46 protein-coding genes and 1 pseudogene (1 of these 47 running past the window's edge) are annotated in these 57,671 nt (G+C 45.8%); 15 read left to right on the forward strand and 32 right to left on the reverse strand.

What is annotated here, in order from left to right:
- Positions 1 to 204: 204 nt before the first annotated feature.
- Both F752_RS0101160 and F752_RS0101165 read right to left on the reverse strand, forming a co-directional pair.
- Positions 205 to 2,304, reverse strand: coding sequence for a DUF349 domain-containing protein (locus F752_RS0101160; RefSeq protein ID WP_017729884.1), 2,100 nt, complete (start codon positions 2,302 to 2,304; stop codon positions 205 to 207).
- A gap of 66 nt (positions 2,305 to 2,370) precedes the next feature.
- Positions 2,371 to 2,952 carry a YqgE/AlgH family protein gene (locus F752_RS0101165; protein WP_017729885.1) on the reverse strand — a complete coding sequence of 194 codons (582 nt, stop codon included), beginning with the start codon at positions 2,950 to 2,952 and terminating at the stop codon, positions 2,371 to 2,373.
- Between the two features lie 184 nt (positions 2,953 to 3,136).
- Here F752_RS0101165 and F752_RS0101170 point away from each other — a divergent pair, with 184 nt between their 5' ends.
- Positions 3,137 to 3,763 (forward strand): deoxynucleoside kinase, encoded by a 627-nt coding sequence (locus F752_RS0101170; protein WP_017729886.1) that lies wholly within the window; start codon positions 3,137 to 3,139, stop codon positions 3,761 to 3,763.
- A 21-nt stretch (positions 3,764 to 3,784) separates the two neighbouring features.
- On the opposite strand, the gene F752_RS25125 is transcribed toward F752_RS0101170, so the two are convergent.
- The 12 genes from F752_RS25125 to F752_RS0101230 form a co-directional block, all read right to left on the reverse strand.
- Positions 3,785 to 4,486 carry a DUF7255 family protein gene (locus F752_RS25125; protein ID WP_017729887.1) on the reverse strand — a complete coding sequence of 234 codons (702 nt, stop codon included), beginning with the start codon at positions 4,484 to 4,486 and terminating at the stop codon, positions 3,785 to 3,787.
- 2 nt (positions 4,487 to 4,488) lie between these two features.
- On the reverse strand, positions 4,489 to 4,971 hold the full coding sequence (locus F752_RS0101180) for a DUF2452 domain-containing protein (RefSeq protein WP_017729888.1): 483 nt from the start codon (positions 4,969 to 4,971) through the stop codon (positions 4,489 to 4,491).
- A complete protein-coding gene (locus F752_RS26415; protein WP_017729889.1) occupies positions 4,971 to 5,114 on the reverse strand; it encodes a hypothetical protein in 144 nt (47 codons plus the stop codon). Before F752_RS26415 ends, F752_RS0101180 begins: the two co-directional genes overlap by 1 nt.
- Before the next feature lie 32 nt (positions 5,115 to 5,146).
- Entirely contained in the window at positions 5,147 to 6,625 is a 1,479-nt protein-coding gene (locus F752_RS0101190; protein ID WP_152424986.1) for a M20 family metallopeptidase, read from the reverse strand.
- A gap of 31 nt (positions 6,626 to 6,656) precedes the next feature.
- A complete protein-coding gene (locus F752_RS0101195) occupies positions 6,657 to 8,477 on the reverse strand; it encodes a hypothetical protein (RefSeq protein WP_160164068.1) in 1,821 nt (606 codons plus the stop codon).
- Complete coding sequence (locus F752_RS0101200) at positions 8,470 to 10,695, reverse strand: DUF4175 family protein (protein ID WP_017729892.1); 2,226 nt, start codon at positions 10,693 to 10,695, stop codon at positions 8,470 to 8,472. The genes F752_RS0101195 and F752_RS0101200 overlap by 8 nt, the downstream gene beginning before the upstream one ends.
- On the reverse strand, positions 10,677 to 11,972 hold the full coding sequence (locus tag F752_RS0101205) for a BatA domain-containing protein (protein WP_017729893.1): 1,296 nt from the start codon (positions 11,970 to 11,972) through the stop codon (positions 10,677 to 10,679). Before F752_RS0101205 ends, F752_RS0101200 begins: the two co-directional genes overlap by 19 nt.
- A complete protein-coding gene (locus F752_RS0101210; RefSeq protein WP_017729894.1) occupies positions 11,972 to 12,874 on the reverse strand; it encodes a DUF58 domain-containing protein in 903 nt (300 codons plus the stop codon). Before F752_RS0101210 ends, F752_RS0101205 begins: the two co-directional genes overlap by 1 nt.
- On the reverse strand, positions 12,867 to 13,877 hold the full coding sequence (locus F752_RS0101215) for an AAA family ATPase (RefSeq protein WP_017729895.1): 1,011 nt from the start codon (positions 13,875 to 13,877) through the stop codon (positions 12,867 to 12,869). Before F752_RS0101215 ends, F752_RS0101210 begins: the two co-directional genes overlap by 8 nt.
- A 54-nt stretch (positions 13,878 to 13,931) precedes the next feature.
- Positions 13,932 to 14,549, reverse strand: a complete 618-nt coding sequence (locus F752_RS0101220; RefSeq protein WP_017729896.1) for a DUF4159 domain-containing protein — start codon at positions 14,547 to 14,549, stop codon at positions 13,932 to 13,934.
- A gap of 134 nt (positions 14,550 to 14,683) precedes the next feature.
- Positions 14,684 to 16,000 (reverse strand): TldD/PmbA family protein, encoded by a 1,317-nt coding sequence (locus F752_RS0101225; RefSeq protein ID WP_017729897.1) that lies wholly within the window; start codon positions 15,998 to 16,000, stop codon positions 14,684 to 14,686.
- A 95-nt stretch (positions 16,001 to 16,095) separates the two neighbouring features.
- Positions 16,096 to 17,733 (reverse strand): TldD/PmbA family protein, encoded by a 1,638-nt coding sequence (locus F752_RS0101230; protein ID WP_017729898.1) that lies wholly within the window; start codon positions 17,731 to 17,733, stop codon positions 16,096 to 16,098.
- A gap of 174 nt (positions 17,734 to 17,907) precedes the next feature.
- On the opposite strand from F752_RS0101230, the gene dinB reads away from it, so the two are divergent.
- Entirely contained in the window at positions 17,908 to 18,990 is a 1,083-nt protein-coding gene (gene dinB / locus F752_RS0101235; protein WP_017729899.1) for a DNA polymerase IV, read from the forward strand.
- A 27-nt stretch (positions 18,991 to 19,017) separates the two neighbouring features.
- On the opposite strand, the gene F752_RS0101240 is transcribed toward dinB, so the two are convergent.
- Both F752_RS0101240 and F752_RS0101245 read right to left on the reverse strand, forming a co-directional pair.
- Positions 19,018 to 19,767 carry a hypothetical protein gene (locus tag F752_RS0101240; protein WP_152424988.1) on the reverse strand — a complete coding sequence of 250 codons (750 nt, stop codon included), beginning with the start codon at positions 19,765 to 19,767 and terminating at the stop codon, positions 19,018 to 19,020.
- 356 nt (positions 19,768 to 20,123) lie between these two features.
- A complete protein-coding gene (locus F752_RS0101245; protein WP_017729901.1) occupies positions 20,124 to 20,969 on the reverse strand; it encodes a hypothetical protein in 846 nt (281 codons plus the stop codon).
- 386 nt (positions 20,970 to 21,355) lie between these two features.
- Here F752_RS0101245 and F752_RS0101260 point away from each other — a divergent pair, with 386 nt between their 5' ends.
- From F752_RS0101260 to dapA, 4 genes are all read left to right on the forward strand, one after another.
- Positions 21,356 to 22,933: a GAF domain-containing protein gene (locus F752_RS0101260; protein WP_017729904.1), complete on the forward strand. Its 1,578-nt coding sequence runs from the start codon at positions 21,356 to 21,358 to the stop codon at positions 22,931 to 22,933.
- A gap of 75 nt (positions 22,934 to 23,008) precedes the next feature.
- A complete protein-coding gene (gene ligA, locus F752_RS0101265) occupies positions 23,009 to 25,024 on the forward strand; it encodes an NAD-dependent DNA ligase LigA (RefSeq protein WP_017729905.1) in 2,016 nt (671 codons plus the stop codon).
- 35 nt (positions 25,025 to 25,059) lie between these two features.
- Positions 25,060 to 25,542, forward strand: coding sequence for a DUF6913 domain-containing protein (locus tag F752_RS0101270; protein WP_407635415.1), 483 nt, complete (start codon positions 25,060 to 25,062; stop codon positions 25,540 to 25,542).
- Complete coding sequence (dapA, locus tag F752_RS0101275; protein WP_017729907.1) at positions 25,542 to 26,420, forward strand: 4-hydroxy-tetrahydrodipicolinate synthase; 879 nt, start codon at positions 25,542 to 25,544, stop codon at positions 26,418 to 26,420. Before F752_RS0101270 ends, dapA begins: the two co-directional genes overlap by 1 nt.
- Positions 26,421 to 26,667: 247 nt before the next feature.
- On the opposite strand, the gene F752_RS0101285 is transcribed toward dapA, so the two are convergent.
- A complete protein-coding gene (locus F752_RS0101285) occupies positions 26,668 to 26,847 on the reverse strand; it encodes a hypothetical protein (protein ID WP_026135433.1) in 180 nt (59 codons plus the stop codon).
- A gap of 94 nt (positions 26,848 to 26,941) precedes the next feature.
- The gene (locus tag F752_RS0101290) at positions 26,942 to 28,201 is read right to left on the reverse strand and encodes an aminotransferase class I/II-fold pyridoxal phosphate-dependent enzyme (RefSeq protein WP_026135434.1); all 1,260 of its coding nucleotides are present in this window, start codon (positions 28,199 to 28,201) and stop codon (positions 26,942 to 26,944) included.
- A gap of 182 nt (positions 28,202 to 28,383) precedes the next feature.
- Here F752_RS0101290 and accC point away from each other — a divergent pair, with 182 nt between their 5' ends.
- The 3 genes from accC to F752_RS0101305 all read left to right on the forward strand — a co-directional run bounded on the left by accC (position 28,384) and on the right by F752_RS0101305 (position 31,807).
- Complete coding sequence (gene accC, locus F752_RS0101295) at positions 28,384 to 29,886, forward strand: acetyl-CoA carboxylase biotin carboxylase subunit (RefSeq protein WP_017729911.1); 1,503 nt, start codon at positions 28,384 to 28,386, stop codon at positions 29,884 to 29,886.
- Positions 29,887 to 29,964: 78 nt separating this feature from the next.
- The gene (locus F752_RS0101300; RefSeq protein ID WP_017729912.1) at positions 29,965 to 31,266 is read left to right on the forward strand and encodes a DUF1015 domain-containing protein; all 1,302 of its coding nucleotides are present in this window, start codon (positions 29,965 to 29,967) and stop codon (positions 31,264 to 31,266) included.
- Positions 31,232 to 31,807: a Maf family nucleotide pyrophosphatase gene (locus F752_RS0101305; RefSeq protein ID WP_017729913.1), complete on the forward strand. Its 576-nt coding sequence runs from the start codon at positions 31,232 to 31,234 to the stop codon at positions 31,805 to 31,807. The genes F752_RS0101300 and F752_RS0101305 overlap by 35 nt, the downstream gene beginning before the upstream one ends.
- Positions 31,808 to 31,864: 57 nt before the next feature.
- Here the strand turns inward: F752_RS0101305 and F752_RS0101310 are convergent, their stop codons facing one another.
- From F752_RS0101310 to sdaAB, 3 genes are read right to left on the reverse strand one after another with little or no spacing between them, the layout of a single operon-like run.
- Positions 31,865 to 33,241, reverse strand: coding sequence for an efflux RND transporter periplasmic adaptor subunit (locus F752_RS0101310; protein ID WP_017729914.1), 1,377 nt, complete (start codon positions 33,239 to 33,241; stop codon positions 31,865 to 31,867).
- A gap of 2 nt (positions 33,242 to 33,243) precedes the next feature.
- Complete coding sequence (locus F752_RS0101315; protein WP_152424989.1) at positions 33,244 to 34,686, reverse strand: TolC family protein; 1,443 nt, start codon at positions 34,684 to 34,686, stop codon at positions 33,244 to 33,246.
- A 13-nt stretch (positions 34,687 to 34,699) separates the two neighbouring features.
- Complete coding sequence (sdaAB, locus tag F752_RS0101320; protein ID WP_017729916.1) at positions 34,700 to 35,377, reverse strand: L-serine ammonia-lyase, iron-sulfur-dependent subunit beta; 678 nt, start codon at positions 35,375 to 35,377, stop codon at positions 34,700 to 34,702.
- Positions 35,378 to 35,457: 80 nt separating this feature from the next.
- On the opposite strand from sdaAB, the gene F752_RS23300 reads away from it, so the two are divergent.
- Positions 35,458 to 36,267, forward strand: coding sequence for an aminotransferase class IV (locus F752_RS23300; protein WP_017729917.1), 810 nt, complete (start codon positions 35,458 to 35,460; stop codon positions 36,265 to 36,267).
- Between the two features lie 29 nt (positions 36,268 to 36,296).
- Here the strand turns inward: F752_RS23300 and thyA are convergent, their stop codons facing one another.
- Positions 36,297 to 37,091 (reverse strand): thymidylate synthase, encoded by a 795-nt coding sequence (gene thyA / locus F752_RS0101330; protein ID WP_017729918.1) that lies wholly within the window; start codon positions 37,089 to 37,091, stop codon positions 36,297 to 36,299.
- Between the two features lie 333 nt (positions 37,092 to 37,424).
- Here thyA and treF point away from each other — a divergent pair, with 333 nt between their 5' ends.
- Complete coding sequence (gene treF, locus F752_RS0101335; protein WP_017729919.1) at positions 37,425 to 38,918, forward strand: alpha,alpha-trehalase TreF; 1,494 nt, start codon at positions 37,425 to 37,427, stop codon at positions 38,916 to 38,918.
- A 52-nt stretch (positions 38,919 to 38,970) separates the two neighbouring features.
- Here treF and F752_RS23305 read toward each other — a convergent pair whose 3' ends face one another.
- The 3 genes and pseudogenes from F752_RS23305 to F752_RS0101350 all read right to left on the reverse strand — a co-directional run bounded on the left by F752_RS23305 (position 38,971) and on the right by F752_RS0101350 (position 44,649).
- Positions 38,971 to 42,576 (reverse strand): CheR family methyltransferase, encoded by a 3,606-nt coding sequence (locus F752_RS23305; RefSeq protein WP_026135436.1) that lies wholly within the window; start codon positions 42,574 to 42,576, stop codon positions 38,971 to 38,973.
- Positions 42,565 to 43,121 (reverse strand): annotated as a pseudogene (locus tag F752_RS25130) (chemotaxis protein CheB); the annotation flags it as partial. The gene F752_RS23305 and the pseudogene F752_RS25130, both read right to left, overlap by 12 nt.
- Positions 43,122 to 43,176: 55 nt before the next feature.
- Positions 43,177 to 44,649 carry a GAF domain-containing protein gene (locus F752_RS0101350; RefSeq protein ID WP_236613956.1) on the reverse strand — a complete coding sequence of 491 codons (1,473 nt, stop codon included), beginning with the start codon at positions 44,647 to 44,649 and terminating at the stop codon, positions 43,177 to 43,179.
- A 410-nt stretch (positions 44,650 to 45,059) separates the two neighbouring features.
- On the opposite strand from F752_RS0101350, the gene F752_RS0101360 reads away from it, so the two are divergent.
- Entirely contained in the window at positions 45,060 to 47,369 is a 2,310-nt protein-coding gene (locus F752_RS0101360) for an efflux RND transporter permease subunit (RefSeq protein ID WP_017729922.1), read from the forward strand.
- A gap of 134 nt (positions 47,370 to 47,503) precedes the next feature.
- Positions 47,504 to 47,656, forward strand: a complete 153-nt coding sequence (locus F752_RS26170; RefSeq protein ID WP_017729923.1) for a hypothetical protein — start codon at positions 47,504 to 47,506, stop codon at positions 47,654 to 47,656.
- Between the two features lie 410 nt (positions 47,657 to 48,066).
- Here the strand turns inward: F752_RS26170 and F752_RS0101375 are convergent, their stop codons facing one another.
- Complete coding sequence (locus F752_RS0101375) at positions 48,067 to 48,414, reverse strand: PRC-barrel domain-containing protein (RefSeq protein WP_017729925.1); 348 nt, start codon at positions 48,412 to 48,414, stop codon at positions 48,067 to 48,069.
- Between the two features lie 139 nt (positions 48,415 to 48,553).
- Here F752_RS0101375 and leuS point away from each other — a divergent pair, with 139 nt between their 5' ends.
- Complete coding sequence (leuS, locus tag F752_RS0101380) at positions 48,554 to 51,340, forward strand: leucine--tRNA ligase (RefSeq protein WP_017729926.1); 2,787 nt, start codon at positions 48,554 to 48,556, stop codon at positions 51,338 to 51,340.
- Between the two features lie 250 nt (positions 51,341 to 51,590).
- Here the strand turns inward: leuS and F752_RS0101390 are convergent, their stop codons facing one another.
- The 6 genes from F752_RS0101390 to F752_RS0101415 all read right to left on the reverse strand — a co-directional run bounded on the left by F752_RS0101390 (position 51,591) and on the right by F752_RS0101415 (position 57,187).
- Positions 51,591 to 52,598, reverse strand: a complete 1,008-nt coding sequence (locus F752_RS0101390) for an SDR family oxidoreductase (RefSeq protein ID WP_017729928.1) — start codon at positions 52,596 to 52,598, stop codon at positions 51,591 to 51,593.
- A gap of 324 nt (positions 52,599 to 52,922) precedes the next feature.
- A complete protein-coding gene (locus F752_RS0101395) occupies positions 52,923 to 53,195 on the reverse strand; it encodes a hypothetical protein (protein WP_152424990.1) in 273 nt (90 codons plus the stop codon).
- Positions 53,196 to 53,494: 299 nt separating this feature from the next.
- Positions 53,495 to 54,094 carry an SGNH/GDSL hydrolase family protein gene (locus tag F752_RS0101400; RefSeq protein WP_017729930.1) on the reverse strand — a complete coding sequence of 200 codons (600 nt, stop codon included), beginning with the start codon at positions 54,092 to 54,094 and terminating at the stop codon, positions 53,495 to 53,497.
- A 69-nt stretch (positions 54,095 to 54,163) separates the two neighbouring features.
- On the reverse strand, positions 54,164 to 54,355 hold the full coding sequence (locus tag F752_RS0101405) for a DUF6728 family protein (protein WP_017729931.1): 192 nt from the start codon (positions 54,353 to 54,355) through the stop codon (positions 54,164 to 54,166).
- A 7-nt stretch (positions 54,356 to 54,362) separates the two neighbouring features.
- Positions 54,363 to 56,360: a (E)-4-hydroxy-3-methylbut-2-enyl-diphosphate synthase gene (gene ispG, locus F752_RS0101410; protein ID WP_017729932.1), complete on the reverse strand. Its 1,998-nt coding sequence runs from the start codon at positions 56,358 to 56,360 to the stop codon at positions 54,363 to 54,365.
- A gap of 119 nt (positions 56,361 to 56,479) precedes the next feature.
- The gene (locus F752_RS0101415) at positions 56,480 to 57,187 is read right to left on the reverse strand and encodes an SDR family oxidoreductase (RefSeq protein WP_017729933.1); all 708 of its coding nucleotides are present in this window, start codon (positions 57,185 to 57,187) and stop codon (positions 56,480 to 56,482) included.
- A 116-nt stretch (positions 57,188 to 57,303) separates the two neighbouring features.
- Here F752_RS0101415 and F752_RS0101420 point away from each other — a divergent pair, with 116 nt between their 5' ends.
- Positions 57,304 to 57,671, forward strand: the 5' portion of a protein-coding gene (locus F752_RS0101420; protein WP_017729934.1) for an MlaE family ABC transporter permease. The gene runs 364 nt beyond the window's last position; 368 of the gene's 732 nt are visible here — the first part of the coding sequence; its start codon is at positions 57,304 to 57,306; the stop codon falls past the right edge of the window.

Raw genomic sequence — 57,671 nt, forward strand, 5'->3', positions numbered from 1 at the left:
TAAAATGAAAATGGGCTAATTTGCTATATGAGGAGGAAAAGCTTTTAGCGTCTACTCCCTATCTGTCAAATTTTTGCACTTCTAAATCTTCAAATCCCAAAGGGCCTGGTGCCTTTTGCGATTGCAAATATAGAGGGTATTATTCTTTCTGCAAATTCTTCGGCGAAAAAATAATACCCTCTTCTATAAGCTACTGGTTGTCAGTTATTCATTTTCCTGTACAATCCTGAGCTGATCTTTCAGCTTTCCCAATTCAGCTTCCGCTTCTTCAATTTTACTGCTAAACTCATTCTTCAGCTTATCGGCATTTCGGGAGCTGGCGAAGAATTCAAGGTTATTCTTCCAGATGGAAATATCATTTTCCACCTTACTAATCTGTCGCCTGATATTGTTCTCCTTTTGCTGCAGTTTTCGGCCTGAATCAGGTGCACTCTTAATACGGCTGATTTGTGTTTGCAGGCGAAGGCGCTCCTTTTCTTCGGCGGATAAATTTTCGGCTGAAGCAAGAAACTTCTCCGTTGCCTCTGAATAAGCGGTCTTCACTTTTGAAATATCGTTACGGGATACAAAACCAATGGATTCGTACTCCTCCTGTAAGTCAGTAAAAGCATCTAAATCAGCGGTCTTTTTTTCAGCGAGGGCATTGATTTTATCAATTACCTCCATTTTACGCTTCAGGTTTTCTTCGAACTCCTGGTTTAGCTCTTTGCCCTGGGCTCGCTTATTTTCAAAGAAGGTATCAGCAGCCGCTTTAAAACGCTTATAAACTTCATCGCGCTGCTTTTCAGGTACAGGACCAATTTCTTTCCAGCGGCGTTGCAGTTCCTTAAACCGGTTAGCCGTTTGCTGCCAGTCCTGGCTTTCCTGTAGCTTCTGGGCCTCCGCTACCAGTTCCTCTTTCAACTGAAGGTTTTGTTCCCTCATTTTTTCCAGGTCTTTAAAGAACTGGTTCTTATTGCTAAAGAAGCCTTTAAAAGCCGACCAGAAATACTTATTTACCTCTTTTGCTACCTGCCGTGGCAAACCACCCACTGCATCCCATTCCTTCTGGAGGTTCAGGAGCTCTTTTGTCTTGTCATTCCATTCGGTAATCCTGTCAGAACTAAAATCCAGAAACTCCTGCACCTTATCACCCAAATCGCGTTTTTTCAGGAGGTTGGCTTCCAGGTCTTTATTTAATTGCTCCAGGTGTTCCCGACGCTTGTCGTAAACCTTATCCGAGGCTTCCTTAAAACGCTGCCAAAGCGGTTCCTGCTCTTCGCGCGGTACAGGGCCAATATGCTTGAACTCTTCATGCAGCTCTCTTAGCTCCCGTATAGCCTCCTTCATATTTTCATGGCTTGAGAGCTTTTCTGCCCGCTCCACAATCTCTGTTTTGGCTTCCAGATTTTTTCGGCGATCCAGCTCCTTTAGCTCGTATAAAATGGAGCGGTTATTGTAAAAGCGGTCAAGCAGGGCATTGTAGTTAGCCCAGAGGTTATTATTGTACTGCTGGGGAACGGGTCCAATAGATTTCCACTCTTCCTGCAGTTTTTTTAGCTCTTTTAAGCTGGTATTGGTTTCTTCTGCATCGGTAAATTCCCGCAGGCGGGCCAGCACTTCATTTTTACGGCGAAGGTTTTCTTCCCGGCTCCGTTGCTGGCTGGAGTAGTGCTTCGATTTTTCTTCCTTTACTTTCCGGTAGGCTGCATGGAAACGCTGATCCAGCTCATATTCGCGGTACTGGAAGTCGGCTTCATCTCCACCCTCTGCTGTAAATTTTTCAAGTGCCTGCTGCCGTTCGGCATTATAAATATCATCGAAAAAGTGCTTAATTTCTTCTAAGCGACGGTCTGCTTTGCGCCAGTCACCCGCCAGTAGAAGCTCTTCGGCACGCTTTACCAGCTCCTCTTTCGAGAGATGACTATAATCGATTTGTTCTTCCTCCTCATCTTCCTCGCCCTCCTCTTCATGTTGTTCCTCCTCCGCTACCGATTTATCGGTAACAGGTGCCGGTTCATCTATATCTTTAACATTGTCTTCAGAAAGTGTATGATCTACTGCCGGACTTACCGGCTGGTTCCCTGCATGCGGTTTATCGGCGGCGGCAGCCACCTGGGCATCCTCATCATCGGGCATATCAGTAGTGCCTGCCGGTGGGGTTTCAACTTCTGAAGGATCATAGCCCGGCTGATCCTCCTTTTTTAGAAGAGAATCCTGTGTATCTCCGGGCGAAGGGGTTGTTTGTGCTTCCTTCCTCTCTTCATTTGCGTTGCGCACTTCCTTATCCTGCTGGCCGGAAGTTTCTTTGTCTTTGTCCACCATAATTAAAAATCAGCTATTATAAAATCGAAAAAGCTTTGTTTGATTAAAACAAATTTAATAATTAATTTAATTTAGTCTCGGATCTGTCGGGTAATTTGAAATCATTTTATATTTGCCCCCCATTTTTTTTAAGCATTCCCGCCATAACACATCCGGCTGCGTATCAAAAATATCAGCGGCCGTTGCCGATTTATAGATGATCCAGGCATTCTGCTCCAGCTCTTCTTCCAGCTGTCCTTTTCCCCATCCGGAATAGCCTAAAAAGAATTTAAAATCCTGCAGGCTTACTGCCCCGCTTTCCATCAGCAACAGCAGCTGCTCGAAATTTCCACCCCAGTGGAGTTCATTGCCAACATCTATTCCTCCTTCAATTCCATCGACCTGCCGGTGAATAAAATGGAGGGTATCCTGCTGTACCGGGCCACCTACATGCAGCAGTGCTTCAAAATTTTCCACCTCTTCCAGCACATCGCTCCCTTTCAGTATGCTGGGCTTGTTCAATACAAAACCAAAGGAGCCTTCATTGCTGTGTTCACATATTAACACAACCGTGCGCTGAAAGTTAGGATCGGGCAAAAAAGGTTCTGAAATAAGTAAATCTCCCTTTTCAGGAATAATATTTTTATTGTTGTAGCTAAAATCCATCATTAGTTAAAATAAATCAAATTTAAAGTTAAGATGCAACCTTTATCCTGATTTATTGGAGAACAATTGCAGGTTTAAAAAGAGAACATCCGCAGGTACCTTTACTGTTCCCTCCACGGCAAAGGCTTGTCAAATGATTACGGAATAAGAATTAAATTATTACTTTTGCTGCCCAAACTCAAGAAGCATGTATATAGCAGTTGCAGGAAATATTGGTTCAGGAAAAACTACACTGGCGGCCAGGCTCGCCAAAGAATATAACTGGGAGGCAGAGTTTGAAGCGGTCGATAATAACCCATACCTCGAAGACTTCTATAAAGACATGGAGCGCTGGTCCTTTCACCTGCAGGTTTACTTCCTGAACAGCCGCTTTCAGCAAATAGAGAATATTACCAAAAGCCCTCGAACCACTATTCAGGACCGGACCATTTATGAAGATGCCTACATATTTGCCGCCAACCTGCATAAATCAAAACTGCTTTCCGAACGGGACTACAAGAACTACCTGAGCCTCTTCAACAGCATGGTAAAACATGCCAAGGCTCCCGACCTGCTCATTTACCTTCGTGCAGATATCCCTAAACTCGTTAGCCAGATTCAAAAAAGAGGTAGAAACTATGAGGAGTCGATTCGCCTCGATTACCTCAAAAACCTGAACCAGCATTACGAAGACTGGATTAGCCAGTACAAAATGGGAAGGCTGCTGATTGTAGATGTAAATAAGCTGGACTTTGTAGCCAATGTAGAAGATTTTGCCGGTATTGTTGAGCGGATTAATGTGGAATTAAACGGCTTGTTTACCAGCAAAATTTAAAGTTGCAGTGCCGGATTCCTGCTATTCTTTCTCCTGGGAGCCAGGGCCAAAAGGATCTTTTGGTTGTTCCAGCGGCATGCCCAGCTGCCGGGCTAAAAATTTTACCAGATACGGCTTACTGCTCTCGCTCCGGCTTTGTAGTAGCTGCTGAAGGGGAATCAGCCGCCCCTGTACCATCAGGCGGTCATATACCGCCACCCGCTGATGTAGGCTTGTAGCCCTGAAAAGATAAAAGTCGTTTAAAAAATCCTGAAAAGCGCGGAGGCGCCAGCCAGCCGATCCCGTACCATACAAATCTCCGGCCTCCTGCGAAGGGCCAAAATGTAGCGCTGCCTCTTTATTGGTCCAGATGCCTTGCCGGCGGCCATCTTTCAGGCATTCAGCTTCAGCGGTGCGACAATACCTGCGGTACGGCTCCAGCCATTTGGAGGGGTTAGAAGCATAAACAGCTGACTGAAAAGTGGTGGCCCTGTAGCGATTAAAATGCAGGGGACCATCGATGGTAAGCCGCACCTTTTCTGTCTCAAGTCCTTCCGGCAGGGAAACAGCTATATTCCAGCAGTTACCTTTTCCGAGCAGTTCCTGGTATACCTCCTCCACCAGGGAGGCCTCTTTTCCATGCTTAAACTGGCTGCTCCTGAAAGACCCAGGCCGGGTGATGTAAACCGGAAGGCCCTGCTCATTGAGCTGATCGGCCAGAAATTGTAAAAGGGACTGCTGCATAATTACTGTTCTTCCTGCTCTTCGCTTACCTCCCAGGTATGGTCCGACAAAAGCTTAACCCTGGCCAGAAAGCGGCTAAAAGGCTGGCTTCTCCCCCACTCATCAGGTGCCACCATCGAAAGTAAATCTGTACCATCTTTGCGTTCATAAAGGTAATAGGTGTGCCCGATTAAGGGTTCAAAGTTCATATGGCTGGTATAGATTCTTTCCGAAACCTCCGCCCTCTTCTGAATTTCCTGTGCCTGCTCGGCCAGCAATTGTGCCTGCTTGTAAAGCTGCTTCATTTGACGGCTGGTCTGCTCACGCATGGCAGCAAGGGAGCGGCCTTTGATTTTACCGGTATCTTCCGGCCGGATTACCGCACCTCCCACCGTATGCGGAAAGGCAATAAGGCCCGGCATATCGCTTACCTTCTCCCTCTCTTTTTCAAGATCTATTCTGTCGACATCTATTTTATTTCCTTTACGCTCCATTTTTTCGCTCATTACTCTTCAATTAAATTTTCCTCCGTATCTGCCGGCTCCTGGCCCGGAAAGGTAGTTCGCTGGCTCATATCGTAGACGATATAGAATACGATGAGCAGAAAAATGATAGCCAGCAGCAAAAAAACTTTTTTTGACCTTTTCATAGATTCTCCTTTTAAGCTACAAAGGTAAATTCTTAAAAAGCAGATTCAAGATCTGTAAAGAAAGATTCTTTACGATACTTTTCCCTTACCCGTTCATCTGTTAGCTCATTCAGCAGGTTGGTGTATATTTCAATCCCCTGCAACAGTGCGCTTACGGGCAGTCGCTCATCGATACTATGAACGCCCTTTATTGTTTTAAGGTCGAGCAGTGCCGGCACCAGCCCATAGGTAGGAATGCCATAGTTACGGAAGCGGGTATTATCGGTCGTGGCCGGGAACAGCATAGGAATAACCACCGCCTCAGGGTTTTCTTCCAGAATAGCTTCTTCCAGAGCATCATAATATTTACCGGTGGAAGAAGGCCTGGCATTTTCTCCAATGCTTATTTCACTGATTTCAATTCTCGGATCATCCAGAATTCGCTTCAGGTGCCGGATAAAAGCTTTTTTACTTACGCCAGGTTGCAGACGACAGTCCAGATAAGCCGTAGAAACACTCGCAATAGAATTAGGCGGCCCCGGGGGATTGAAAATTTTAGTAACCGTAACCGTGTTGGTAGTCAATGCCTGAAGCATGGGATCGTCCTTCACAAACTTTTTAATAAAAGGCCGTAATACCCACCAGTTCATATGGCTGATAACAAAACCTCTCAACCCGCCCTCGGCTCTTCCTAACTTCCGGAACATCCTTTTATTCGTCCTGTTAAAATCGAGGTCGAGCTTCCGGTTATTCAACCGGCTTAAGGCATTAATCATAATCATATTTGCATATTCCGGGGCCGGAGTGGCCCCATGCCCAAAGCTCACCAGCTCCAGCTCCAGCTTAACCCACAGCGCTGCTTTTTCGGCCACCGACACGCCATAAACTACCTGCTCCGGTTCAGACTCCAGCACATTTTGCATGCCCGCCCCTCCTTCGCCATACACAACGGCAGGCTTTAGCTCCTCCAGATGATTAGAAAGTACTCTTCCTGCCCCGAGTTCTCCGGTATACTCCTCTCCCGACAGGCAAAGTAAACCAACATTAAAATCCAGTTCCTTTCCCTGGTGCTGTTCTTTAAACTTTAGCAGAGCCATCAGCTGCATTACTCCCAGCCCTTTGGCGTCCATTACGCCCCTGCCATAAATAGTATCATTTTCTACTACCATTTCAAAGGGGCTGTAACTCCACATTTGCTCATTATCGGGTGGCACTACGTCGATATGGTGCTGAAACCATACCACAGGTTTGTCTACGCTTAAAGGGTAAAGGGTTGCCGCAAAGTTATAGCTGGCAGTATCTTCGGAAAAATATCTCAGGTAAAGGCCCTGCTCTTCACAATAAGCTGCAAAGTGCCTGCCCGCTTCGAGTTCATTTCCTGTGATGGATGGAAAGCTTACATAGGAGGATAGAAGGCTGAGTGCATTCTGAAGTGTTGCATCCGGTGCTGTTACTATCTTTTCCTGCGCAAAGCTTCCGGTGGTTGAAAATAGTAATAAACTTATAATCAGAAGTTGTAATCGGTTGTTCATATAATCATAACAATCATTGCCCCCCATGAGGTTAGGAAGGATTTATTTTTTTCTCCAGCCATAAAGCCGCCATACTTAGCAGAAACACCATATAGAACCACAAAAGCGGGAAAGGCTTTTTCAGGCTTCCTACTTGTGCCTGCCTTTCTTTTTCCGGCTTTGCCGGCTTTATTTCACTAAGGTAAGAACGAATAGCCAATGCACTTTTATTTTGCCGCCACGCCCATAAACTATTGTTTTCCAGTACATTAAATTTTAAACTGTCCTGCTCCCCCAGTTTTACCATATACATTCCCGGCAATTCCGGCCAATGGTAAGCATGCCATCGCTCCGGCAGGCGATCGTCCTGCAGGAGCGGCAATACCTGCTGATTACCATCGGGGCCAGTAAGAACCACCTCAGGTACCTCCCCGGTAGCAGACCAAAACTGTAAATGGTGTCGCTGCCCTTCCAGGGCAGGAAACTCCGACTCAATATGAGCAGCTAAGGGCTGAGGCTTCAGGAGCTGATGGAGCAGGCTATTCCAAAGTAATTGATAGGCAGCCTCTTCTCCTTCCAGTAAAAGTTGGTAAGTCTGGCCAAGGCTGCTGAAAGCTACCATTCCCAGACCAACAGGAGCATATACTACGGCAGCTGCTCCTTTCCTGTCCTGAACCAGCTGATACCAGCCGGAATGATAAACCGGATGATACTGGAGGCGAGGTAAAGGCATCTCTCTTCCTCTTAGCATTAATCTTCCTTCCTCCTCCATTCTGCCCAGTCGCAAACCCGAAAAAGCGGCCCATTGCTTTAAGGTTTCGGGATTGCTTCCATTTGAGATTACCAGCACTCCCAGACCCTGCTCCCGAAGCTGTTCCTTTAACAAGCGGACCAGAGCAGGAGGTAAATTCTGCAGATAGCTCTGGTCCAGTATTAGTACATCAACCTGTTGCAAAAGCTCCTTGTTTAAACCGGCAAACCTTTTTTCCGGCAAATTAAGTACCTCGCGCTGCCACCTTTCCGGGGCCATCTCGGCCTGATAAAACACGCCATACCCCTGTGCCGCCAGCCAGTTCTTCAGGTATTTACTTTCAAAGGAAGGAAAACTGCTGAAAAGGCCAATCGTCGGCTGCCTCTCTTTCTCCACTTTCACCCGTAGCGGAACATATTCCAGCGTATCACCGGCCTGATTTAAAAGTTGCAGATGATAATCAAAACTTCCTGACAGTGGAGGAATATGCTCCAGTAAAAAACCTTCCTGAGCGGAATAAAGTCTTACCGAATCAACACCTTTCCCTGCCATGGATAATACAGCAGCAAGGGTGTCGTGCAGGGTGCTCACCCTTCCGCGAATGGAAAAGGTATCGGAAAGGGCGATGCTCCGCGGGAAGTCCAGCTCCTGTAAACCGGCGGAAGGAGAGCCAGGGAAATAATGAACATTAAAATTTTCCAGATACCTCAATTCCTGCTCTTCGACTCCCTCCCCTAAAAGAAAGAGAGTGCTTTCCGGAGGAAGCTCTACCGCTAAATAGCTTATATGCGGTAGCCAGTCCCCCTGTCCCTGTGGTCTCTTCCTGAGCATGAATGTTTCTGCTTCCGGGTGTTGCTCTTGAAGGCTGTCATATATCTTCTGCTCCGCATTTTCCAGAAGCAGGATACCTGTGGCTGCTGGCAGCTCCTGCCAATACGCCGGTTTCCAAGCCACCATCAGCAGCGAAAACAGGGCCATACACAGCAACAATACTCTCCACCCGCTTCGCTTCCGCTTCTGCCTGTACTCAGCCAGCAAACAGAAAGCAAGAATCAGCAGCACTATGGCCAGGCTCAACCACCGCCAGTTTTCCGCTGCCATAAAAGTGAAATCGCTATTCACCGGTACCTCCAACTTTCTGCATAAAATCTCGTTCTAAGCGACTTCGGTAGAGGTCGGAAGTCTGGGGAGCAAAACCAGCATCGGGCAAAACCTCCAGCAGGGTTCTCAATAGAAAACGTTGCCTCTCCTTCTCCGGTAAACTTCCGGTGCGGAGCTGATTTAAAACCTTCAGGCTCTCCAGATAATCGGCCCTTGGCTGCTCCTGTACGATAGCCGCCAGCTCCTGCCCCGCCTTCCCAAAGAGATGTTTAGTTGCTTCCCCACTAAGATTCTCCCTGGTAACTTCCTCCTGCTGCAGAAGAGTAATTACCTTTTTGACAGACTCCAGCGTATCCGCCAGCGGAATATCCGAGGAGCGGAAAGATGACTGCACTTCTTCAAGGCTACCTGTTAGGCGCTTTTCTACAGGTTTCAAAGGCGGAGGCTCAAATCCTATTCGCTCTACATATACCCTGGTTGCCTGCTGCACTTCTTTTATGATGTTCAGCGCCTTGTACTGGTAAGGCAGCGCTTCTTTGGGCCGAAGGGTGCGAAGTCGAAGTTCAGATTCCCACATCTCGGCCAGTGCCGCTTTTAACTTTACCTCGATGCGCTCCTCATAAAAAGTAGCCCCCTCCTCTGTGTCGTGGGCATGCATAAACTCACTTAGCAGGTTTTCCGCAGAAGCAGGCTTCTCCTGCTGCTCTTCCTCATGCTGATGATACCCTGTTCCTTCGCCCTCGTGCTCATGCCCTTCCTCACCTTCTTCTGGAAGCACCTCCTGCCCATAGCCAGATTCGAATTCCTCCCCCAGAAACTTCCCGTAGCGCAGGCGAAGCAGCTTCTGGTCTACTCCTAAATTATTCGAACGTTTCTCGAATTCCTCCGCTGTGAGGGCTGGCCTTTCAGTTATCAGTTTTTCGGTATCAATGATAATTTGCCGCTGGGAGCGGAAATACTCGGGCATTATATCCATGGCCATTCCATCCACTTCGAAAGAAGAAGTGGCGGCGGTATCCTCCCAATGGAAGAAGTAGGTCTCCGACCTGCTTTGCTGCCGGTTGGGCTGATGGTTATCCAGCGCTACCACGTGGAAGTACAACTCATTTCCCATTTCCATCCCAAGGGCTTTAGGGTCCAGTGTTTTACGCAAATGCAATCGACCCTCCCCTTTTCTGAAGTTATCAAAAGGGATTTGCTGTTCTTTAAAAGAAACCCCTTCGCCGCTTCCGCTGCTGATGGTAAGCTGCAGATAAGCCTCTGACAGCCCGTAATCATCTTCCAATATTACCTCCACCGGAAAAGGTGGCGCTTGGGTATTTCTAGTATAAGTTTCAGGCTTCACGAGCTGAATAAAGGGAGCCTGGTCAGGCATGGCCTCCAGACGATGGTAACTGGTGGTGCCAATTCGGCCGTTTTTATCCTTCCAGTTAATCTGGTAAAGCAGGCTTTTCTCCAGGTTGAGCGAGGCATGAAAGCCACCTTTAAAATCCTGCTGAAATCCAACAGAGTCTCCTCCGGAAAGACTTAGCCAAACATTGCTTATACTGTCGCTAAAGCTGAGCTCCCAGCGGAGAATGCTTCCTTCCGGCACTTCTACATTGGCCAGTGTGGTTTCAAAGTCACCTTCCCGGATATAGGCAGGAGGCGTAACAACTATTTTTCCTTCCGTTAAAGCCGGTACCTCTGCTGCAAAGGTGGCTGCTTTCTTTGGTCTTTCAATAAAAGTCTCTGTTACCTGGGGCTGCTGCGAATAGGTGTTTACCTGGATAGCCCCGGCAAATCCTACCAAACCAGCAGCCGATAAAAGGCTCAGCAATAAAAAGCCAGCTGCTTTAGTAAGTTTAATTGGCGGCGGAGGCAGTTTCAATCCTTTCAAGATTCCTTCCAGTCGTCTTTTCTGCAGGCGAGCCGGAAGGCTGAGGCTTTCAGGGTTCTGAAGGAATAGTTCTGAGCTATACTCCAGGTCAGGAACCTTTCTGTTTATAAAGCGGGCACTGGAGGCAGGCGTAAGAGAAGAATAGCCAGACCGACGGTACAGCAGGACCAGGCTCAGCATTAGGGCAACAAAGAATACCGCAAAAGCCAATGCCTGCCTGGGGAGTAGAAAATAAAAAAGGGCGGCAGCAAAAAGAGCGACAGAAAGGGTATAAAGAACCATCTCCACAGCTTTTCTCTGCTTCCAGCTCCTGCTAAAACGCTGAAGTACATCTTTTCCACTCATTTCCGGTACACCCATACTCTTTCCATTAAGAAAAGTACCATTATTAGACCCCATAACCATTTATGCAGCGATTTTTCTTCCTCTTCCTTCTTTTGAATGTAAAAAGCTTTTTTAACCGGTGCTGCCTGGGTGGCCGGCATAGGCATTAAGGATGCCACTTGAGCAAGTTGGTTATCAGGAAAAAGAGCCAGTAAAGCAAGGGGAAGACGCTGCAATTTTTCACGCTCCACTACTCCAAACAAGGGTCTGCTTGTCAGCTGATAAACCCCTTCCGCTGTTTCTGCTTTCCGGAGCCACTGCTCTCCGCCTCTTTGCTCAGGCGGCATGCTAAGTATTGTGGTGGAGCTTTTGGCTAACTCTGCAGGCAATGAATCTTTTTGAAGCCACACCAGCAGGTCAGCTTCTCTACTGCTGTCTTTTTCCACAACAACCAACTCTAAACCAGGAATTTGTGCGGCCGCCGCTTCCAGTGCATAGCGGATGATCTGCGCATCCTGCTGATAAGTTTCCGCCGTTTCAAAATCCACCAGGAATGTATCGGGCAGTGTAATCGCTTCTCTTCTTTCGCCAGCAGTTAGGGTACCCATTCTTTCTTCCCTCCATACCCTCAGCTCTTTTGCAGAAAGAGTATCAGTTTTAAATTTAATTGCTCCTTCACTGGCTTTCCATTGCTGAATTAAGTGCAGGCTATCGAGCTGGATTATTTCTGCCATGATAGGTACTGGCGCCAGTCCTATTTCCTGTTCCCTAAAAACAAACTGATGATGAAGCCCTGGACGGGTTCCGCTAAACTGCCCCTGCTCTAGCTTACTCCATACCAGAATAGAATCATTTGCCCAGCTTAGCTGGTCTGCCTCCTCCATAACTCCCCATATATCTACTAAGCGGTTCTTCCATAGGGCACTATCTGCTAAAGGTGGGAGTCCGGGAGCTAACAGCCGTAAACGAATTCCTTCCGCTTCAAAAGAATCAAGTTTTTCTTCTGAAAATTGATGGGCCAGTCCGGAATCAATCAGCCACAGATAGAAATTTTCCTTATCTCTATCCTGCTCTTTTACCCATAGACCCGCCAGTAATAAGCTAAACACCAGCAGCAGGAGGCAACGGAGCAAAAGAAGGGGGAAATCTTTCAACTGCAGCCTATGGGCTGCCGGAGCCACAGAACCGGTAAACCACCGGATACTTCCTACCTCCACCACCCGGGGAGGCTTTCTGTTCCATAGGTGAATAGCGATGGGAACAAGGACCCCCAGCGCGGCAAGTAAATAAAGAGGTTGCCCAATTTCCGGCATTACTGCATCATTAATCTTTTCTTCAGAAATAAACTGATTGCTTCGTGTGGCTCTTCGTCTGTATTAACCAAAGCAGAAGAAATTCCCCTTTCTCTAAAAAATGCCCTGGTCTCTCCTATAAAAGATTGTATACTTTCTTCCGATTCTTTTCTGTCTGCGGCTGTTTGCAGATGAAGAAGTTCACCGCTTTCCAAATCCCGCAGGGTGGTAGCTTTTTTCCATTCTTCCGGATGCAGTTCATTGCCGGCCATCAGGTGGAAAACTACCACTTCATTCTTTGCCTGTTGCAGCCGCCGGACAGTATCCTCCCACTCTTCCTTTTGCTGGTACATATCAGTAAAGACTATGGTCATTTCATTTTTATTTAGCTGAGCAGGAAAATACGGCAGCTGATCCACCTCCGGCCAGTAGTCCGCCGGCTCCAGCTGGCTCAGCACATGAAAGAAACGGTGGATATACCCCTTATCATTTCCAGGAAGCTGCTGAATGTTTTGCTGTTCATTCGCGGCAAAAAGAGCAAATTCATCCTGCTGCTTGCGGCTAATAAAAGCAAAAAGAGCAATCATGGCCCGGGCATAATCAAATTTACTCCAGCGCCCGTGCTGGTGCCGCATAGAGGCACTGGTATCGAGCACAAAACGGATAAAAAGCCGGCTCTGCACTTCCGCCTCTCTGATGTACAGCCGCCCCGAGCGGGCATATACCTTCCAGTCGAGTCTTCGTAAATCATCCCCTGGCTGATAGCTCCTGTACTGACTAAATTCCTGGTCTGCTCCCACCCTTCTGCTGCTATGTGCACCCGACATAAAAGCACTTAACGCCTGGCGGGCAAATAAGTGTAAACCCTCGGCCGACTGGACTAAATGAGGATACAGCCATGGATTTTCTTTTGGATCAGGCAAAATGGCTATGGTGTTTGGGGACAGAAATTTCCTTTAGAAGTTGCTCCACTGCCTCTTCGCTGCGAATGCCTTCTGCCTCAGCTTTAAAATTCATCAGAATGCGATGCCGCAACACCGGCTTTGCCACTGCCTCGATATCTTCCGGCAGTACACTTAGCCGCCCTTTCAAGAGGGCTCTTGCCCTGGCCGTTAATACCAGGGCCTGTCCGGCCCTGGGCCCGGCACCCCAGCGAACCCATTCCTTTACGTAATCAGAGGGAGTGGTAGCTGGCCTGGTGGCCCGTACCAGCTTATTTACCCACATCATTAGGTCCTCACTCATGGGCAGGTCCCGAACGGTCCGCTGGAGCAGCAATATTTCTTCGCCCGAATAGATGGGCTGTAAAGGGTATCGCTGGTTGCCGGTGGTGGATTTTAAGATTTGCAGCTCTTCATTTTCTGCAGGATAATCGAGCAGAATGTAGAGCAGAAAGCGGTCCAGTTGTGCTTCCGGCAATGGGAAGGTACCTGCCTGTTCCAAAGGGTTCTGGGTGGCAAGAATAAAATAAGGCTTTGGCAGTTCGTATGTTTTCCCTGCAAAGGTTACACGTTGCTCCTGCATGGCTTCCAGTAAAGCCGCCTGTGTTTTAGGAGGAGTACGGTTTATTTCGTCGGCCAGAATAATGTTGGCAAAAACCGGCCCTTTATTAAACTGAAAAAAGCGCTTACCGGTATTTCTATCTTCCTCCAGTATTTCTGTTCCGACTATATCGGATGGCATCAGGTCCGGCGTAAATTGAATCCGCTGAAAAGAAAGCTTAAGTGTTTCGGCGAGCGTGCGAATCATCAGCGTTTTTGCCAGGCCAGGCACTCCCTCCAGCAACGCATGGCCACCGGCTAAAAAGGATATCAGCAGCTGGTCAATTACCTCCTGCTGGCCTACGATAACTTTGCCAATCTCTTTCCGGATCGCCGGCAGGCGTGTAATGAGCGCTTCGATTTGTTCTTCTGTATAGGAAGTCATGAGTTTTGAATCTTTGGTCTGGAGAAGATGTAAGTAAAATTAATTTTGAGTTCCTCAGGCGGTGAGTGCATAGAGGATAATATTTACCCCGAACTTTGTATTGTCCTCTGCCAGCCAGCGCTTATTACGGTAGTCATAATCCCATTCACAACCGTAATCTTTGTTACTGTACAGCACCCCTATTCTACCATTTACTTCGATGGCCTTCAGGTAATCGTGCACGATATCATCTCCCCAGCCATTGAGCTCAAAAGAAGTTGTGGGAGGCCCCTCTTCAAAACTAAAGAAAGAAGAATAAAGGGGATGAGTATTCGGAATTTTTTTCAGCGCATCAACGCCAAACAGTCTCTCCATTTGAGCCTCAAAAGATTTGGCGAACAGGCCATCAATATCGTGGTTGCAGTCATCCACAAAAATAAAACCGCCCCTCAAAACATAGTTCTTAAAGTTGTCTGCTTCTTCTTTACTAAACTCTACCAGCTTATGCCCGCTCAGGTAGCAAAAAGGGGATTCAAATATTTTGGGGCTACTCAGGCTAACGACACGCTCATGGATATCTACAGGAATTTTAGTGTATTCAATGAGGGAGTTGAGTAGATTGGTGGGCATACGCTGGTCAGTATTCCAGTCCCCGGAATTGTATTGTAAACGTGTAAAGAAAAACTTTTCCATACCTATCTAAACATTAAACACCGGGCTTCATTCCCAAGCCCGGTGTTTTTATGTTATTCTTTTTATCTAAACCGCTCTAAGGAAGAGAATTAATTTTATTCCCAATCCTTAAACTGGGCTACTTCCAGGCATCTTTAAATAGCATCCGATAAACTGGTAAACGTAAAGTCCCTGATCTTTAATGGTGGCACCATGTTTCCGTCTACCCGCTGCGGGCGTCCCATTGCTTCAAGGTTATTGAGCATAATGATGGGGCTTTCATTAAAACGGAAGTTCTTAACCGGGTGCTTGATTTTTCCATTTTCGATATAAAAAGTACCATCACGGGTAAGGCCGGTGTAAAGGAGTGTCTGCGGGTCGACCGTACGGATATACCACAGGCGTGTTACCAGTATACCCCGGCGGGTATCTTTAATCATATCTTCCAGGGAAGCATTTCCGCCATCCATCACAAAGTTAGAGGGAGAAGGAACAGGCTCGGCACCTTTCTTCTGGGCCCAGTAACGGTCGTAAAACATATTCTTTACCACGCCATTTTCAATCCAGCTGGTTTTCTTTTGAGGTAGCCCGTCGCCAGACCAGGTGCGAAAAGGCACATCACGATGAAAAGGATCACTGTAAATTTGTACCCGCTCATCTACAATTTTCTCTCCTTTTTTGGTAGCGCCCCCCTGTTTGGAAAGGAAGCTGCGGCCTTCGTCGGCATCACGGGCATCCATATTATACAGCATATTCTGCAGCAAGTCCACGGCGGCAGCCGGCTCCAGAATTACCGTATACTTTCCTGGCTCTATGGCCTTAGGGTTGCGGGATTGCAGCGCTTTTTCGATGGCAATCTGGGAGGCTTCCGCAGCATTGAGCTTGCTAAAATCATTAAAATCGCGGGTTACCCATCCGGAGCCTGTTCCGTCGGTCGAGCGCATGGTAACGGTAAAGTCAAGGCCGGAGTCCTGGCTGTAAGCAAAGAGGCCGTTGGAATTCATCATGCTGCTAAAACCGGCATTATCTTCCAGAAAACCTGCTGCCACTATATCACTGGCAGATGCCGGAACAATGCTCGATTCTGCTACTTTCGCACGATCCTCTGGCCTGATATCAGCCGTACTCTGGTAAAAGGTTTTACTTTCCTGGTATTGCTGTGGCTTAAGAGCCGGCATAAACTCAGGGTTTTCAGGTGCCAGCCGGGCTACTTCCTCTGCCCGCTTCACTACTTTTTGAAGGGAGGCATCATCAAACTCATTAATGGTACTTGTTCCACTTCTTTTGCCGTAGCTGGACTGAACCGCCAGGGAAGTATTTTCCTGCTTTCCGGCAGTAGATACTGTATTTCTCGCATAGCGGATATTGCCTCCATTGCCTCCATTAAGGGTTACAATGGTTTCATCGGCGCTGGCAAAGCTCAGTACCTTTTCGAGTATCTGGCGCGCCTCTTCTTTTGATAATATGGCCATTTTTGTTTTAGTCTTTAGTAGTTAGTCCTTAGTCTTTAGTCTTATGATTTCCTTCGTTCATGAATCGTAGCTTTAGGAAAGACCCAAGACTCTCTTTAAATATTTCTGGCGGTATTAATCACATTTACCCCATTAAAGCGGGTAGTGCTGCTTCCATGCGATACGGCACTCACCTGCGAAGGCTGGCCTTTACCATCGAAGAAGGTACCAAAGAGGCGGTAATCTTCTTTGTCGCAAATTTTATTACAGGAGTTCCAGAATTCCTGGGTATTGGACTGGTAGGCAACATCGTTTATCATGCCGGTAACTGCTCCATTCTTGATTTCATAGAAAAGTGTACCACCAAACTGGAAGTTATAACGCTGCTGGTCGATAGAATAAGATCCACGGCCCAGGATATAGATTCCGTCTTCCACATCCTTAATCATATCATTAACTGAATACTTTTCTTTGCCTGGTGCAAGGGAAACATTCGGCATCCGCTGAAACTGTACACTATTCCAGCTATCGGCATAGCAGCAGCCATGCGATTCGCTTTCGTTAATGATGTGGGCCTGGTCGCGAATGGCCTGGTAATTCACCAGTTTACCATTCTTTATTAAATCCCACTGTTTCGATTTCACCCCTTCATCGTCCCAGCCTACAGCCCCTAAAGAATGTGGCTGCACCTTATCGGCAAATATGTTTACGATATCGCTGCCATACTGAAAATCTTTATTCTTCCATTTATCAAGCGTGGCAAAGGAGGTACCAGCATAGTTGGCCTCATAACCCAGCACCCTGTCGAGTTCCAGCGGGTGCCCGACAGATTCGTGTATCGTCAATCCTAAATGGTTTGGTTCCAGCACAAGGTCGTACTTCCCGGGTTTTACCGACTTGGCGGTAAGCATTTCCTTTGCCTGGCGGGCCGCTGCCACAGCATCTTCCTTCATGTCGTAATGATTTCCGTACAGCACGAGCCCTGCCGGCCCCTCAATTTTAGAGGAAGCACGGCCATCGAGATATTCATATCCCATGCCCATAGGAGCGCTTAGCGACCCGCGGGTCTTAAACTTTCCACTGGCAGCATCGACAGCCGTAACATTAAATGTTGGCCAGATACGGTGGATATTCTGGTCGAGGTAGGAACCATCAGTGGAAGCAAAATATTTTTGCTCATTCACCATAAAAAGCGAGTTATTGACAAAGTTCGCTCCTTGGGCCATGGCAGCGGCATTGGCACTTAAAAGCAAATCCACCTTCTCAGAAATAGGCACCTCAAAGGCATTTCTTTCAATAGGTGTTTCCCAGCTCTTTTCTCCATAGCCGGGTACCGGCACGAGCTTTACCGGCTCCGTCTGAATTCGGGCATTGGCTTTGGCAATGGCAACTGCCTCCTCTGCGGCTTTGGCAATGCCTTCTTTGCTTACATTATCGGTAGCTGCAAAGCCCCATGTTCCATTGGCAATTACCCGGATACCGACTCCAAAAGATTCGGCATTCACGATGTTCTGCACCTTATCTTCACGGGTAAAAACGTACTGGTTGAGGTAACGGCCTATCCGTACATCGGCATAACTGGCACCTTTTCCGCGGGCAGCATTCAGTGCCGTATCGGCCAGCTGTTTGTTCAGGCGGGCATCGAGTCGCGAATAAGGAGTGTCAAGAGGTACAGGATTACCCAGCAGGGTTCCCGGCATCATTATGGCCCCGGCCCCTAAGGCCGCCATTTGCAGAAAGTCTCTTCTTTTCATTGATTTGGTGTATTTTTACAAAAGGCTGTAGAATTCGTATAATGGTTTGAATCTGATAAAGTCAGTTGGTAAATCCAAAGTTCCATTTGGCTGGTTTTTATCATCACGAATCAAAATAAGGCAAAGCACTCATTTTACCAAATACAAAAAACACAAAGAAGATAAACGGCAAATATGGATGCTGAACGGGGGCAGGATATCAGGAAAATCATTCATGTAGATATGGATGCCTTTTATGCTTCGGTAGAGCAGCGGGATAACCCTGCCTATCGCGGCAAACCCCTGGCAGTTGGGGGCAGCCGGGAAAGAGGGGTAGTGGCAGCAGCCAGCTATGAAGCCAGGCAGTTTGGTGTACGCTCTGCCATGCCTTCTGCCCTTGCCTATCGTAAATGCCCCCACCTAATTTTTGTGAAACCCCGCTTTGATGTTTATAAAGCCGTTTCGGAACAAATTCGGGCCGTCTTTTTTGAATACACCGACCTGGTGGAGCCCCTCTCGCTCGACGAGGCGTATCTGGATGTAACTAACAATAAGAAGGGCTTACCTTCTGCCACTTTAATTGCCCGGGAAATACGGCAACGGATTTTATCGGAAACCCGACTTACCGCCTCTGCAGGCATCAGTATAAATAAGTTCCTGGCTAAAACAGCTTCCGACATCAACAAACCTAACGGGCAGTTCCTTATTCCCCCCGAAAAGGCAATGGATTTTCTGGCGGAGCTGCCCATCAGTAAGTTTTACGGCATTGGTAAGGTTACAGCAGAAAAGATGCATGGCCTCGGAATATTAAAGGGGACTGACTTACGCGAACAATCAGAAGCTGAACTTATTCGGTTGTTTGGCAAAGCGGGCCGGTACTATTACCAGATTGTGCGGGGCATTGACCAGCGCCCGGTAAACCCAAACCGGATCAGAAAATCTATTGGAGCGGAGAACACTTTCAGCCATAATTTAACGGAGGAGGCAGAAATGCTGGAAGAATTGTCGGACATTGCTGCCCAGGTAGCCGGAAGATTGCAAAGAGCAGACCGGCAGGGAAGAACCCTGACCATAAAAATAAAATTTGCCGATTTTGTGCAGATAACCCGCAGCAGAACATTTGGTCATCCTGTTTCTTCTCAGAGAACCATAGAAATGCTGGCTCATGAGATACTGCTGCAGGAGAAGCTGGAAGGAAAAGAGGTGCGCCTGCTGGGTATAACCATTTCTAACCTCGATGTGCCGGAAGTCGGTGGCCAGTTAACCATTCAGTTTTAAAAAGTACCACTGGCCAGGGCCTTCCTTCTAAAGGAGGGTATAGTAGCGAAAAATATGCACCAGATCTTCCAGTTTATCCTCGTCCAGGTCATGGCTTAATGCGTAATCGTGCGCCTGCTCCAGCCGATCAGGGTCCAGCAGCTCATCCAGCGATTCAAAATAGACCGTTCGTATTCTCTTCCCCAAAAGGAAGTCTGTTTTTTCCACCTCCATCCGGAAGAGTCGCAACCCCTGCTCTCCTACCACAAACAGGCAATGCTTAACAGACAATTGTTCTGGCCTGGTTTTGGCAGGATGGCCGCTAAGGGCAGAGAACTGGCCACTTAAATTTATTTCGCACAACTGAATGGGGCTTTTTTTGCCCTTTCCGGGGCAAATCTGGTAACGGTCAACATAAGCTGAAGATAAATACTGAATGAGATTTACAGAATTAGACTTGCTGAGGAGTGCGATGTCTTTTCCTTCATATTCTACTTTAAAAAAGCTAAGCTTGCCATTTTTGAACGGAATGGAAAAATATTGATCTCCCTGAAAGGAGAAGGAAATAACCTCTTCAGGCATAAGCCTCTGCTCATTTCCGGTCACGTCTTTATAATGCAGCAATTCCAGGTATGCATCATAATATATCGAAAGCTCCTGGGTACTGCCGTCAGAAAGAACAAGCTGCTCCACGGACCATTCCCGGTCTGCCTGGGCAAAAATATTATGGCTTCCCAAACAGCCCAGCGAAATTAACAGCAGCAGGCGGAATTTTTGCTTTACAGCATGAATTTTCATCTTAAATTCATCTTTATTTAGCCCTAAAATAATGATAAGCTGTAAAGCCCATACATACATGTACCAAAACACCCAAAGTTAAAGAAGCCTCTTCCTCCATCTCCTGCCAATTTTACATCTCTGCAAACATGGGCTCTCTACAGGGCCTGGTAAGGATTAGGTGCACCACATTCTTTTCTTACCTCCTTAAGAAGGGTTAAGCTTTAATCAGGAAAAGTTAGTAATAAGTCTTCGGGAGTGATGGATGCTGAAAACCGCAGCCGATGAGTTCTGGTGGCAGAACCTGACGAGGATATCTTCTTATGGCACGTCACCTGTCTCCTATAGCTCAATATAATAAATGCAGGCAGTTGTGGCTAACCTTCCTGCTCCGGCCGGAATGTTTTAAAGTAGCCAAGCACTGCCTCATGGATTTCATATTCCGTAGCTTCGTACAGAAAGTTTTCGCTCAACCGGCAGTATTGCATAAAAGCATCCAGCTCCTCTTCATCTTCCAAACCAGTAATCTTCTTCACAATATCGCGGTTATATTTTGTCAGGATATACGCTTTCTTCGTATCCTTAACTTCTACTTCAGCTAAAAACTTTCGGCCCCTCTCTTTTTTACTAAACCGGCCGGCAATACCAGAGAATACACCACCCACACTTACGCCTCCAGTCCCTTCAATTACTTCTACCGGTAAATCTTCCGGCAGCCGTAAATCCGGTTTGGGCTTTCCGTCAGGCGTTTCCATACTCAGAAGCAATTCTTTTAATTTCTGCTCGGAAGGAAGACTATTTACCACCACTTCATCCAATTCATAAACATTAGGGGCTAAGCGTATAATAAAGAGCCTTCCTGCTTTTGCCGGGGCAAGCACTTTTTTCTGGCCAAAAGTAACACTACTTACCAGAAGGGTATCTCCAGCGTTAACAGGCAAACGGAAGTATCCTTCAGCATCACTCGCAGTACGGAGACCGCTCTCATTGTTAATAATATGAGAAAACCCGATCCCACTACTATCCTCAGCATTTAGGAGCCGACCCTCAAGTATAAAAGGTTTATCCTGTGCCTGCAAAAAGCCTGTAAGGCTAAAAAATGTCAGAAATAAAAAAAATATATTCTTCTTGTTCATAAGTTCAATGGTGATAAAAGCAATACGGAAAAAACGCAACAATATTGCCTTGTGGCAGACAGCAGTTAATTCCTTAATATTAGCCATTTTTACCTCCAGTTTGTCATTTATAATTATTTTTAATTACCACTTTTTTTATAATACCAACTAAAAATTTCACTCTCTCCATCCTCCCCTCCCTGAGCAGTTGAACAAAACTATTGCCTGACTTCAATATCTTACCTGAACCAGGGCTTCCTTTTTTAGCGGGGCATTCTGGCTTCATCACTATTTTTTACACCTAAAATACCTAATTTTGTTTTACTTCACCCGTAATTCTCCCATTTTAACATTTTTAGCCCGCCCCACACACCTTCTCCTACTGGTTCAATTCCCTACAATTACGCAAGTTTGCCTGAAACCCTTCATCCACCGCTTTTACTCTTTGCTTTTTTATATTTTTGAGGCAGGTTTTAAATCTAGCCATTTTTACCATGTCGAGAAAATACAATCTCCATACCTTTAGCTTTCACTTCATTCTTATTTATGCGGTCGCGGCCCTTATAAGTCTGTTAATCATAATTTCCTATTTCATTTCCGCCAACACCTTCACGATCAGGTACAATCATTATGCTTCGGTAGTGGAGCCGCTTAAGTATCAGATAAAGGCGTGCAATATTGAAATAAATAAACAGGCGGCCGCCCTGCAGGCGTATTCAATTACCGGTGAAGAAAAGTCTAAAAAAGTGGGAATCCAGCTCCTTAATAAGAAGCTCCCTGAGCGAATTCAGCTGATGCGGGATTATGCCGCCCAGTTAAATGATCCGATGCTGGAATCAAAGATAAGTGAAGTGGAGGCTGCACTCCTTAAATTCCAGCTGGCAAGCCAGCAGATTACCTATCCGGCAGACGAGCAGATGGCAAGCTTAATTAAAAGTAGCTACGCTCCTGAGGTGGAGAGGCTCAGCAGTTTTCTCAAAGATTTTAATGCTTACCTGTACGATAAGCATTCCAGCACCTTCAATAATACCTTTAGTACCCTTAATACCACGAAATACTGGACTCTCTTAGCTTTTATACTCCTCATGGGCCTTTTCTATTTCGTGGTTCGCAAAACCCGGAAGTTTGTACTTACGCGGGTAAAAACCTTAGAAGAAGAGATAAATGAAATTGCGGCTGGAAATATTCCCGCAGAAATCCCTGTGGAAGAAAATGAGCTTTCTTCTATCATCAAGTCAGTCAACACCCTGGTCCAAAACCTTCGGAATGTAAAAGAATTCTCCCTGCAGGTGGGTAAAGGCGATTTCGACACCAACATTACCGTTTTTGATAATGAAGGAGAACTTGGCAATGCCCTGGCAGGGATGCGCCAAAGCTTAAAAGAAGTAGCCCAGGAAGATAAAAAGCGCCATTGGGTGAATGCCGGCCTTACGCAATTCCATAGTATTATCCGTCAGAACAATACTGAATTACAGGAACTTTGCTTTGAAGTACTATCCCAGCTCATCAAATACATTAAAGTTAACCAGGGAGGAGTTTTTATTCTCCACGATGAGAATGGTTATAAAGAACTAAGGCTGGAGGCAAGCTATGCCTATAATCGTAAAAAGTTTCAGGAAAAGGTGCTGGCGCCGGGGCAGGGATTGGTGGGCCAGGCTTACCTGGAGCAGGATAAAATTTACCTGAAGGAAATTCCAAAGAATTATGTTCACATCACCTCCGGCTTAGGAGATGCGCCTCCTACTACACTGCTCATTCAACCACTTAAAGTAAATGAGCAGGTAGTGGGTGTAATTGAGCTGGCGGCCTTCTACGATATTGAAGGTTATGTGCAGGACTTTATAGAGAAAGTAGCCGAAACCTTAGCCTCGGCAGTGGCCAATGCTAAAAACAATTCTAGAAACAGGCTTATTCTGGAAGAATCGCAAAGTCTGGCCGAGCAGCTTAGGGCTCAGGAAGAGGAACTGCGGCAAAATACAGAAGAACTGCAGGCAACGCAGGAGGAAATGGAAAGACGTATTCGTGAACTTGAAGCCGAAAATCAGCGACTGAAAGAACCTGCTAACCAATAATTAATTCACAAAATTTGCCTCCCGTTCGTGAAACTCATTTCTTTCAGTAGATTTGTATAAAACAACATTTGTTTCATGACAAAGGATGAGGCCAAAAGCTCCATTGATGCACTCCGGGAGAAAATAGAGTACTATAACGAACAGTATTACCAGCACCACAACTCGGTTGTGTCGGACTACGAGTTTGACCAGCTGCTGGAAGAACTGATTCGCCTGGAAAACGATTTCCCTGAGTTTAAGAGTCAGGATTCTCCCAGCCAGCGGGTGGGTGGTACCATTACCAAGAATTTCGAAACGGTTTACCACCGCTTCCCCATGCTTTCGCTGAGTAATACCTACTCAGAGCAGGACCTTCTGGACTTTGACAAACGCATCAGGAAAAGCCTTCCCGACGAAGATTTTGAATATTTTTGTGAGTTAAAGTTCGATGGGGTGGCTTTAAGCCTTCGCTACGAAAACGGGCTACTGGTACAGGGGGCCACCCGTGGTGATGGCGTTCGGGGAGACGACATTACCCATAATGTCCGTACCATTCGCACCATTCCCCTTAAAATAAGCGGAGTGGATTTACCTGCCTCTTTCGAAGTAAGGGGCGAAGCTTTTATGCCGCGCAAATCTTTTACAGCCATTAATAAAGAGCGGGAAGAAAATGGAGAGGCGCTGCTGGCGAATCCCAGGAATGCTGCCTCCGGCACCCTTAAAATGCAGGACTCCTCTATCGTAGCCAGCCGTAAACTCGACTGTTATGTATATGCGCTCCTTTCAGAAGAAGCCTTAGCAGATACTCATGCAGAGTCCATTGCCCTGCTCGAAAAGGCCGGCTTTAATGTCTCCCCCACCTATCGCAAATGCAAAGATATAACAGCAGTTATCGCCTATATTGAAGAGTGGGAAAATAAGCGGCTCGAACTCCCCCTGGAAACCGATGGCATTGTGGTAAAAATAAACAGCCTTGCACAGCAGGAGCGACTGGGGTACACCGCCAAAAGCCCTCGCTGGGCTATTGCCTATAAATATAAAGCCCAGAATGCAGCTTCCCGGCTGCTCGATATCGAATATAATGTGGGCAGAACGGGTGCCGTTACACCGGTAGCCCTTCTGGAGCCGGTGCAACTGGCTGGTACAGTTGTAAAAAGGGCCTCTATCCATAATGCTAACTTTATTGCAGAAATGGACCTGCGGATAGGTGATACGGTTTATGTTGAAAAAGGAGGAGAGATCATTCCCAAAATCACAGGGGTGGAACTAAAGGATCGGCTGCCCCAAGCACCAGAACTGGAGTACCCGGCCAACTGTCCGGCCTGCGATACTCCTCTCGTACGTAAAGAAGGGGAAGCCGCCCATTACTGCCCGAACGAAACCGGCTGTCCTCCTCAAATAAAAGCCCGATTTGAGCATTTTATCCAGCGGAAGGCGCTGAACATCGATGGCTTAGGAGAGCGAACCATTGTTGCTTTGCTTGAAAAGAACCTTATTCATACAGTAGCAGACCTGTACCGGTTAACCTACGAAGAGATATATGCCCTCGAAGGCTTTAAAGACCAGTCTACCCAGAACCTGCTCGCCGGGATAGAAAATTCTAAAAAAGCACCCTTCGAAAATGTACTTTTTGGCCTGGGCATTCGCTATGTGGGTCGTACAGTTGCCGAAAAGCTGGCCCGCCATTTCCGGAATGTAGATGCGATTGCTAATGCCGAAAAAGAGGAGCTCATTGCAGTACCCGAAATTGGAGAACGTATTGCCGAAAGTGTGTATGATTATTTCCGGAACCCGCAACACCAGCAGCTTATTGAGGAACTGAAAGAGGCCGGCCTGCAGTTTGAAGTTACAGGAAGGAATAAACCTGAATCCTCCGAGCTGGAAGGGAAAACTTTTGTGGTGAGCGGCGTATTCGAACACTTCGAACGAGACGAGATAAAAGAACTTATTCAGGCCCATGGCGGAAAGGTGGTTTCTTCCATTTCTGCAAAACTCGATTATCTGTTAGCCGGCGATAAAATGGGTCCTGCAAAAAAAGAGAAAGCCGAAAGTTTACAGGTCCCTATCCTGTCGGAAGCTGAATTTTTAAATATGATTGGCCAAAATTCCTGATGTCGTTTCTTCACCAAACATTAATTCCTTATAAAATGCAGGTAGTGCTTCGTAAAAGCAAGAGCCCGCGCAGGAGTATGAATTACCGGCAGGTTAGGCTTGTTGGCATTATATTTACGATGAAAAACTTGGATGATTATGAAGCCATCCGACAGTTCGAGTCCAGGTTGAAGAAAGAAGGAAAAGAGGTCGTAGTCCTTTGTTATCTTCCTAAAAATGTTGAAAATTTCGACTTCCATTACGACATTTTCTCAAAAAATGATTTTAACTTTTGGGGAAGCCCTGAAGCAAATAACCTTCAGGAGTTTATTAGTAAGCCATTTGACCTGTTGATTTGCCTCGACCGGGCTCCTAACCTTTACATAGAATACCTGCTTGCCAGGAGCAGAGCAGCTTTAAGGATTGGCCCTTACCTCGACAGGCAGAAAGGCATTTTTGAACTGATGATTAAGGAATCGGCAGAAAAACCTTTAGCTGATTTTATTCAACAGATATACCACTACACCAACGAATTGTGATGATTGAAAAGTTTAAAGGAGTTGGGGTTGCTTTGGTTACCCCTTTTACCGAACAGGGAACTGTAGATGTGGGCGCTTTTAACAGACTGGTAGATTATACTACCCGTGGAGGAGTAGATTACCTGGTTATCCACGGAACGACCGGTGAAGCTGCCACTACTACTGAAAAAGAAAAGGCTGAATTCCTGGAGCTGCTTTTTCAGGCAAATATCAAAAAACTCCCTGTGGTGTATGGTTTAGGCGGAAATAATACCGCGGCGCTTATCAATGAAGTACAACAGCTAAATTTAGAAGGAGTCGATGCCCTTTTATCGGCCGGCCCTGCCTACAGCCTGCCCACACAGGAAGGAATTTTCCAGCATTACACCGCCCTGGCCGACGCATCACCAAAACCGCTTATTCTGTATAATGTACCGGCACGAACCGCCAGGAACATAAGTGCAGAAACCACGCTCCGCCTGGCTGAACATGAAAATATTATTGGTATAAAGGAAGCGTCTAAAGATTTGAATCAATGCATGGAAATTGCCCGCCACCAGTCAGAAAGTTTTCTGCTGATTAGCGGAGATGACATGCTTACCATCCCGATGATTTCCATTGGAGGAGCAGGTGTAATTTCTGTGCTGGCGAATGCGCTTCCGGATATCTTCTGTAAAATGGTGACCAATGCCTTGAATGGAAAGTACGAAGAGGCTCAGCAAGCCCTTTTTAAAGTGCTGGAATTAAACAGCCTGCTTTATTGCGAAGGAAACCCTGTAGGTGTTAAACAGGTGCTGAAAGAGCTCAATATCTGTGAGCCTTATGTCCGCTTACCCTTGGTAAAAGCCAGCAATTCTTTAGGTGCAGATTTAAAGCAGGCACTGCAAAAGCTTTCTTAGCCTGCTTCTGTAAAGCTTTTCTTCTCTTCCAGAAATTCGGTCCGGCTCTGGCTGCTCTAAAAAAGTAGTAGCATGGGCCGGATTTTTGTTTTTGCACCAGCCGACTTACCCTCCTGCTATAAGGCTACTTTGATATACCCGAAGCGTAAGGAGGAGAAATCATGGAAATACCAGAAAAAAAGCGGCAGATGTTATCTGCCGCTTTTCTATTCTAATGAAATTAAGAAACTCGTTCTATTTAATTAGCTTATTTAGAGTCGTTCTTCTTTTCCTGAACTTCAATTCTGATTTCCTGTGCAAGGTTTTTCAGCTCCTGCATACCTTTACGAACGCGTGTACCTGCGGCCTGGTTTTCTTTTTCATAGAATTTCTGGAAGTCGCCTTCCAAAGACATTATTAAGTCTCTGATTTGGTCAAAACGTGTCATACAAGTCTGATTTTGGTTTAATTGATAAAAGTTTTAATGTTATGGTTAGCAATATAATTAAATAGTTGAATAAATAACAAGGATAAAAATACTTTTAAGCATCAAAACCTGCCATTTGAGCAGCATATTCATGATTTTGGTATTCTCCGCTATCTAATTTGCGCTTAATTTCAGTAAATGCAGTAATGGTTTCTTCCACATCAGCCAGTGTGTGAGAGGCAGTTGGGATTAAACGCAGCATAATTACATCTTTTGGCACTACCGGGTAAATAACTACTGAACAGAAGATGTTAAAGTTTTCTCTTAAGTCTTTATTCAGGATGGTTGCTTCACTCAGGGCTCCTTTTAGGAACACCGGAGTAACCGGCGATTCGGTGGTGCCAATATTAAAGCCTTTCTCTTTTAAGCCGCTCTGCAGGGTATTTACAATTTTCCAGAGATTTTCTTTATGCTCCGGCTCTTCGCGCAGCATTTGCAGACGTTTACGGCCACCTTCCACATATATCATTGGCAGCGACTTGGCAAAAATCTGAGAGCGCATATTATACTTCAGGTAATCAATAATACCTCTATCGCCGGCAACAAATGCTCCTATACCAGCCATGGATTTGGCAAAAGTGGAAAAATAAAGGTCAACTTCGTCCTGAACCCCCAGCTCTTCGCCTGCTCCTGCTCCTGTTTTACCCATGGTACCAAAACCATGTGCATCGTCTATCAGGAGACGGAAGTTAAATTTCTTTTTAAGGGCAACAATCTCGCGGAGTTTACCCATGTTCCCTGACATACCGAACACCCCTTCAGTAATAACCAGTATACCTCCTCCGGTTTCGCTCACGATGCGTTCAGCACGCTTCAATTGCTTTTCCAGGTTGTCGATATCGTTATGAGGAAAAACAAAGCGTTTGCCCATGTGCAGACGAACACCGTCTACAATACAGGCATGTGATTCGCCGTCATACACAATAACATCTTTACGGTCTACCAGAGCCTCTATAATAGAAAGAATCCCCTGGTAACCGAAGTTAAGTAAATAGGCTGACTCTTTTTTTACAAAGCTGGCCAGCTCCTGTTCAAACTGTAAGTGGAAGTCGGTGTTGCCTGACATCATTCTGGCCCCCATCGGGTAGGCAGCGCCCCAGCGTTCTGCTGCATCTGCATCTGCCTTCCGTACATCCGGATGGTTCGCCAGCCCCAGATAATTATTCAAACTCCAGGTAAGAACTTCCTTACCTCTCCAAAGCATTCTTGGAGCAATCTCACCCTCTAATTTCGGGAACATGAAGTAACCTTCATCCACCTCTGAGTGCCGGCCTAAAGGCCCTCTGTCCTGCAATAATTTTTCAAATAGATCCACAACTAATATTCTTTAAGTTGTACAATTTTCCTGCGTTTTCGCATTTTAACAACCAAAATTAGAATTAATTCCCAACTGTTCAAAAATCAGCTATAAAAATCAGGTGAAGAGTTCAATATTTAAGTAATATTTTATAGCATTGTACAACTTTTTACGATTCTTTCACCTTTCATATAGCCATTATGCCGGAAATAAAGAAATTATTAGTTGCCAATCGAGGCGAAATCGCACTCAGGGTCATCCGCTCGGCCAAAGAATTAGGTATAAAAACAGTAGCAGTATACAGTGAAGCCGATCGCAATGCGCTCCATGTTCGGCAGGCCGATGAGGCCGTACTTTTAGGCCCTCCTCCTTCCTCGGAATCCTACCTGCTGGGCAATAAAATTATTTCCGTTTGCAAAGAACTAGGCGTAGATGCCATTCACCCGGGTTATGGTTTTCTTTCCGAAAACGCAGCATTCGCACAAAAGGTTACTGAGGCTGGTTTGATTTTCGTTGGCCCTTCGCCCGAAGCCATCGATATTATGGGCAGCAAACTGGCCGCAAAAGCGGCCGTAGCAAAGTACAATATTCCACTGGTTCCTGGTACCGAAACTGCCATAACCGATGTAGCTGCTGCCAAAGAAAGGGCAGCTGAAATAGGCTATCCTATTCTGATTAAAGCAAGTGCCGGCGGTGGTGGTAAAGGGATGCGAATTGTTGAAGAGCCAAGCGATTTTGAAGACCAGATGCAGCGGGCGGTTAGCGAAGCCCAATCGGCTTTTGGCGACGGTGCTGTATTTATCGAGAAGTTTATTACCTCTCCCCGCCACATCGAAATTCAGGTACTGGGCGACCAGCATGGTAATATTGTTCACCTTTTCGAGCGGGAATGTTCTGTGCAGCGCCGCCACCAGAAGGTAATTGAGGAAGCGCCTTCGGCAGTGCTTACGCCGGAAATTCGCGAAGCCATGGGCAAATCGGCTGTAATGGTGGCTAAGGCCTGTAATTATTATGGTGCAGGTACGGTGGAATTTATAGTGGATGAGCAGCTCAATTATTACTTCCTCGAAATGAATACCCGCTTACAGGTAGAGCACCCGGTAACCGAACAAATTACAGGCGTCGACCTGGTAAAGGAGCAAATTGCAGTAGCCGAAGGGAAGCCTCTTCGCTTTAAGCAGAACGAGCTTCGCATACAGGGGCATGCCATAGAGGTTCGGGTGTATGCCGAAGATCCTGCCAATAACTTTTTGCCGGATATTGGAAAGCTCCAGACTTACCAGCGGCCTCAGGGACCTGGCATACGCGTAGATGACGGCTTTGAGCAGGGAATGGACATTCCAATTTATTACGATCCGATGATTGCCAAGCTGGTTACGTATGGCGATACCAGGGAGGAAGCCCGCCTCCGTATGATTCGAGCCATTGAGGAGTACCAGATTACCGGAATAGAAACTACTCTTCCTTTTTGCCGTTTAGTGATGGAGCACCCCGCTTTTATCAGCGGGCAATTCGACACAAAATTCATTGAAAAGCATTTTAAGCCCGAGGATTTACAGACGGTTCCGAATGAAGAGAGCCAGCAAATTGCAGCCGTTTTCGCTACCTTTTTGCAGGAAAAGAATCAGCAGCAGCAAAAAGTAAATGAAGTGGTAAGTCCATCCGGTAAAAATGGGTCGGCCTGGAAAAACCGTGCCCGCTAAAAGAATAGACTTTTAACACCCATACAGCTGCAGCCCCTCACGGGTTGCAGCTGTTTATTGTATTTTTTATTCAAAACAATGGCAGAAATTCTTCCTCTCCGTGCCTGGCGGTACAATCCTCAACAGTTCCCCTCTATTGTTGAGCTTAGCTCTCCCCTTTTCGATGTGGTGTCGGAAAAGCAGCGGCGTATGTTATATAAAAATCCTTTTAACAGCATCCATATATCTGTACCGGAAGGTAAGGAACCGGCTGAACATGCTGCCCGCCTGCTCGAGGACTGGAAGCAAAAAGGAGTCATTCTGCAGGACAAGCTCCCTGCCATTTATGTCTACTACCAGTACTTTACCTTTTCTGGTTCCAATAAAGAGTATTGCAGAAAGGGCTTTATCTGTAACATAAAAGCTTATGAATGGAGCGACAGAGTTATCCTCCGTCACGAAAATACCATTCCACGATCTGTAGACGACCGGCTTGAACTGCTGGACAAAACCCAGCTGAACGTTAGCCCCACCCATGGGCTCTACACCGATCCACATTTTGAGCTGGAACAGTATATGGATGAAAGTATGCTGAACCCTATCTACGAATCGGAAGACTACCAGGGCGTCCGGGATGTGCTCAGCGCTATTCATGACGCTAAAGTGATTCGGCGGTTCCTGGAAGTGTTAAAGGACAAACAGGTTATTCTGGCCGATGGCCACCACCGTTACGAAGGCTCTCTCCGCTATCGCCTGCGCCGTATGGAAGAAAATAGGGAACATAACGGCCGGGAAAGCTACAATTACCACATGATGTACCTGACCAATACCGAGTCAGATGACATCCGGATTCTTCCAACCCACCGTCTAGTATCGGGTTTAAAGGAATTTGATGAAGAAAGCCTTCTCAAAAAGCTGGAGGCCTATTTCATTATTAAGCAACTGGACAACCCATACGATGTAAACACCATTATTCTGGGCAAGCAATGGGCTTTTGGGTTACTTCTGAAAGATAATACCTACAAAATTCGCCTGAAACCCGAAGTTTATGAACAGCTCAGCTGGAAAATGCCTGAAGAGGTAAAACAGCTTGATTTAACGGTTCTTCATTTTTTTGTAATGGAAAAAGTTTTGGGGATAAAAGGCAAAGACCAGAGCAGCTCAGAAAATATCACCTTCGAACGCAATTTTGCCAACTGCCTGGCAAAAGTTTTAAAAGATGAAGCCCAGTTTGCACTGATTATTAAGGATATTTCCATGGATGACGTTAAACGGGTATGTTACAGCGGCTTTACCATGCCGCAAAAATCAACTTATTTTTACCCAAAAGTTATCTGCGGCTACCTTTTCAGCTCAATTAAGGAAGATGAATTTGCTATACCCCCTCATTTTAGGTTCTAAGTCGCCGCGCCGGCAGGAGTTGCTTCGGCAGGCTGGTTTTTCCTTTATGGTGGAAAGCATGGATACTGATGAAAGCTATCCGGCTGACCTGCCTGCTGATGCTGTGGCAGCTTACCTGGCGCAAAAAAAGGCGGAAGCCTTTGCTCCCAAACCCGGCCAACTCCTCTTAACTGCCGATACTACCGTTATTGTGGATGAATATATTTTGGGGAAACCTGCAGACGAAAAAGAGGCGGTGCAAATGCTCCGGCAGCTTTCCGGCCGCAGCCACAGAGTGGTGAGCGGAATTTGCCTGCGGCACCCGGAAGGATCCATTACTGCAGATGATTGTACAGAAGTCTTTTTCCGCCAGCTAAAAGAAGAAGAAATTACTTTTTATATTCGCCACTTTAAGCCTTTCGATAAAGCAGGAGCGTATGGAATACAGGAGTGGATTGGCATGATTGGAATTGAAAGAATTCATGGCTCTTACTATACGGTGATGGGGCTCCCTCTTCACAGGGTTTATAAAGAACTGGAGGCTTTCTTCAATCCATCATAAACAAAAAGAGAGGCTGCCATGGACTGACAGCCTCTCTTTTTGCTCTCTAATTTAGGTTTAATCCTCAATTTCTTTCTCCTCTTCTAATTCCAAAGGTTTTATCAAATCCCCTTCTTCCAGCCGTTTACTCACCACCAGGTATGGTCCGGCCACTACTTCCTGTCCCTGCTCGAGGCCTTCAATGATTTCTATGAATTCATAATCGCTGATGCCCGTTTTTACATTTACCATATTGGCCACTCCATCTTTATACACAAAAACGACTTCTTCAATTTCATCTTCCACATCCGGCAACCGTTTAGGGTCTTCAGTTTCCATATCAGCACCTCCCATACGTTTTGCATCTCCTTCATCTTCCAATTCAATACTTCTCGTCGTTACCGCAGCTAATGGAACAGACAAAACATTCTCTTTTTTATTGGTTATTATTTCCACACTGGCAGTCATACCAGGGCGAAAAGGAATCTTCATCCCTTCCTCTTCTATCAAATCCTGGAAGGAGCTATTCAGGATCCTGACTTTCACCTCAAACTCTGTTACCGCCTCGGGAGAAACCTTTGCATTTGCCGTATTGGCAATGGCTGTTACCACTCCTTTAAACTGACGGTCCATATGAGCATAGCTGTCTACATCTATAATGGCTGTATCGCCAAGGCTTACCCGAATAATATCGTTTTCATTTACATCTACCTGTACTTCCATCCGGTTGAGGTCGGCGATGCGCATCATTTCAGTACCAGCCATTTGAGAGGTACCTACCACACGTTCACCTTCTTCAACCGAAAGCTTGGAAATAGTTCCACTCACCGGGGCATGTACTGAGGTAAGGTCCAGGTTTTCCTGGGCTTCTTTAACCGTAGCACCTGCACTCTCCACCATATAGCGTGCGGCTTCTACATTTTGCTGGGCCGCCTGTAACTCTTCCTCTGCTACCCGGTAGGTGGCCCGGGCCTGGTCAAAATCTGCATCAGAAATAACATTTTGCTTGTACAGCTTCTCGCTCCGCTCAAAATCGCTCTTCGCTTTCTCGAACTGCGCCTCGGCCTGTGCAAGCCGGCTACGCGAACTGGAAAGATTAGCCTTTTGCTGGTTGTAATTAGCCTTCACCCGGGCAAGTGCTGACTGGAAATTATCTGGTCGTATTTTAATTAAAAGGTCTCCTCTTACTACAGAGTCTCCTTCCTTTACCAGCAGCTCAATAATTTCGCCAGGTACATCCGGTGTTATCTGGACTTCAGTTTCTGGTTGGATCATCCCCGATGCATTAACTTTTTCTACAATGGTGTGGAGATCTGCCTCTGCCAGCTCTACTTCAATTTGTTCCGGCTGGCCAATTATCCCAGCCGATTTAGCCGCTACAGCAGCAATTACCAGTACAGCTACAACAGCCAGTAGGATATAAAGTAAGCGGTTTGATTTTTTTCTTTTTGCCATAATTATTCGAATGAGAACGGTTCGTTGAGGTAAAAGTCCAGTAGTTCTGTTTTAAAAATATAATCGTACTTGGCACGGATTAAATTAGAGAGGGCCACATCTAGATTAGTTTTGGCAACATTATAATCTACCGCATTGGAAGCGCCAAGGTTAAAGCGCTGTTCTGCACTTCGGAATGCTTCTTCAAGAGACCTTACCTGATTTTGGATGGAACGAAAGGTTAAAGCCGCTGCTTTTACATCCTGAACGGCTAGTTCGATAGTTTCCCTTAGATCCTGCCGGGCTAGCCTTGCCTGCAACTGTGCCCGATCCTGTGCTATCCGTGCCTGACTTATGGAGGCCTGTGTACGGAGGCCGTTAAAGATAGGAATGTTCAGGCTTATAGTAAAAGAGCGACTAAGATTGTATTCAAGTTGCTTAAAATAAGCAAATTCCTGTTTCACCGTGGTTGGGACCATAGTCTTCACATCTTGGCGGATATTATTTTCATCATAATAATAGCCAATTTCGATTTCTTGCATTGGTCCTTCTATAAGGTTTCGAAAGTCGGGAGAATATCGACTGCCTAAACCGGCCTGTGCTGTAATACTGGGGTATAAGTTTCCTTTTGCGGCCCTTAGCCCATATTCGCTGCTGAGTACCCAGGCATCAACGGCATTAATAACCGGTTGTGTTTCTTCGGCCACATCATATATCTCGGCTGCACTCATAGGGTATACCTCTACACCGCTCAGCTCAAGCTCCGGATCTACTATCTCTATCGCTTCGCCCGCAGGAAGTTGCAAAAGTTGTTTTAAGTTCAAAAGGGAGAGCTCTAGGCTATTTAGTGCTTCGGTAACGGCCAGTTCATCGCTGGCGAATTGTGCCTCAACTTCAAAAAGGCTGGCTTGTGGCAGTACTCCCACTTCTACCTGCTTTTGGGTTCGTTCCCGCTGAAGATCTGTTGCCTCGAGGCGTGCCTCTGCACTTTCCAGCAACTCTTTATTGAAAAGAATGCTTGTATAGGCACTGATTATCTGGAGGCTGATATTATTACGCGTGCCTGCCAGTTCAAATTCACTTGCTTCCAGGGAAGCTTTGTTCTGCCTGATCAGATTCTGCTTACTAAAACCGTTAAAAAGGACAACATTACTTCCCAGCGAATAGGACTGGGCGCTTACCGGTTCATTAATAAAGTCGTTGGTTACCGGGTTTATTGAACGACCTACTGAATAGCTGTAATCAGCACCCCCATTGAGGGAAGGAAAAAGATCGGCCTTGGATCTCGTAAGCTCCACTTTTTCAGAAAGCATGTTCAGCTGGCTTAGCTTTACCTGCAGGTTATGCTCACGGGCATACTCAATGCACTCCTCCAGTGTCCATTGGTTCCCGGGTTCGCTTTCATCCTGTGCCAGGCAATCCAATGCAGGCAGGAGGGCAAACATTAGTAAATAGAATCTTTTCATAGAAGAATAGAAATTAGAAATCGATATCAGGGATATATAGAACTTCCTGTACCCAGTCGAGGTGGGAAAGGTACTGCTGAACAATGGGTTGGATTCCTGAATCCATTTCAATGACCAGGCAGGCTAAATCATTTTTGCCCTTACGGGAAACCGACATCGTAGCAATATTACAATTATCGTTTGCCAGTACATTTGAAATAAAAGCGATACTTCCTTTTACATCTTTAGCAGTAATGATGAGCGTATGGTGGGCTGCGCTGAAATTGGCGGTAAAGCCATTAAGCTTAGGAATACGGATAACACCCCCACCAAGGCTTTCTCCGATAACTTCTACTTTCCGTTCCCCTGCTGTCAACTCCAGCTTAACGGTATTAGGGTGAAAAACAGATGCATTTCCTACGGAGCGAAAGTTATACTTCAGACCTTCCTCTTTAGCAATATCGAGTGCCTGCTTAATCCTTACATCATCGGTCTTAAAGTCAAGCAATCCGGCCAGTATGGCACGGTTACTACCATGCCCCTCGTAGGTGCGGGCAAAAGAATTATAAAAAGTAATCTGTGCTTCATCGGGCTGCTTCCCCAACACACGACGGGCCACTCTTCCTATTCGTACAACACCAGCGGTATGAGAACTGCTGGGCCCAATCATTACAGGACCTATCATATCGAATACACTACTTCTTTCGGACATTTCTTTAAATTTACTGGTTCAATACTAAACAAATATGGGAAAAGATTACAGGAATTATTTATAAATGGTTAAATAGTTACATGGAAGTACTTTTTAACGGAAAGCTCTATAATGAGCAGGAAATAAGACTACAGAAAGACAACAGAGCATTTTGCTATGGTGATGGTATTTTTGAAACCATGGTTACCCATCGCGGAAGCTCTCCTCTACTCTCGCTGCATTACGAAAGGCTCCGGAAGGGGGCCCTGGTACTACACCTGCACCTTCCGTTTTCTCTACAGGAACTGGAAGCTTACATTTGGCAACTCTCCACACAGTTTCCAGACCCTGTTCTCCGTATGCGCCTGCAAATTTGGAGAAAGCCGGGAGGATTATACACACCGCAACAGGAAAAAACGGATTTTTTAATGACCGCTTCCCCTTTTAAAAAACCTGAAAAACGAAAAGAAAAGGCCGCCTTTGCAACAGGTATCTCTCTTTCTTATTCTCCCTTTTCTTCCTTAAAGACGATGAATGCTCTCCCCTATGTGCTGGCAGGGATTGAAAAGCAGCAAAAAGGGCTGGCGGAGATTATCCTTACCAATGAAAAAGACCAGGTTGCCGAGGCCGGGGCGGCTAATTTATTCTGGCTAAAAGACGGGAACTGGTATACTCCACACCTCCGGAGTGGCTGTATTGCCGGCGTTATGCGGGCTCACCTGATCAAACGCCTGAAAGCGCAAAAACAGGAAGTAAAAGAGGTTCTTCTCCCAAAAGAAAAGCTCAGGGAAGCCGATGCTCTATTTGGCTGCAATGTTACCGGAATATTCAGCATAATTGAGCTTGAGGGGCATGTATTCGAAGACCAGTGGGAGAATTTAGCAGAACAGCTACAGTTCGCTTTTCTGTAGGAAAGTCCTGCTCTGCTCCAGAACGGAAGTTAAACGGCAATAGGTGCCTTAATGCCCGGATGGTACTGATAATCCACAATTTCAAAATCTTCGAACTGATAATCGAAAATAGAATGGGGTCTTCTTTTAATCTTTAGCCTGGGCAAAGGGTAAGGCTCTCGGCTTAACTGAAGCTTTGCCTGCTCCAGGTGGTTCAGGTACAAATGCACATCTCCTCCGGTCCAGACGAAATCGCCTGCCTCCAGTTCGCATTGCTGCGCAATCATATGTACCAGCAGCGCATAGGAGGCAATGTTGAATGGAAGGCCCAGAAAGGTATCGCAGGAACGCTGATAAAGCTGGCAGGAGAGCTTACCGTCGGCAACATAGAACTGGAAAAAGGCATGGCAGGGAGGCAGCGCCATTTTAGGGAGGTCGCCTACATTCCAGGCGCTTACAATAAGCCTGCGGGAGTCGGGGGTGTTTTTAATCTGGTCGATTACGGTTTTAATCTGGTCGATGGTATTCCCGTCCCTGTCGGTCCAGCTTCGCCACTGGGCACCATAAATTGGCCCCAGCTCACCATTTTCATCTGCCCATTCATCCCAGATGGTTACGCCCTTCTCATTTAAGTATTTAATATTCGTATCGCCATTCAGGAACCACAGCAGTTCATGGATAATGGATTTCAGGTGAAGCCTCTTGGTGGTTACCAGCGGAAAGCCTTTAGAAAGGTCAAACCTGAGCTGTCTGCCAAACACAGAAAGTGTACCGGTGCCGGTCCTGTCTTCCTTTTTTACCCCATTCTCCAATATATCCCTGAGTAATTCCTGGTACTGCGTCATTCGTTTTAATTTAAAAAGTATTTACTGTTTGCCTGCTTAACAGGAGTTAACAGAAGTTTGTCTACACAGGCTTTGGGCTACCGCTCCCATTCAAATATAGTAAGAACTTCCCCGTTTTTACAAGTCGCTTCCAATGGAATTTAACGGCCACCATCGTTTCCGCCCATCCGCAATTTATCTTCACTGACTTAAGCCCTTTAAACCGGCAGGTTTGCAGCTGTAAACCTCTTTACTGCCTTACCGTTATAATTAAGGTTATAACTCCATTTGCTGATGAAACCGATCTTCCACACTTTTCTCTTTATACTGCTGTTCCTATTAAGCGTCCCCTCCTTGGCTCAGTACAGGCCACAGGAGGAGCTGGGAGAATTATTTACCGACGTTCAGGAAGGAGCTGTTTTCACCGACTCCAAGACCTTTGTCGATGCCATCCCGCGTTATCCTGTAAAAGAAATTTTAAAGAAATACAGAGAAAGGCAGGACGATAGCAATTTTGATTTGGCTGCTTTTGTAAATGAAAACTTTATTATTCCTTCCCAACCTTCGCTAAACGAAAGTGACACTTTTCCTCCAATTGTTGAGCACATTGAGGAGCTATGGGGCGAGCTGGTGAGAGTCGATACTCCTTCTGCAGGTTCCCTTATCGAATTGCCCCATCCGTATATTGTACCAGGTGGCCGCTTTAATGAAATGTATTACTGGGACAGCTATTTTACGATGCTGGGTCTCCAGGTATCCGGCAGAAACACCCTTATCCGACAGATGGTTGAGAACTTTGCCTGGCTTATTAAGGAATATGGTTTTATTCCTAATGGCACCCGTACCTATTACCTTTCCCGTTCCCAACCTCCCTTCTTTTCCCTGATGGTAGGCTTACTGGCAGAAGTGGAGGGTGACAGTGTTTATACGGAATTCCTCCCCCACCTACTACAGGAGTACCGCTTTTGGATGGAAGGCACCCATGAGCTCGGGCCGCAGCAAAAAGCCTTTAAAAGAGTGGTATTGTTAGAGAATGGCAGTGTTTTAAACCGCTACTGGGATAATAAAGATATTCCCCGGCCTGAAGCTTACAAGGAGGATGTTGCGACTGCCGAACTGGCAAATCAACAACCATCTCTCACCTATCGCAACCTGAGGGCAGCCGCTGAATCTGGCTGGGACTTTAGCTCGCGCTGGCTCGGAAATGGCCTTACCCTCTCCTCTATCCAGACAACAGATATTATACCCGTTGACCTCAACAGCCTGCTTTACCAGCTGGAGCTCACTATTGCCAAAGCTTATGCTCTGCAGGAAAATGATGAAAAAAGCAAGGAGTTTGTTGTCTATGCCGTCAATAGAAAAAATGCTTTACTGGAATACTGCTGGAGCCCCGAAGCTGATTTTTTTATGGACTATAATTTTACAAGCAGGCAGCCGACAGGGGTATATTCTCTGGCTGGAATGTACCCACTCTTTTTTGAGCTTGCGCAGGAGCAGCAGGCCATGAAAGTAGCCGGGATAATTGAAGAGTACTTCCTGTACCCGGGAGGCTTACCCAGCACTTTAACACTTACCGGACAACAATGGGATGCTCCTAACGGCTGGGCTCCCCTACAATGGATTAGCTATGTAGGCCTCCTGAATTATGGGTATACTGATTTGGCCGAAACAATAAAGGAAAGATGGCTGGAAACAGTGGAGAATGAATACCAGGAATCAGGAAAGCTGCTGGAAAAATACAATGTAATTTATCCTGAAGTAGCCGGTGGCGGCGGAGAGTATCCTACACAAGATGGTTTTGGCTGGACAAACGGCGTTTATCTCCAGATGGTAAAGGACCAGCCATAAGGCTACCGTACAGCAAATTCAAACCTAGAAGCCAGTATTCCAGCAAGACCGGTTAAGCTGAAGCTGCTTTTTCAACCAGCAATCTTCCTTTTTGCTTCATGGGGAAGTAGACATAGAAAACGGTACCTTCTCCTTCTTTACTTTCTACCTCAATTCTTCCACCGTGGTTTTCGATAATCCTTTTCACCATGTATAAGCCTACCCCTGTGCCCTCCACCTGAGGATGGAAGCGCTTAAACATGGAGAAGAGCTTACTCAGCTGCCGTTCATTCATACCCAGGCCATTATCAGAGAAGGTTAAAAGGGTGTAATTGCCTTTCAAAGAAGTACTGATGAGAATTTTGGTTTTCCGGTCCTTATTGCAGTACTTCAGGGCATTGCTGAGTAAGTTATAAATTATACTCCGCAGGTTATACCGGGTATAATAAACCTCCGGTACCTGAAAATCAGTTTTAATACTCGCACCACATTCCTCTACCAGATCCAACACATCCTCTTTGGCATCTTCAAGTACCTCTTCAAAAGAAAGAAGTTCTACCTTACTCTCCAGGTCTTTCTGCACGCGGGCAATTTCCAGCAATGCACTAATAGTTCTTTTGAGCCTCGCGACAGAGTGCTCTATCATATCGATGGTTCTCTGCTCTTTTGGACTTATTTTTTCCCTTAACTTCGGGCTGAGCAACTTCACTAAACCCTCCAGGTTGATTACAGGCGCTTTTAAGTCGTGGGAAGCGGTGTATACAAAGTTATCGAGGTCGTTATTTATCTTCCTCAGATTAGAATTGCTCTTCTCCAGCTCTTCCTGGGCTTTCCGCAAATTCGTTAAATCGACCATGGAGCCCAGCATTCTGAAGGGAACACCATACTCGTTAATCATAATATATCCCCGGTTATAAACAAAAGCATACGTACCATCTGACTTAAGAAAGCGATGTTCTGCGGCCCATTGTTTTTCTCCCATGTTTATGGCATTGTTGATACTCCGGATAATCTCCTCCTTCTCCATAGGATGCAACTGGCTAAACCAGGAGTCAATTCCGCCATTGGTTGAGCCTGGCTTATACCCGAACAAATTGTAATAGCCATCATTCCACCAAAGTTCATTATTTACAAGGTTCCAGTCCCACACAGCATCATTGGTAGCCCTCGATACCAGCCTAAGCCGCTCTTCACTTTCCAGTAGTTCTCTGGTCCGCTCTTCTACCCTTAGCTCCAGATTTGCATTTAGCCTGCGTAATTCTTCTTCGGCTTCTTTAATTTCATCGTAGGCTTCCACCAGCTCTTCTTCAGCGGCTTTTTTATCGCTGATATCCACTATAGTCAGGGCAACTCCACTCTCTATTGGAACGGCTATCAACTCTAACCATTTATCTCCCTGACCATTTTGGTACAGCTGCTCAAGATGCAGGGGTTGACCAGTTTCTGTTACTTTAACTATCTTCTTATAGAGCCCTTCTGTTTTAAAACCAGGTAACTCCTTTAAGAGCGATTTCCCCATCAGCTCTTTTCCTTCTTTTCCTAATATCTCCTTTGCAGCCCTATTGATGAGGCTCCATTGGAGGTCCTGCACTTTTCCTTTCTCATCTCTCCGGACGTTAAAGGCCATAATTCCATTAAGAGAACTGTTAAGCACTCCTTCCAGCAGGTTATGAAGGCCTTTTACCTGCGATATATCCACAAAAGTGATGACGACCCCATCGGTGGTTTTATCGTGACGCAGGTAAGGAATTATTTTCATCAGGTATTGCTGCCCGTTTCTGGTTTCAATTTCCTTTAATACCGGCTCGGAAGTTTCAATTACTCTTTTTATTTCATCTGAGAACCCTTCCTCCTTTAAATTATACGAAAGGTGGCTGATGGGCCGGCCAATATCCGACTCAATAAGATTTACCTGGTGCATAGCGGCAGGTGTAAACTTCCGTACACGCATGTTTTTATCCAGGAAAATCTGCCCGATGTCTGTACTGCGGAAGTAGTTGTTAAGGTCGTCGTTGAGTTCTTCCAGCTGGTTAATTTTTTGCTGGTGCTCTGCATTTACCGTATGCAGTTCTTCATTCAGCGACTGCAGTTCTTCATTAGTACTTTGCAACTCTTCATTCGAAGAAATGAGTTCTTCATTGCTGGATTGCATTTCTTCATTAGAAGTTTCAAGCTCCTCAACAGCCGACTGGAGATCTTCCTTGGTTTGTTTAAGCTCGTTTTCGAGCTCAACTAATTTATGGAGGCTTACCTGTTGTGAAAACTGCCCTTCATCTTCAGTTTGAATTTCCTGTTTACCCACTACCTTAAAAAGGACCGCTAAAAACTTTTTCCGGTACTGGTTGGGCGCCAGGTAAGGCTTTACAATAATGGTAATAAAGGAAATGCTTTCTTCATCTAACACCTCTATTCGCTGCGAAACCACTTTTTGGTTACTGCGGCTCGCCTTCCGTAAGGCAAGCATCAATGCCACTGAAAGGTCTTTCGGAACCAGCTTTAACAGGTTCATCTGCAGCCTTTTCTCTGGCATTTGAATAAAGCGTTTGTAATCTCCTACCGCCTGGATGATTTCATATTCTTCATCCACAAACACCAGGGAGTATCCCATTTCTTCGACGAGCATCTCCTGGAAAACATCATTCATTTCGCTTTCCACGGAACGCCTCACCGGCCGAACATCGATATTTTTAGAAACAGGCAGTTTCTCTTTATTGAAAGGTTCCCCTTCAAAGACAAAGTTTCTGCTTTTTTCCTCCACTTTAAAAATGTTCCACTTCTTGTTAATTACTTTCAAAGCATATTTTACCTCATCGCTGCTTTCGCTCGGACCTAAAAATAAATAGCCCCCGGTTTTTAGCGCAAAGTGAAAGGTAGAAAGGATACGCCGCTGGAGTTGCGGCTTCATGTAAATCAGCATATTTCGGCAGCTGACAAGATCCATTTTACTAAAAGGAGGATCTTTAATAACATTATGTTCCGCAAAGATGATCATGCGGCGGATATGCTGATGCACGGCATAGGAATCTCCTTCTTTTACAAAGAACCTTTCCAGCCGTTCAGGGGCAATATCATCCTCAACAGATGCCGGGTATATTCCTTTTGCCGCAAATTCTATCGCCTGGAGGTTCACATCGGTCGCAAATATTTTAACATTTACTTCCTTCTGAAGCTCCTCCATTACCTCGCTGAAGATTATGGCCAGGCTGTATGCTTCCTCCCCTGTACTACAGGCGGCCGTCCAAACTTTAACAGGCTCTTCCGGAGATTTACTCCTGAGGATTTCAGGAATCACTTTTTTCTTCAGCAACTCATAAGCCTCCTGGTCGCGGAAAAACTTGGTTACACCAATTAAAAACTCCCTGGCAAGTAAATGAACCTCATCCGGGTTGTTCTGAAGATAGTGAAGGTATTCCCGCGGGTTATCGATATTTAAAAAAGCAATTCTTTTGGTAAGGCGACGCCCCAGCGTCTGGTCCTTATAGGCCTCAAAATTATGCGCGGTATGCTCTTTTATAAAGGAGAGAATTTCCTGCATATAATCAAACTCACTCCCATCGTTCTCTTTCTTCAGGTAATTTTTGGTCTGCGGGTTTCTTGAGTTTTTAAAAATTTCCTCCGACATTAACTCAGGAGGAAGAATGACATCAGTCAGGCCGGAACTAATCGCACTCTTGGGCATTCCATCGAATTTGGCCGTTACAGGATCCTGTGCAATTACCCAGCCCCCCTGGGCCTTAACTTCCTCAATTCCCCGGGTACCATCGGAGCCGGTGCCGGATAAGATTATGGCAATGGCCTTATCTTTTTTATCGATGGCCAGAGATTCAAAAAAATATCAATGGCATTATTAGGCGTGTGGTTAGATGGCTTATCTGTCAGGCGTAGCTTCCCGTGCCGAATGGTCATATTCTTTCCGCTGGGAATGAGGTAAACCCGGTCCGGCAAAATGGCCATCCCTTCTTCTGCTCTTTCAATTTTCATGGAAGTATGCTTGGCCAGCAACTCATCCATTAAACTTTTATAATTGGGTGACAGGTGCTGTATTACAACAAAAGAATAGCCATTACCATGTACAATATTATCGAAGAGCTCATTAATGGCTTCCAGCCCTCCTGCTGAAGCCCCTATCCCAACAATAAAATGCTCTTTGGTTATATTTTTTCCAGCTAAGGATGATGAGTATTTTTTCTCCTCCTGATGCCCTGGTTGAGAATGATCATGCATACAAAAACAATAGGTTTACCTGACTGTAAATATAAAAAATTAGCGCAATCCTTTTTTAATTCCCGCTCTGCCTAAGAATTTTTTCAAGTATGGCAGTCCTCAGATGCCGGGCGGTTTCAATCATTTCCGGCGACCACCCTTCAGAAGTTTCCCTTACCTCCTCCTTCCATAAACGGAAAGAATTGCGGGGGTGGTATTTCTGCCCGTCATCTTCATAATTAATGGCTTCATTTGGGTTACCACCCCAGTTTACCGAACGCACTACCTCCGGCCGAAAACCCAGCAGATAATACTTTCCGGCCACAATCTGGATAGCAATTAGCCCGCTCGCAATATTTTTGGAGCTGGCGGTTTCCGCTAAATCACGTGGAAGCGAATCGGTATAAAATATTTTTTCCCTTCCATAACGCCCCAGCCAGCGTACAATGGTTTGCACAACTGACTTTTCCGGTACTGTTCCGGCCGTTTCATAAGCGGTACGGGTTATTAAAACAGCTCCCTCTACGCCCAAAAGTTCCAGCAGCAGTGCTGGCCGGGCAAATAGCCCCTCCTCAATGGTGGAATGCACCAGAACCTGTTCTGTTAATTTTAGCTCTACCTGATGAAGGGCTGATTTATAATGGAGACTTTCCTCTTTTTTGCGTGCACTCAGCTGGGAGGAAATAATGCCGGAAATAATTTCGAAAACCGAACGAAGCTCATAGTTTATTTCCCTTGCCTGTCGGTGATGACAGGAAATTAACCCCCAAAGCTTCCCGCCTACCAGAATAGGGGTTGACATGGATGCTCCTACCTTCATATTATTCAGGTACTCCGTATGCACAAGAGGAACCGCCCGTAAAACACAGCTGGCAATATCTGTAAGTCGGTTGGTGAGGGGGTTAACAACCGGAAAAAGCTTAACAGCTTCGGCATTCACATCCGGAATAAGACGGTACGGAGTGGTAGCATATAATTCCCGGGCTTGCTTTGGCACGTCAGAGGCAGGAAAATGAAGCCCCAGATAAGGATCCATCCCTTCTTCCAGGGCTTCACCTACCACCGATCCATTCCATCGTTCATCAAACTGGTAAATCATAACCCGGTCGAAGCCCGACAAGCGCTTTAACTCAGAAGCTGCAAGCTGTTCAATTTTGCGTTTTCCTACAGCCTCCTTTAGTTCTGCCACTACATAAGTAATTTCCTGGTAAATATTAATAAAGGACTCAGATTCCTTTGGGACAGTATGTTCCTCAAGCTCAAGAAGCAGGTAATTATCTTTGTGGTGCACATTCGCAGAAAAATCTTTCTCCAGCTCCCCTTTCTTCCAGAGGAGCCTTAGCGGTATAGGATGCTGAAAGTCCTGTGATTTTAATTTACTGCGGAGCTTTTGAAGCTGCGCTTCCTTTATAAAATCACTAAGTTTTGAATTTACAAGTTCGCTCGCTGCAATGCCTAACCAGTTACTACTGTTTTCGCTTGCCTGCACAATGCGTAGCTCTTCTTTCTGCAACACCAGCAATACCCCCTGGGGTTGTACGAGGTTCAAAAAGTTAAGAGGAATACTTCCACAGAACTCAGAATCGAAATCTTTATGGGTTGGGGAAATGTTTGGGCTAGACTTCACTAATTATCATTTTTTTCAGGTAGCAGCTGTTTTTGAGAAAGAGCCAAATTTAAAGGTAAGAACATTTTATAAGAAATAAACAAATGGAATTCTAAAAAAAGACCTTTCCGGCACATTCAATTCATCACGATTTTTAAAAAAATAAGTTCTGAAGAAGCGGAATATATTTTTCGGACTAAAAAAATTCTGCCGGAAGAATTCCATGGAATTATTCGGCAAAAAGAAAGCCCATTCGTTAACAGCTATTTTGTGCACATAGGCTATCTTTACATACAACAGAATTTCCTCTTTTCTACCCAGCAATTTCCTTCAAACGGCCATTAAAGGACTTCATGTATAAAAAACAGGCAACCTTCTTACTCCTGCTGCTGAGCGTACTAACGCTGCTCTTTTTGTATGGTGGCTCCCGCCTACGCTTCGATTATAATTTCGAGAACTTTTTCCCCACAGGCGATAAAGACCTGGAGTTTTTTCTTGAATACAGAAAGCTTTTCGAAAATGACAATGACTATCTGCTGATAGGCATCCGAAACGAAGAGGGTATATTTGAGGAGGACTTCCTCCAGAAATTAGAAGTAGTAACTCAGCAAATCGATAGCCTCGGCCTAAGTGAGCAGGTGCTCTCCATCACTAACCTGGTGAACCCTGTGGCAGGTCCTTTTGGACTACTACAGCCCAAAGTGGTACAGGTAAATGCTCCGGAAAATTACCATCAGGATAGCCTGGAAATTTATGAGAATGAGCAGCTGGTAGGAACACTGGTGGCAGAAAATATTCCGGCGGTATCCATCCTGGTAAGGCACGAGCAAATGATTAGCAAAAAGGAGGCAGACCTGCTTATGCAGCAGATTAACCAAATTCTTGGACAGTATACTTTTGATGAAGTGCACCTTGCCGGAAAAGCAAAGGCACAGGCGGTATACATCCAAAAAATGCAACAGGAGATGCTGATCTTCGTGTCGGCCTCCATGTTACTGGTGATCCTTTTCCTCGCCATCGCCTACCGATCCTTCTGGGGAGTGTGGGTTCCCCTGCTGGTGGTCTTACTCACCGCCGTCTGGATTGCAGGCTTCATGGGCCTTACCGGCAAAATGCTGGATGTAATGATGGTACTCCTCCCGACCATTATGTTTGTGGTAGGCATGTCGGACGTGGTTCATATTCTTACCAAGTATATTGAGGAGCTGCGGAATGGAAAAAGCAAAGTCGCAGCACTGAGGGTTACCTTTCGCGAAGTAGGACTGGCTAACCTCCTCACCTCCCTTACTACGGCTGTTGGCTTTTTAACCCTGCTAACTGCCAGTATCCCTCCCATCAGAGACTTTGGACTCTATACAGCCATAGGCGTTTTTATGGCTTTTATCCTGGCTTTTACCCTGCTGCCTGCCATTTTGCTGCTGATGAAAAAGCCCAAAGTCGCAGACCGGGAGCGTAACCGCCTGCTATGGACAAATATGCTGAGACGACTCTTTGGATGGGTACTAAACCACCGCGGCCTAATCGTTATTTTAGCAGCTTCTGTTATTTCTATTGCCATTTTCGGCATCAGCCGGTTAGAGATTAACACCTTTTTACTCGAAGATGTGCGGGAAAATGACCCGCTCCGGCAGGACTTCTTCTTTTTCGATGAGCACTTTGGTGGCTCAAAGTCTATTGAAATGGCCATTCTGGTACAGGACAACAGCAAAGGGATTTACAATAAGGCCGTTCTGCAGGAAGTTGGAAAGATGGAAGAACACCTAAGGGAAGAGTTTGGGGTAAGAAATATTGTTTCTCCCTTAACCCTGGCAAAAAGTATTAACAAGGCCCTCAATGGAGGAATGCAGTCCTACTTCAGCCTCCCGGAGGAGGAAGCTGCTTTTAAACGCATCCAGAGAATGGCTGAAGCCATTCCCAAAGAACGACAGCCCATCCCTCTTTCGGCCGATAGTCTGGCTTTAGCCCAAAGCCAGCTTTCTTCCATGAAGGTAGGTGCAGTGGGGAGGATTAGCGGAAAGATGCCGGATATTGGTAGCCGCCTTACAAACCAGAAAGTTCTGAAAATGGAGCAGTTCATAGAGGAAAACATCAATCCTGAGCTGGTGCGATTTCGCTTAACCGGCACTTCTATGCTCATCGACAAAAATGCAAACTACCTGGTGAACAATATGCTTCAGGGGCTAACAATTGCTTTTGTGGTAATTGCTGCCATTGCAGGCCTACTTTTCCGCTCTCTCCGCATGATTATCATTACCCTCATCCCCAACATTATTCCACTGCTGATGGTGGCAGGAATAATGGGCCTAAGCGGTATTTACCTTAAAATGTCTACCTCTATTATTTTCACCATTGCCTTTGGCATAGCAGTAGATGATACCATTCATTTTATCAGCAAGTTCAGGATAGAGCTTGGCAAAGGAAAGAGTGTATTGTATGCTTTAAAAAACACCTTCCTTTATACCGGTAAGGCTATTCTTATTACTACCATTATTCTGGCAGGTGGTTTTCTCACACTTATCCTTTCCAGCTTTGGCGGCACATTTTACACCGGTTTGCTGGTGAGCATGACGCTGATTTTTGCAGTAGTTGCCGACCTCCTTCTCCTCCCTGTCCTGATTATCCTGTTCTTTCCCCGGACCAAGAAAGAAGTTAAAGCAGCGTAAAACCCTAAAGCACGTAACTATTCGGGTGCAAATTCAGTAAAATATGGAAAGAAAATAGCTTATCCCTGTTTATTGAATCTGCTGGATTTGCTGAATTTTTTAAAGATTGAAAGAAAAACTTTTTAAATATTTTTATGTACACTCTAGCGATTATACTATTATTGGTTGTTCCCTTTATAATTTATCTGGTCATTTCTTCTAAAAAGAAGAAGAAAGACATAAAAGAACATGGAGAGCGCACTAATTACCATGAAGGAGAGGCGAAGGATACCCACCATACCCGCTGACTATTCCGGAATGATAAAATTTATATGAATGATTGTAAGGTTTTTTTAAACAAAAATTTCTTATAAAAAAATTTATTAGTAAAATTGTGGCGTAAAGGATAGTGAATCATTTTACGCCCGTTTTATTTTAAATCTCATATTGGGAGTTATGACACCTTCAGCCATTCTTCTTACTATTAGCCTTTCACTCTTTTCTGTTCTGGCCGTTTGCTTTGTTGTTTATTTAATAAACGTGGGCCGAGAAAACAGAAAGGCAGCAGCACCTATTTTAACTCCCACAAAAATTTCGCTTTCCCTGCCCGACTCCTCAATCCCCGTAGCTGAGCCTGCCTATGGTTTGGCAAAGGCAGAATAATTTTATCCTTAATCAACCATCTTTTCTTCAAAACCTCCTTAAGAAGTACCTTTAGTTAAGGCGCCTGATATCCGTAATAGGTGTAAACCTCCTCTACCTGCTTTCTATCCGGTCGGTTAGGCCAGTCGCCAATTTCAATAGAAGGGGCTTGCTCCAGTTTATCTTTAGAGATATTCATCCGGTAGGTTTCATCACCTGCATGATAACGCAAGGCTTCGTAGGGCACAGGAAAATACTTTTCACCAATTCCTAAAAAACCGCCGGAAGCCAGGAGTACATAAGCAATTTCCCCCGTCTGTATATTCAAAACCACATCATGCACTTCTCCCAGTTTATCACCATCGCGGTCTAAAATGCTTCTGTTCTCGAAGTTCTTGAAAGAAAATATAGCCGATTCCATCATTTCAGTAGTAGTTTAGCTTGCATTGTATTAAGAGAAAGCCTGCCAGAAATGTTTGAGAGGGTGCTTTTAATTTTAAAAAAGGGCGAATTCTACTATTTTTGTAAACGCAAAAATCAAACGCACCTATAAACTTTTTCTAATGGCAGATTACGCATACAGGGAGATAGAAAAGAAGTGGCAGCAATTCTGGAAAGATAAGCAAATTTATAAAGTGGAAGCCGACCCCTCCAAACCTAAATTTTATGCGCTCGATATGTTCCCTTACCCCTCCGGTGCGGGCCTTCATGTGGGCCACCCGCTGGGATACATCGCTTCCGATATTGTTTCGCGCTTTAAGCGGCTCCAGGGTTTTAATGTGCTGCATCCCATAGGCTTTGACGCCTTTGGCCTCCCGGCTGAACAATATGCCATACAAACGGGCCAACATCCGGCTCTAACGACAGAAGAAAACATTGCCCGCTATAAAGAGCAGCTCCAGAACATCGGTTTCTCCTACGACTGGAGTCGCGAAATCAGAACCAGCGATCCCTCCTTTTACCGCTGGACACAGTGGATCTTCCAGCAGCTCTTCAACCATTATTATGATGAGGAAGCCGGTAAGGCACTGCCGATAAACCAGCTTATTCAACAATTCGAACAGGAAGGAAACAGCAAGGTAAATGCCAGCTGCGATGAAGAAACCCCTGCCTTTTACGCGGAAGAATGGAAAGCGATGAGTGCAAAGCAGCAGTCAGATATGCTGCTGAACTACAGGCTTACCTACCTGGCCGATGCAGTCGTTAACTGGTGCCCTGCCCTGGGGACTGTACTGGCCAATGATGAAGTAAAAGACGGTGTTTCGGAAAGAGGTGGTTTTCCGGTAGAGCGGAAACGGATGCGGCAGTGGATGATGCGTATTACTGCCTATGCCGACCGGCTGCTGAAAGGACTGGATGAAATTGATTTCCCTGAGCCTGTTAAGGAAATGCAGCGGAACTGGATTGGCAAGTCCATTGGCGCAGAGCTCGATTTTTCCCTAAAAGGACACGATGAAAAGATAAAGATTTTCACCACCCGTATCGATACCATTTTTGGCGCAACCTTTATGGTACTCGCACCGGAGCATGAGCTGGTAGCAAAAATTACTACCCCTGCACAAAAAGAAGAGGTAGAAAACTATGTGGAAGTAGCGGCTAATCGTTCTGAACGGGAACGGATGAGCAATGTAAAAGTGGTTTCCGGGGTATTTACCGGAAGCTATGCCATTAACCCTATTAGTGGCGAGGAAGTACCTGTCTGGATTGCCGATTATGTGCTGGCAGGTTACGGTACAGGCGCTGTAATGGCGGTACCTGCCCACGACTCCCGCGATTGGGCATTTGCCAAACATTTCAACCTCCCCATCCGGCCGGTGCTGGAAGGAAGCGAGGAGACAGAAGAAGCCTTTGATACCAAGAATGGCTATATCATTAATTCTGATTTCCTGAACGGGCTGCATGTTAAAGATGCCATTGCCAAAGCGATACAAGTAGCAGAAGAAAAAGGTGTTGGCCAGGCCAAAGTAAACTTCAGGATGCGCGATGCTGTTTTTAGCCGCCAACGCTACTGGGGTGAACCTGTTCCTGTTTATTTCGATGAGGAAGAAGTGCCCCACCTCCTTCCGGAAGAAGATCTTCCTCTCCTGCTACCTGAAGTAGACCAGTACCTGCCTACAGAAAGTGGCGAGCCTCCTTTAGGGAGGGCTGAAAACTGGAAGTACAAAGGCAAATATTCTTACGAGTTAAGCACCATGCCGGGCTGGGCAGGCTCCAGCTGGTACTTCTACCGCTATATGGATGCCCGGAATGAAGAGGCATTTGCCTCCAAAGAAGCCATTGATTACTGGCAGGATGTCGACCTGTACATTGGTGGCTCGGAGCATGCCACAGGGCACCTGCTCTATAGCCGCTTCTGGAATAAATTCCTCTACGACCTGGGTCTCGTTCCAAAAGATGAGCCATACAAAAAACTAATTAACCAGGGCATGATTCAGGGGCGGAGCAATCTGGTGTACCGCCTGAAAGAAAGCAACACTTTTGTATCGCACAGCCTGAAGGAGCTGTACGATTACAGCACCCTCCATGTAGATGTAAGCCTGGTACAAAACGATATTCTCGATATAGAAGCCTTCCGGCAGTGGAGACCTGATTTTGTCGATGCAGAGTTTATCGTGGAAAAAGAAGGTGCTGCCGAAGGCAAGTATCTTTGTGGTTATGAGGTAGAAAAAATGTCGAAGCGCCTTTATAATGTGGTGAACCCGGACGATGTGATTGAACAATATGGTGCAGATACCCTCCGCCTGTACGAAATGTTCCTTGGCCCGCTGGAGCAGTTTAAACCCTGGAACACCAACGGGATAGACGGGGTATTTAAATTCCTCCGAAAGCTGTGGCGACTCTTTCACGATGAGGCCGGCAACTTTAATGTAACCGATGATACGCCTACCAGGGTCGAGCAGAAAATCATCCATGCCACTATAAAAAAGGCACAGGAAGATATTGAACGCTATTCGTTTAACACTTCCGTGTCCAGCTTCATGATCTGCGTGAATGAGTTAACGGCAGCTAAATGCAATAAGCGGGAGGTGCTGGAAAAACTGGTCCTCATCCTCTCCCCTTATGCACCCCATATTTCCGAAGAGCTCTGGCATTTACTGGGTCACCAGGAGAGCGTGACTAGGGCTGCATACCCTGCTTTTGATGAAAAATACCTGCAGGAGGACAGCCATGAGTACCCTATTTCAATTAATGGAAAAATGAGGGCGAAAATGACCTTTTCACTCGATGTTCCTGCAAAAGAAATCGAACGTGAGGTATTGGCAGCAGAACAGGTTCAGCGATGGACAGAAGGCAAAACACCTAAAAAAGTAATTATTGTACCAAAGAAGATTATCAATATTGTAATCTAAACTTCTTTTGGGTGGAGGAATTTTCTTTAGCGGCATGGGTGGTGTAAGCCTGTGCCGTTTTCTTTCCTGCGAAATAGTCTGCTGAACAATTTTCGGCAAGGAAGAAAAAGCTGGGAAGATAGATTTTGATGAGCTATTCAGCACTTTTTTCCTTCTCTATTTCAGGAGCTAAACAAAACATTGCAGAAAGACAAAAAAAGAAGGCCGGAATAACCGGCCTTCTCCACATATGAGCGATGTATTTAGAGTCTTAACCCCTAAAAAGTAAAGTTGTTAAAACCGCTCCAACCAATAAGGCAGCGGCTGCTGGAACCGTTTGATGGCGCGTTAACCAGGCTGTCGTGCTTTTTTCTTTAGATTCTTCATCGAAGCGTCCATGGGCTCCATAATTTCCCGGCACAGGCTCAAATAAGTTATCTGGCCTGTCCCCACTATCCACTTCATCAGTTTGCTGTCCTTTAAAACCTTTTTTACCCAGATACCAGTCTCCTACCCCCGGGAAAATTTTATTTCCTAATATGGCTATATAAGAAGATGAGCCTACTTTGTACTCTCTCTCCTCCGGATGATGAGCGGCATAATAAACAGCCTTTGCACAAACCTCTGGCTGGTAAGGAGTTCCCATTGGACGTGGCTTGTTGGCCATCTTATTACGCACCCAGTCAAATTGCGGAGTATTAATGGCAGGCATTTGAACCATCGAAACCTTCACGTTACTACCTTCGTGTATCAGCTCCGACCGGAGGGAGTCCAGAAAGCCCTGTGTGGCATGCTTAGCACCACAATAAGCTGCCTGCAGTGGAATTCCCCTGTAAGCAAGGGCCGAGCCAATCATGATGATGGTTCCCTTATCGCGAGGCAGCATGCGTTTAAGAGCAGCCATTGCTCCATACACCTGCCCCAGGTAGGTAACCTCGGTAATTCTCTTATACTCATCCGGCTTCATATCCTTTACCGGACTCAACATGCCCACCATGGCATTATTGATCCAAATATCGATAGGTCCCCATTTCTCCTCCACCAGGGCGGCGGCGGCATCGAGCTGCTTTGCATCCGAAACATCCACAGAAAAAGTAACAGCTTCTCCGCCCAATTCTTCCACCTCTTTTTTGGCCTGCTCCAGGCGCTCTTTCCCACGGGCAATGAGGGCAATTTTTGCCCCATGCCGGGCAAATTCATTGGCAATGGCCCTTCCAAGTCCTGCAGAGCCTCCTGTTATCACTACTACTTCTTTCTCGCTTTTATTATTGTCTTCCATATTACCTTTAGTTTAAAAAATCTTCTAAATTAATTTCCTCTGGTTATTTAGTACGTCCTCTGGCACTGGCTGGCTGGGGAATGAACTGTTACTATTAACCATAAACCCTAAAAGTTCAAACCTCCTTTACCATTCCGGAGATTTTAAAACAGGTTTTCTTCATATAATGCAACGTGATTTCCTCTCAGATGTTCGGTTCTACTTGAAGTTGAAGAAACAGGGAAACGGAGGAAGGCAGAAAGGTAGGAAGCCTAATGGTTCAACAGCTTAAAAACAGTAAGGAAGAAGGGAAAATAAGGGTGGAATACAAAAAGTGATGATGAATTAATTGGCAGAGGCTGGTTGGTTTACTTCATCCTTCATCCTGTTAAGTTCCTCAAGGCTTCTCTCTCTCACCAAAGCACTGTCTACTTCTTCCTTTGGAGGCATCACATCTTTCATAGCAATGGTACGCATCTCCCTCAGCTTGTCACTTCTCCTCTTCCTAACCACTATACCGAAGTCTGATACCTCTACCTGTCCATAATGTTTAGGTAAGCTGTCGGTACCAAAGCGCGAAAAGAGATGGGTACGAACACTGTCATCAAAAATATACATTGACTGATAAGCAGGGCATACCATCCGCTCCTGGCAGGAGGCCAGAAGCCAGAAACCGGAAAATATTAAAAGAAGAGATAAATACCGCTGCATATTAATAGAAGAAAGAAATTTCAGGAAGGAAAAGTAATCTTCCCTGCTTTTTCCTAAAGGTTCTTACTTTGGTCTGAACATTAAAAGGCTCTGCCGAAAATTTGCGGGCAACTCTCTAGCTTCCCCACAGATAGTGCTTTCTCCCCTGCCTTCGCTAAAGTCCATTCCAAATTTAAAATTAATAAAACCCGCTGAAAATTTTAAGACTATTTCAGAAGATTTACTACGTAGGGGGCAATCCTGTTTACCCAAAGGCTGTACATGCTGGCCGAAGGGTGCAGACCATCCTCCGCAATTAAAGTCACATCCTGAGCTGCCAATTGGGAATCAGGAAAAATGTTAAAGAAGGGAACTCCGTACTTTTCGGCTAATTGCTGCTTATATTGATTATACTGCTTAAGCTCTTCGGCAATTTCTTGCTTATCCTTTTCAGCTGCGAAAGGGGTAACACTATAATCGGGAATGGCAACGACCAAAACATGAGCCGGACGATTGCCGGAGAACTGAATAGCCTGCTGCAGCAACTGCTCAAACTCTTTACGAAAAGCATCAAAAGAATAGCCGCGATACTGATTATTTACGCCTATAAGTAAAGAAACTAAATCATAGTCTGCCGCAGGTTTTTCCTCATCAATGGCTGTCTGCAGTTCGTCGGTTGTCCAGCCGGTAGTGGCGATAATTTCCGGCTCCGCAATGGCTATCTCCTCCTGCCGCAACCTGTTTACCAGTTGTACAGGCCAACGCCCTTCTTCAGAAACTGCTTCACCTATCGTATAGGAATCGCCAAGAGCCAGAAACGTATTCATTTTTACCTTTGTTTAGTACAAAGGTAAAGCCCTGAACGAAAGAAAGAAATTTTAAAGAGAAAAAGCGGATTAAATCACCCGCTTTAAGATCATGAATATTACTCCGGCCAGGAACATCAGGATGGAAAGCTTATTAATTCCATGCATGGCCTTGAGGCTAAAATTAGTTGGACGGTTCGGATCCTTTTTACGGAAAAAGTAACCAAATACCTCTCCCAGTTTAAAATAATCCGCCAGCGTATTTCTATTTTTATTATCCATATGGTTGTTAATCAATCTTTTCCGGTTCAATCCACTTATCATCTCCCCTGATAATATCTATCAGTTCATCTACTGCACGCTCGGAGGGCACAGACCTTTTAACCACATTCTGCCCGCGATATAGGGTAATCTTTCCTTTCCCGGAACCTACGTATCCATAATCGGCATCGGCCATTTCGCCCGGGCCATTTACAATACAGCCCATGATGCCTATTTTCACTCCCTTTAGGTGATCGGTTCGTTTCCGTATCATGGCGGTCGTTTCCTGCAAATCAAAAAGGGTCCGTCCGCAGGATGGGCAGGATATATACTCCGTCTTGGACATACGGGTTCGCGCTGCCTGCAAAACACCAAAAGCAATATTGTTGTTCCTGCCTACTTCTTCTTTTATTTCTTCCTCCGTACTTCCTTCCTGCAATTCGGTTCCCAGCATTACGCCATCGCCTAATCCGTCGATTAAAAGGCCTCCCATATCGGTGGCGGCATACAGCTGCAGGGCATCGGCAGAAAGCTTTTCAAACTTTCGAAGAATGATGACGGGCACCTGAATTTCTTCTTCCAGCAAATCAAAAAAGAAGCGGCGTTGCTCCGCCATGGCATGACGATTATCCGTATCCAGCAGCAGTACTACTTTTTTATCTTCCTTTAGCAGGGGGAGCAGATCGGGGTACTGCTCAGACGCCTTTAAGCGGACAAAGTTAAGGCTTGGGTGTTTTTCCGTGTCCGCTTCCAAATACTGCGCAACACTAAGGAGCGGGTGCTTATACTTCCTTTCCGGATGCTGCTGCCAGCTTCGGTAGTTGAGGATTTCTTTCAGTCCGTTGGGGACCATATACGGGAGCGGCTGATTGCCACTATATATATAATCGGCGCCAAGGTCATTCATTTTCCATTTATCGGGCTCCGGCAGGTAAAAATGGCCGATAGGACGTAAGTCTTTTGGCTCTGTAACTTTCAGCCGGCTCAGGTCTGCGATTACCCGTGGTACATTGGCACCCCCAATATTTTCAACCGCTACAGTAGTTCTTCGGCTATAGCTGAAAGGGTCGATAGGTAGCTTCTCTACCGGACGAATAGGCTTATGCCCTGAACGATGCTCATAGCGGTCGATGAGGGTTCGGGCCACCGGAGCTTCCAGTTCCGGTTCCTCGGTTAAGGATACGCGAACGGTATCACCCAGCCCATCTTCCAGTAAGGTTCCTATTCCCACGGCTGACTTAATCCGCCCATCCTCCCCTTCCCCGGCTTCTGTTACCCCCAGGTGGAGCGGGTACGGCTGCAGACCTTCTTCCTGCAATTTCTGTACCAGCAAACGGTAGGCCTGTACCATTACCTGGGTGTTGCTGGCCTTCATGGACAGCACAATATCGTAATAGTTAAACGCTTCGCATATACGGAGAAACTCCAGGGCCGACTCTACCATGCCCAGTGGGGTATCGCCATAGCGGCTCAGAATACGGTCGGAAAGGGAACCATGATTGGTGCCAATACGCATGGCCGTACCATATTCCTTACAAATTTTAACCAGCGGAATAAAGCGTTCCTGAATTCGCTCCAGCTCTGCCTGATAAGAAGCATCGGTATACTCAATGATTTCGAATTTCTTTTTATCGGCATAATTGCCGGGATTGATGCGCACCTTCTCTACTATCCTTGCCGCCAGCTCAGCTGCATTAGGCGTAAAATGTATATCGGCAATGAGAGGAACAGTATAGCCTCTCTTCCGCAATTCTTTCTTTATCTCCTGCAGGTTTTGGGCCTCCTTTAAGCTAGGCGCGGTAATTCTTACATACTCACAGCCAGCCTCAGCCATTCGAATGGTTTGTTCCACAGAACCTTTGGTATCCATGGTATCGACCGTCGTCATGGACTGGACCCGTATAGGATTATTCCCCCCAAGGGCCACATCACCAATTTTTACTTCGCGGGTTTGCCGGCGAGAGTAAGCTGTAAGGCTGTTACAGTACTGTATTTTTTCAAGGACTTTTACGTCTGCAGTCTTCATGAATGCTACTTAAGCTAAAAACTAAAGGTTATTATGCGGTTACGGGTAAGCGAGAAATGTCATGTACTTCTCACTGCCTAACATTACTGGCCACGAACAAGTTTAGGGTGGAGGAAAATTTACAAATCTCCCAACTGTGGACGGATTACCAATTCTTCCACCACACTATGTCCGCTCATTTGCCAGGCCGCCCAGCAGGCTTCAGCTACGTCTTCGGATTTCATAAAACGCTCCGGCGGTATATCCACTCCATCCCAACTGGCGGTGAGGGTAGCTCCAGGCATAATGGCTGTTACCCGGATGCCCTTATCCTTCAGCTCCTCCCGTAAAGCTTTGCTCATTCCAAGCATGGCAAATTTACTAATAGAATACGAACCTCCATTATTATAAGCGGTAATACTGGCAATGGAGCACATATTAAAAATATGTCCGGCTTTTCTGTCAATCATTTCTCCGACTAAATGCCTGGTAAGCCGGTAGGCACTGTACAGGTTTGTATCTATCATTTGCTCCAATACCCCCTCTTCCTCCGTATGCACCTGCCCCGGAATAAAAACCCCGGTATTATTAACCAGCACATCAGGAGCTAAATCATTGCTTTTAACAAATTCGGCAAAAGCCGCTACTTCTTCTTTTCTCGATAAGTCCGCCTTAAAAACGTGAAGCTTTATGCCTGGATAAGAACCTTCAACTTCCTTTTTCAGGCGGTCCAGCTCTTCCTGATTTCGGCTACAGCTAATGGCATCGAAGCCCTGGCTGCAAAACTTTTCAATAATAGCACGACCAATTCCTTTTGTCCCTCCGGTAACGACTATTTTTTTATTCATAAGCTTTTGGCTCTGTTCTTCGTTATGATATTCGGTTTACCCGAAATATAAGTAGGTTTAAGCAAAAATTGCGAACTTCGTTGTAATTTCGTAGCCTATAGTAGTAAGCAGATTGGATGAAAACACTCGGTAAATATTTTATCTTTTTAGGTTCTCTTTTTAACAATCGCGAATCATTTAAAACTTATTTTAACTTAGTGTTGGATGAATCTGTAAGCATTGGCACCAGCTCTGTTTTTATTGTTGCCATTGTATCTACTTTTATCGGGGCTGTAACGGCTGTACAAACTGCTTTTAATATTGTAAGCCCGTTAATTGAAAATTACATAATCGGCAATATTGTGCGCGACATGACCATTCTGGAGCTAGCCCCTACCATTACTGCCATTGTTTTTGCCGGTAAAGTAGGATCAAGTATTGCCAGTGGCCTTGGCACTATGCGCATCACCGAACAGATAGATGCACTGGAGGTAATGGGGATAAA

It is taken from the genome of Nafulsella turpanensis ZLM-10 (assembly GCF_000346615.1).
GTDB classification, from domain to species: Bacteria; Bacteroidota; Bacteroidia; order Cytophagales; family Cyclobacteriaceae; genus Nafulsella; species Nafulsella turpanensis.

What these genes read in the sequence shown, in the direction of transcription:
- F752_RS0101160 (WP_017729884.1), bottom strand. Translation starts at nt 2,304, where the DNA reads ATGGTGGACAAAGACAAAGAAACTTCCGGCCAGCAGGATAAGGAAGTG.
- F752_RS0101165 (WP_017729885.1), bottom strand. Translation starts at nt 2,952, where the DNA reads ATGATGGATTTTAGCTACAACAATAAAAATATTATTCCTGAAAAGGGA.
- F752_RS0101170 (WP_017729886.1), top strand. Translation starts at nt 3,137, where the DNA reads ATGTATATAGCAGTTGCAGGAAATATTGGTTCAGGAAAAACTACACTG.
- F752_RS25125 (WP_017729887.1), bottom strand. Translation starts at nt 4,486, where the DNA reads ATGCAGCAGTCCCTTTTACAATTTCTGGCCGATCAGCTCAATGAGCAG.
- F752_RS0101180 (WP_017729888.1), bottom strand. Translation starts at nt 4,971, where the DNA reads ATGAGCGAAAAAATGGAGCGTAAAGGAAATAAAATAGATGTCGACAGA.
- F752_RS26415 (WP_017729889.1), bottom strand. Translation starts at nt 5,114, where the DNA reads ATGAAAAGGTCAAAAAAAGTTTTTTTGCTGCTGGCTATCATTTTTCTG.
- F752_RS0101190 (WP_152424986.1), bottom strand. Translation starts at nt 6,625, where the DNA reads ATGAACAACCGATTACAACTTCTGATTATAAGTTTATTACTATTTTCA.
- F752_RS0101200 (WP_017729892.1), bottom strand. Translation starts at nt 10,695, where the DNA reads ATGGGTGTACCGGAAATGAGTGGAAAAGATGTACTTCAGCGTTTTAGC.
- F752_RS0101205 (WP_017729893.1), bottom strand. Translation starts at nt 11,972, where the DNA reads ATGCCGGAAATTGGGCAACCTCTTTATTTACTTGCCGCGCTGGGGGTC.
- F752_RS0101215 (WP_017729895.1), bottom strand. Translation starts at nt 13,877, where the DNA reads ATGACTTCCTATACAGAAGAACAAATCGAAGCGCTCATTACACGCCTG.
- F752_RS0101220 (WP_017729896.1), bottom strand. Translation starts at nt 14,549, where the DNA reads ATGGAAAAGTTTTTCTTTACACGTTTACAATACAATTCCGGGGACTGG.
- F752_RS0101225 (WP_017729897.1), bottom strand. Translation starts at nt 16,000, where the DNA reads ATGGCCATATTATCAAAAGAAGAGGCGCGCCAGATACTCGAAAAGGTA.
- F752_RS0101230 (WP_017729898.1), bottom strand. Translation starts at nt 17,733, where the DNA reads ATGAAAAGAAGAGACTTTCTGCAAATGGCGGCCTTAGGGGCCGGGGCC.
- dinB (WP_017729899.1), top strand. Translation starts at nt 17,908, where the DNA reads ATGGATGCTGAACGGGGGCAGGATATCAGGAAAATCATTCATGTAGAT.
- F752_RS0101240 (WP_152424988.1), bottom strand. Translation starts at nt 19,767, where the DNA reads ATGAAAATTCATGCTGTAAAGCAAAAATTCCGCCTGCTGCTGTTAATT.
- F752_RS0101245 (WP_017729901.1), bottom strand. Translation starts at nt 20,969, where the DNA reads ATGGCTAATATTAAGGAATTAACTGCTGTCTGCCACAAGGCAATATTG.
- F752_RS0101260 (WP_017729904.1), top strand. Translation starts at nt 21,356, where the DNA reads ATGTCGAGAAAATACAATCTCCATACCTTTAGCTTTCACTTCATTCTT.
- ligA (WP_017729905.1), top strand. Translation starts at nt 23,009, where the DNA reads ATGACAAAGGATGAGGCCAAAAGCTCCATTGATGCACTCCGGGAGAAA.
- F752_RS0101270 (WP_407635415.1), top strand. Translation starts at nt 25,060, where the DNA reads ATGCAGGTAGTGCTTCGTAAAAGCAAGAGCCCGCGCAGGAGTATGAAT.
- dapA (WP_017729907.1), top strand. Translation starts at nt 25,542, where the DNA reads ATGATTGAAAAGTTTAAAGGAGTTGGGGTTGCTTTGGTTACCCCTTTT.
- F752_RS0101285 (WP_026135433.1), bottom strand. Translation starts at nt 26,847, where the DNA reads ATGACACGTTTTGACCAAATCAGAGACTTAATAATGTCTTTGGAAGGC.
- accC (WP_017729911.1), top strand. Translation starts at nt 28,384, where the DNA reads ATGCCGGAAATAAAGAAATTATTAGTTGCCAATCGAGGCGAAATCGCA.
- F752_RS0101300 (WP_017729912.1), top strand. Translation starts at nt 29,965, where the DNA reads ATGGCAGAAATTCTTCCTCTCCGTGCCTGGCGGTACAATCCTCAACAG.
- F752_RS0101305 (WP_017729913.1), top strand. Translation starts at nt 31,232, where the DNA reads ATGAATTTGCTATACCCCCTCATTTTAGGTTCTAAGTCGCCGCGCCGG.
- F752_RS0101310 (WP_017729914.1), bottom strand. Translation starts at nt 33,241, where the DNA reads ATGGCAAAAAGAAAAAAATCAAACCGCTTACTTTATATCCTACTGGCT.
- F752_RS0101315 (WP_152424989.1), bottom strand. Translation starts at nt 34,686, where the DNA reads ATGAAAAGATTCTATTTACTAATGTTTGCCCTCCTGCCTGCATTGGAT.
- sdaAB (WP_017729916.1), bottom strand. Translation starts at nt 35,377, where the DNA reads ATGTCCGAAAGAAGTAGTGTATTCGATATGATAGGTCCTGTAATGATT.
- F752_RS23300 (WP_017729917.1), top strand. Translation starts at nt 35,458, where the DNA reads ATGGAAGTACTTTTTAACGGAAAGCTCTATAATGAGCAGGAAATAAGA.
- thyA (WP_017729918.1), bottom strand. Translation starts at nt 37,091, where the DNA reads ATGACGCAGTACCAGGAATTACTCAGGGATATATTGGAGAATGGGGTA.
- F752_RS23305 (WP_026135436.1), bottom strand. Translation starts at nt 42,576, where the DNA reads ATGCCCAAGAGTGCGATTAGTTCCGGCCTGACTGATGTCATTCTTCCT.
- F752_RS0101360 (WP_017729922.1), top strand. Translation starts at nt 45,060, where the DNA reads ATGTATAAAAAACAGGCAACCTTCTTACTCCTGCTGCTGAGCGTACTA.
- F752_RS26170 (WP_017729923.1), top strand. Translation starts at nt 47,504, where the DNA reads ATGTACACTCTAGCGATTATACTATTATTGGTTGTTCCCTTTATAATT.
- F752_RS0101375 (WP_017729925.1), bottom strand. Translation starts at nt 48,414, where the DNA reads ATGATGGAATCGGCTATATTTTCTTTCAAGAACTTCGAGAACAGAAGC.
- leuS (WP_017729926.1), top strand. Translation starts at nt 48,554, where the DNA reads ATGGCAGATTACGCATACAGGGAGATAGAAAAGAAGTGGCAGCAATTC.
- F752_RS0101390 (WP_017729928.1), bottom strand. Translation starts at nt 52,598, where the DNA reads ATGGAAGACAATAATAAAAGCGAGAAAGAAGTAGTAGTGATAACAGGA.
- F752_RS0101395 (WP_152424990.1), bottom strand. Translation starts at nt 53,195, where the DNA reads ATGTATATTTTTGATGACAGTGTTCGTACCCATCTCTTTTCGCGCTTT.
- F752_RS0101400 (WP_017729930.1), bottom strand. Translation starts at nt 54,094, where the DNA reads ATGAATACGTTTCTGGCTCTTGGCGATTCCTATACGATAGGTGAAGCA.
- F752_RS0101405 (WP_017729931.1), bottom strand. Translation starts at nt 54,355, where the DNA reads ATGGATAATAAAAATAGAAATACGCTGGCGGATTATTTTAAACTGGGA.
- ispG (WP_017729932.1), bottom strand. Translation starts at nt 56,360, where the DNA reads ATGAAGACTGCAGACGTAAAAGTCCTTGAAAAAATACAGTACTGTAAC.
- F752_RS0101415 (WP_017729933.1), bottom strand. Translation starts at nt 57,187, where the DNA reads ATGAATAAAAAAATAGTCGTTACCGGAGGGACAAAAGGAATTGGTCGT.